41 protein-coding genes and 1 tRNA gene (1 of these 42 running past the window's edge) are annotated in these 57,671 nt (G+C 35.8%); 32 read left to right on the plus strand and 10 right to left on the minus strand.

The window, feature by feature from the left end; all coding sequences use genetic code 11:
- Positions 1–770: 770 nt before the first annotated feature.
- From ACNQGX_RS14435 to ACNQGX_RS14445, 3 genes are all read left to right on the plus strand, one after another.
- A complete protein-coding gene (locus tag ACNQGX_RS14435) occupies positions 771–6,509 on the plus strand; it encodes a choice-of-anchor D domain-containing protein (protein ID WP_417977388.1) in 5,739 nt (1,912 codons plus the stop codon).
- A 439-nt stretch (positions 6,510–6,948) separates the two neighbouring features.
- The gene (locus ACNQGX_RS14440) at positions 6,949–16,605 is read left to right on the plus strand and encodes a T9SS type A sorting domain-containing protein (protein ID WP_417977390.1); all 9,657 of its coding nucleotides are present in this window, start codon (positions 6,949–6,951) and stop codon (positions 16,603–16,605) included.
- Positions 16,606–16,755: 150 nt separating this feature from the next.
- A complete protein-coding gene (locus ACNQGX_RS14445; protein WP_417977392.1) occupies positions 16,756–16,989 on the plus strand; it encodes a hypothetical protein in 234 nt (77 codons plus the stop codon).
- Positions 16,990–17,075: 86 nt separating this feature from the next.
- On the opposite strand, the gene ACNQGX_RS14450 is transcribed toward ACNQGX_RS14445, so the two are convergent.
- Positions 17,076–17,528 (minus strand): DUF4442 domain-containing protein, encoded by a 453-nt coding sequence (locus tag ACNQGX_RS14450; RefSeq protein WP_417977394.1) that lies wholly within the window; start codon positions 17,526–17,528, stop codon positions 17,076–17,078.
- Positions 17,529–17,680: 152 nt separating this feature from the next.
- Here ACNQGX_RS14450 and ACNQGX_RS14455 point away from each other — a divergent pair, with 152 nt between their 5' ends.
- From ACNQGX_RS14455 to ACNQGX_RS14480, 6 genes are all read left to right on the plus strand, one after another.
- Positions 17,681–18,136, plus strand: coding sequence for a DUF4870 domain-containing protein (locus ACNQGX_RS14455; protein WP_417977396.1), 456 nt, complete (start codon positions 17,681–17,683; stop codon positions 18,134–18,136).
- 152 nt (positions 18,137–18,288) lie between these two features.
- The gene (locus tag ACNQGX_RS14460) at positions 18,289–18,621 is read left to right on the plus strand and encodes a PadR family transcriptional regulator (RefSeq protein WP_099713267.1); all 333 of its coding nucleotides are present in this window, start codon (positions 18,289–18,291) and stop codon (positions 18,619–18,621) included.
- 2 nt (positions 18,622–18,623) lie between these two features.
- The gene (locus ACNQGX_RS14465) at positions 18,624–20,390 is read left to right on the plus strand and encodes a PspC domain-containing protein (RefSeq protein WP_417977398.1); all 1,767 of its coding nucleotides are present in this window, start codon (positions 18,624–18,626) and stop codon (positions 20,388–20,390) included.
- 4 nt (positions 20,391–20,394) lie between these two features.
- Positions 20,395–21,135 (plus strand): head GIN domain-containing protein, encoded by a 741-nt coding sequence (locus ACNQGX_RS14470; protein ID WP_417977400.1) that lies wholly within the window; start codon positions 20,395–20,397, stop codon positions 21,133–21,135.
- 177 nt (positions 21,136–21,312) lie between these two features.
- Entirely contained in the window at positions 21,313–23,583 is a 2,271-nt protein-coding gene (locus ACNQGX_RS14475; RefSeq protein WP_417977401.1) for a M1 family metallopeptidase, read from the plus strand.
- 175 nt (positions 23,584–23,758) lie between these two features.
- Positions 23,759–24,592: a GIN domain-containing protein gene (locus ACNQGX_RS14480; RefSeq protein ID WP_417977403.1), complete on the plus strand. Its 834-nt coding sequence runs from the start codon at positions 23,759–23,761 to the stop codon at positions 24,590–24,592.
- A 136-nt stretch (positions 24,593–24,728) separates the two neighbouring features.
- Here the strand turns inward: ACNQGX_RS14480 and trxB are convergent, their stop codons facing one another.
- Both trxB and ACNQGX_RS14490 read right to left on the minus strand, forming a co-directional pair.
- A complete protein-coding gene (gene trxB, locus ACNQGX_RS14485; protein WP_417977404.1) occupies positions 24,729–25,676 on the minus strand; it encodes a thioredoxin-disulfide reductase in 948 nt (315 codons plus the stop codon).
- 132 nt (positions 25,677–25,808) lie between these two features.
- Positions 25,809–25,883, minus strand: a tRNA-Pro gene (locus ACNQGX_RS14490).
- A gap of 525 nt (positions 25,884–26,408) precedes the next feature.
- Here ACNQGX_RS14490 and ACNQGX_RS14495 point away from each other — a divergent pair.
- The gene (locus ACNQGX_RS14495; RefSeq protein ID WP_417977406.1) at positions 26,409–26,654 is read left to right on the plus strand and encodes a CBU_0592 family membrane protein; all 246 of its coding nucleotides are present in this window, start codon (positions 26,409–26,411) and stop codon (positions 26,652–26,654) included.
- Here the strand turns inward: ACNQGX_RS14495 and ACNQGX_RS14500 are convergent.
- Positions 26,651–27,280: a TetR family transcriptional regulator gene (locus tag ACNQGX_RS14500; RefSeq protein ID WP_417977408.1), complete on the minus strand. Its 630-nt coding sequence runs from the start codon at positions 27,278–27,280 to the stop codon at positions 26,651–26,653. The genes ACNQGX_RS14495 and ACNQGX_RS14500 overlap by 4 nt on opposite strands.
- Positions 27,281–27,457: 177 nt before the next feature.
- On the opposite strand from ACNQGX_RS14500, the gene ACNQGX_RS14505 reads away from it, so the two are divergent.
- From ACNQGX_RS14505 to ACNQGX_RS14555, 11 genes are all read left to right on the plus strand, one after another.
- Positions 27,458–30,658, plus strand: a complete 3,201-nt coding sequence (locus tag ACNQGX_RS14505) for a SusC/RagA family TonB-linked outer membrane protein (RefSeq protein ID WP_417977410.1) — start codon at positions 27,458–27,460, stop codon at positions 30,656–30,658.
- Between the two features lie 26 nt (positions 30,659–30,684).
- Positions 30,685–32,472 (plus strand): RagB/SusD family nutrient uptake outer membrane protein, encoded by a 1,788-nt coding sequence (locus ACNQGX_RS14510; RefSeq protein ID WP_417977412.1) that lies wholly within the window; start codon positions 30,685–30,687, stop codon positions 32,470–32,472.
- Between the two features lie 38 nt (positions 32,473–32,510).
- Positions 32,511–33,368 carry a DUF1735 domain-containing protein gene (locus tag ACNQGX_RS14515; RefSeq protein WP_417977414.1) on the plus strand — a complete coding sequence of 286 codons (858 nt, stop codon included), beginning with the start codon at positions 32,511–32,513 and terminating at the stop codon, positions 33,366–33,368.
- A 228-nt stretch (positions 33,369–33,596) separates the two neighbouring features.
- Entirely contained in the window at positions 33,597–34,838 is a 1,242-nt protein-coding gene (locus ACNQGX_RS14520) for an alkaline phosphatase family protein (protein ID WP_417977416.1), read from the plus strand.
- A gap of 437 nt (positions 34,839–35,275) precedes the next feature.
- Complete coding sequence (locus ACNQGX_RS14525; protein WP_417977418.1) at positions 35,276–36,043, plus strand: ParA family protein; 768 nt, start codon at positions 35,276–35,278, stop codon at positions 36,041–36,043.
- Between the two features lie 4 nt (positions 36,044–36,047).
- Positions 36,048–36,947 (plus strand): ParB/RepB/Spo0J family partition protein, encoded by a 900-nt coding sequence (locus ACNQGX_RS14530; protein WP_417977420.1) that lies wholly within the window; start codon positions 36,048–36,050, stop codon positions 36,945–36,947.
- Complete coding sequence (locus ACNQGX_RS14535; protein WP_417977422.1) at positions 36,947–37,507, plus strand: DUF5683 domain-containing protein; 561 nt, start codon at positions 36,947–36,949, stop codon at positions 37,505–37,507. The genes ACNQGX_RS14530 and ACNQGX_RS14535 overlap by 1 nt, the downstream gene beginning before the upstream one ends.
- A 36-nt stretch (positions 37,508–37,543) precedes the next feature.
- Entirely contained in the window at positions 37,544–37,744 is a 201-nt protein-coding gene (locus ACNQGX_RS14540) for a hypothetical protein (RefSeq protein WP_417977424.1), read from the plus strand.
- A gap of 4 nt (positions 37,745–37,748) precedes the next feature.
- On the plus strand, positions 37,749–38,450 hold the full coding sequence (dapB, locus tag ACNQGX_RS14545; RefSeq protein WP_417977425.1) for a 4-hydroxy-tetrahydrodipicolinate reductase: 702 nt from the start codon (positions 37,749–37,751) through the stop codon (positions 38,448–38,450).
- Positions 38,451–38,513: 63 nt separating this feature from the next.
- Complete coding sequence (gene lepB, locus ACNQGX_RS14550; RefSeq protein ID WP_417977427.1) at positions 38,514–40,085, plus strand: signal peptidase I; 1,572 nt, start codon at positions 38,514–38,516, stop codon at positions 40,083–40,085.
- Between the two features lie 90 nt (positions 40,086–40,175).
- The gene (locus ACNQGX_RS14555) at positions 40,176–40,802 is read left to right on the plus strand and encodes a WbqC family protein (protein WP_417977429.1); all 627 of its coding nucleotides are present in this window, start codon (positions 40,176–40,178) and stop codon (positions 40,800–40,802) included.
- 16 nt (positions 40,803–40,818) lie between these two features.
- Here the strand turns inward: ACNQGX_RS14555 and ACNQGX_RS14560 are convergent, their stop codons facing one another.
- From ACNQGX_RS14560 to mutL, 4 genes are all read right to left on the minus strand, one after another.
- On the minus strand, positions 40,819–41,865 hold the full coding sequence (locus ACNQGX_RS14560) for an endonuclease/exonuclease/phosphatase family protein (RefSeq protein WP_417977431.1): 1,047 nt from the start codon (positions 41,863–41,865) through the stop codon (positions 40,819–40,821).
- Between the two features lie 45 nt (positions 41,866–41,910).
- Positions 41,911–42,780: a rhomboid family intramembrane serine protease gene (locus ACNQGX_RS14565; protein WP_417977433.1), complete on the minus strand. Its 870-nt coding sequence runs from the start codon at positions 42,778–42,780 to the stop codon at positions 41,911–41,913.
- A gap of 61 nt (positions 42,781–42,841) precedes the next feature.
- Positions 42,842–43,654 (minus strand): rhomboid family intramembrane serine protease, encoded by an 813-nt coding sequence (locus ACNQGX_RS14570; RefSeq protein WP_417977434.1) that lies wholly within the window; start codon positions 43,652–43,654, stop codon positions 42,842–42,844.
- On the minus strand, positions 43,651–45,492 hold the full coding sequence (mutL, locus tag ACNQGX_RS14575) for a DNA mismatch repair endonuclease MutL (RefSeq protein ID WP_417977436.1): 1,842 nt from the start codon (positions 45,490–45,492) through the stop codon (positions 43,651–43,653). The genes ACNQGX_RS14570 and mutL overlap by 4 nt, the downstream gene beginning before the upstream one ends.
- A gap of 444 nt (positions 45,493–45,936) precedes the next feature.
- Here mutL and ACNQGX_RS14580 point away from each other — a divergent pair, with 444 nt between their 5' ends.
- Entirely contained in the window at positions 45,937–46,509 is a 573-nt protein-coding gene (locus ACNQGX_RS14580; protein ID WP_417977438.1) for a YciE/YciF ferroxidase family protein, read from the plus strand.
- A gap of 184 nt (positions 46,510–46,693) precedes the next feature.
- Here the strand turns inward: ACNQGX_RS14580 and ribH are convergent, their stop codons facing one another.
- A complete protein-coding gene (ribH, locus tag ACNQGX_RS14585) occupies positions 46,694–47,269 on the minus strand; it encodes a 6,7-dimethyl-8-ribityllumazine synthase (protein WP_131915283.1) in 576 nt (191 codons plus the stop codon).
- 106 nt (positions 47,270–47,375) lie between these two features.
- On the minus strand, positions 47,376–48,149 hold the full coding sequence (locus ACNQGX_RS14590; RefSeq protein WP_131915284.1) for a tetratricopeptide repeat protein: 774 nt from the start codon (positions 48,147–48,149) through the stop codon (positions 47,376–47,378).
- 232 nt (positions 48,150–48,381) lie between these two features.
- Here ACNQGX_RS14590 and recF point away from each other — a divergent pair, with 232 nt between their 5' ends.
- The 10 genes from recF to ACNQGX_RS14640 form a co-directional block, all read left to right on the plus strand.
- Complete coding sequence (recF, locus tag ACNQGX_RS14595) at positions 48,382–49,461, plus strand: DNA replication/repair protein RecF (RefSeq protein ID WP_417977441.1); 1,080 nt, start codon at positions 48,382–48,384, stop codon at positions 49,459–49,461.
- Between the two features lie 78 nt (positions 49,462–49,539).
- A complete protein-coding gene (locus ACNQGX_RS14600; RefSeq protein ID WP_417977443.1) occupies positions 49,540–50,238 on the plus strand; it encodes a thioredoxin domain-containing protein in 699 nt (232 codons plus the stop codon).
- Positions 50,239–50,245: 7 nt separating this feature from the next.
- Positions 50,246–50,917, plus strand: a complete 672-nt coding sequence (locus ACNQGX_RS14605) for a DUF2461 domain-containing protein (RefSeq protein ID WP_417977445.1) — start codon at positions 50,246–50,248, stop codon at positions 50,915–50,917.
- A 15-nt stretch (positions 50,918–50,932) separates the two neighbouring features.
- A complete protein-coding gene (locus tag ACNQGX_RS14610; protein ID WP_417977447.1) occupies positions 50,933–52,000 on the plus strand; it encodes a glycosyltransferase in 1,068 nt (355 codons plus the stop codon).
- Positions 52,001–52,002: 2 nt separating this feature from the next.
- Complete coding sequence (gene asnB / locus ACNQGX_RS14615) at positions 52,003–53,850, plus strand: asparagine synthase (glutamine-hydrolyzing) (RefSeq protein ID WP_417977449.1); 1,848 nt, start codon at positions 52,003–52,005, stop codon at positions 53,848–53,850.
- A gap of 48 nt (positions 53,851–53,898) precedes the next feature.
- Complete coding sequence (murB, locus tag ACNQGX_RS14620; RefSeq protein ID WP_417977451.1) at positions 53,899–54,912, plus strand: UDP-N-acetylmuramate dehydrogenase; 1,014 nt, start codon at positions 53,899–53,901, stop codon at positions 54,910–54,912.
- A gap of 106 nt (positions 54,913–55,018) precedes the next feature.
- A complete protein-coding gene (locus ACNQGX_RS14625) occupies positions 55,019–55,633 on the plus strand; it encodes an FMN-binding negative transcriptional regulator (protein ID WP_417977453.1) in 615 nt (204 codons plus the stop codon).
- A gap of 86 nt (positions 55,634–55,719) precedes the next feature.
- The gene (locus ACNQGX_RS14630) at positions 55,720–56,826 is read left to right on the plus strand and encodes a glycosyltransferase (RefSeq protein WP_417977455.1); all 1,107 of its coding nucleotides are present in this window, start codon (positions 55,720–55,722) and stop codon (positions 56,824–56,826) included.
- Entirely contained in the window at positions 56,817–57,368 is a 552-nt protein-coding gene (locus ACNQGX_RS14635) for an RNA polymerase sigma factor (RefSeq protein WP_099713290.1), read from the plus strand. The genes ACNQGX_RS14630 and ACNQGX_RS14635 overlap by 10 nt, the downstream gene beginning before the upstream one ends.
- A 249-nt stretch (positions 57,369–57,617) precedes the next feature.
- Positions 57,618–57,671: the beginning of an energy transducer TonB gene (locus tag ACNQGX_RS14640; protein ID WP_417977457.1), read on the plus strand. 768 nt of this gene lie beyond the right edge of the window; only the first 54 of its 822 coding nucleotides appear in the window; it begins with the start codon at positions 57,618–57,620; its stop codon lies off the right edge, out of view.

Genomic DNA, 57,671 nt, shown 5'->3' on the forward strand with positions numbered 1-57,671 from the left:
TTCCTTAATCACCAAAATTTTTGCATGTGCCATAATTACTGTTATAATATAGTCCAAATTTACCATAAAAAAACCAATTATCAAAATTGGTCTATATTATATTTTCGTTTGGTATAACATTATTTTTTGCCAAAGATTTGAAGGGTTTTAATGAACTTCTTCAATACATCTGATTCATCTTTTCTTTAATCCGTGGAAATCCTTTAAATCTGTGGCAAAAATTTTACTGGTATTATTTACGGATAGTCCTAAAAAATTATTCATTGAAATCATGAATCCATAATTAATACCATTAGCGACTATCTTTTAGTCCAATATTTTTTTGTCACATCGAGCCCAGTCGAAATCCAATAATGGTTCTCGACTGCGCTACCAATGACGTTTTTTTTTACTATGTGGGGCTTCGACTGCGCTCAGCCTGACAGTTTGAATATCATTTTATTTTTTTTTATAAAAAAAATATGCCTCGAACTGACAATTGGACTAATTCTTTTTCAATAGTACTAATTCCTCAAAAATTAAAAAAAGAGCTATTATTTACCCGTAACTCTGATAATGAAAAACATTTTCAAAAAGCTATCATAATGAAATTTTTAATACTAATTAACCTACAATATAAAAAAAAACATGTATTTAATCGATTTTATTAGTGTTTAAACAGATGGATAACAATAATAAATTTAAATTTAATGTACGAAAAAAAATTGTCATTAAAACTTTAGAAGTAAAAAGATAAAAAACTGAACCTTAATTAAATACAGTAATTAGACATGGATAAAATTACTTTAATAAGCAAAAAATTAGTTTTTACAATTGTTCTCCTTTTCATAACTTTTTTTGGAATTTCACAAACAACTCAAACCTTTTCCACATCTGGAACATTTACTGTTCCTGCTGGGATAACCTCGATACAAGTTGAAGCTTGGGGAGGCGGAGGTGCTGGTGGTGGTGCAACAGGAAATCCATCTGCTGGTGGTGGTGGTGGTGGTGGCGGCTATGTTAAAAACACATCCCTTACAGTAATTCCAGGCACTACATATACCGTTACTGTTGGAACTGGCGGAGTAGGTTCAACAGGCACAGGTGGTGCAGGAAATTCATCTTGGTTCGGGTCAACGGCTACATTATTAGCTGTTGGCGGTAATGGTGGTAACGGTGCAAGTGGTAATCTTTCAACTGCTAGTGGTGCAACTGCATCCACAAGTGGCAATATTGGCTGGTCTTCTGGTTTTAATTATTATGGAGGAGCAGGTGGAACCGGTGGAACATTAGGAGTATCAAGTGGCGGTGGCGGCGGAAGCGCAGGAACAACGTCAAATGGAAATAGTGCTCTTATCATGCTTGGAGGTGCTGCAGTTACTGGAGGAGGAACAGGGGCAACAGGCTTAGATATCAGTAGCGACGGAAATTCAAGTACTGCTTTAGGCGGTGCTGGAGCTGGGGCCAGAGCAGGAACCGGTGCAGATAAATCAGGAGGAAATGGCTATAAAGGTCAAGTAATTATCTCATGGACCTGTCCTACTTATAGTTTAACGTCAACTCTATCAGCAACTCCAATCTGTCCAGGCAACACAGCCAGCACATCAATAACATCCTCAGCAGCAGGGCTACCAGTAGGAACTTATACTGTAACATACAACTTAACAGGAGCAAATACAGCAACAGCAAATACAGCAACTATGACTGTTACAAGTGCTGGTTCAGGAACTTTTACCACAAGCGCGTTATCAAATTCCGGTACAACTACTATAACAATTACAAATCTGGCAAGTGGTGGAACTACTCCTAATAATTGTAGTTCTAACATTGGTATAAATAATACTGCAAACGTAACCGTAAATGCCACTCCTACGATTACAGGCACGACTCCCGCTTCTAGAATTGGTTCTGGAACGGTCGATTTGGGAGCCACTGCTTCTGCTGGAACAATTTCTTGGTTTGCAGCATCAACTGGCGGAAGTGCTTTAGGAACAGGACCCAGTTTTACCACGCCATTTATTGCTACAACTACAACCTATTATGTTGAAGCGGTTAATGGACTATGTATTTCTGCAGCAAGAACAGCTATAGTAGCAACCGTAAATTTACCGGAAATAAATATTCTGGGAAACGCTGTTTCAATTATTGATGGTGACACAACCCCAAGCGTCACAGATTGGACAGACTTTGGATCAATGGAAACCAGTACGGGAATCATCACAAAAACATACACTATTCAAAATACGGGTACTTCCCCCTTATCCATAGGAGCCATAACTATTTCTGGAACTAACGCTGGCGATTTCACACTTACCACAAGTCCGAGTGCTTCAATTCCTGCGGGAGGCAGCACTACATTTTCTGTTAGCTTCGATCCTAATACCTTAGGTTTAAAAACTGCCGCAATTTCGATTGTAAACGATGATACTAATGAGAATCCTTATAATTTTTCCATTCAAGGCACGGGAATCCAAACCTTTTTTGATAGTGACGGGGATGGCGTTTATGACAATTTTGATATTGATGATGATAACGACGGCATTCTGGATGCCACCGAAGAAATAAATTGCAATAGTTCCAATGGACATAAAGTAGATTATAAGTTTTTAAATGAAACCTTTGGTACGGGAGGAAGAACTCCAAACTTTACTGCCGCCTATAACGCAACAACAACCTATTGTTATGAAGACGGAATTGCAGGCACTAACACGACAGCATGTCCTAGCCAATCAACCTGGATACTAGACGATGGGGAATACACGGTGGTTTCTAAGATAACGGGGACAGTAGCCAGCGACCCTGAAAATATTCATGGTGATTTAGCTTGGTACAATGGCGAAGATCATACCACAGGAGATACCAATGGAAGAATGGCCGTTTTTAACGCCAGTTTTACTCCCGGTATATTTTATGAAACGACAATAACAGGAATCCTGTCCAATTTGCCTGTAACGTATAGTTTTTGGGTATTAAACATCATGGCACAATCGACTTTCCCTTCTTCAATTTTACCAAATGTAACGGTAGAGTTTTATGATTTATCAAACAATCTTCTTACGACTTTCAACACAGGAGATATTGGCAGATGCTCCGGAAGCACAACAGACAATACCTGCAGTCAAGGAGTTTGGAAACAATTCACCACTAGTGTTAACTTAGGTAATGTGAATGCCTTTACCATCCGTTTCAAAAATAATGCTCCCGGTGGTGGTGGTAATGACCTTGCATTGGATGATATCCTAATTTCACAAACTTTATGTGATTTAGAAAATGATGGAGTTGCTGATATGTTTGATTTAGATGCCGATAATGACGGGATTGAAGATGTTATTGAAGCTGGCTTAGGAAACTTGAGTAATGCCAAAGGAAAAATAGATGTGGCTTGGGTAGATGGAAATGGAAACGGTCTTCATGACAGCAGCGAATCAGTGGCAGCTTTACCAGCATTAGACTCTGATGGTGATGGCATTCCTAATTATATTGATTTAGACAGTGATAACGACAGTCTTTTTGATGTGGATGAATCTGGAGCCGGAAATATCCATGGAGCAATTGGCTATATAAATGGCGACGGTGACATCAATGGTGATGGTGTTGGCGATGGTCCGGAATCAGAAACATTTAGAAGTAAAGACATTAATGGAGATGGAATAACGGAAGGTTTTGGCGATGGAATACTAAATATTTATGATTATGGTACTGGAGCAACATTCAATTCTCTATATGGAAATTTAGACCAAGGCATTGCAACTGGAAATCCTGCTACTACTTATTTAAAAGACACTGATGCCGACGGAATACCTGATTATTTAGATGTCATGTCCAATGGAAGTACATTTGATATTGCAAACACATTATTAATCTATGACTATAAAACGTTAGACACCAATAATAATGGAATTATTGATGGCACAACAGACATTGATAAAGATGGAATTTTAGATATTTTTGATACAAACACCGCTTATTTTGGTTCGCCAAGGGACATACGCACCAAACTATTTCTAGATTTTGACGGACGAAATGATTATGGACAAAGCACCGCAATTCTTGGCGGTTTAGCCAATGCATCGCTAATGGCATGGATTAATTTGAATCCTGCGTTTTCTACCGATGGAGTAATTATAGGTCAAAATAATTTTCAAATACGAATTACAGCTGCCAAGAAATTAGAAGCAGTTGTAAATGGTACAACTGTCATCTTCAATACCACATTAAATACATCTCAATGGTACAATGTTGGAGTAATCTATGACGGATCAAATATAAAATTATATTTAAATGGTGCTTTGGTGGCAACACAAGCTAAAACCGGAAGCATTTCAGCTGATGTTTCGCTGCTCACTTTAGGAAGAGATTCTGGTACGAGTACAAAATACTTTAAAGGAAAAATAGATGAAGTAAGAGTCTTTAATTCGGCTTTAACAGAATCTCAATTACAAAGAATGGTCTATCAGGAAATACAGGATACTGGCTCACAAGTTAGAGGTACAATCGTTCCTAAAAACGTTGTCACATCACCCGTTTCTTTGCCCTTTACCAATTTATTACGTTATTACAGAATGGACACCTATAAAGATGATATCATTGATGACCTGACAACTCCGGTAATAGATCTTACCGGGGCAAAAATATACAACCATAAAAATATTCATGTTCAGCAAGCTCCTATGCCTTTTTTAACAGAACGAAATGGAAGTTTTGCAACAGCGGTAAACAGTCCTACAAAAGAAATTAGAGGAGAAGATATCATGGAACAAGACTGGTCGATAGTACATGTAAAACACGACATTACGGAAACGGCCAATAATATTGATTTGGGAATGTTGGTAGATTCAGGAAAAAACATTGTGATGAATAATGATACCAAAATACAAAATGACTGGTACTTAAAATTAGATGGAAAAATAGATTTGGTAGGGATGTCACAGTTAGTGCAAACTGCTGAGAGTGATTTGGATGTTTCAAGCACCGGATGGATAGAAAGAGACCAACAAGGACAATCGAACAAGTACAATTATAACTATTGGAGTTCTCCGGTAAGCCCTATCAATTCTTTAAGCAACAATAATGACTATAGCGTAAATGAAGTATTTAAAGATGGAACAAATGTGGCTGTACCTACGGCGATCAATTGGGTTGGAGGTTATGATGGAGCTGCGGGTTCACCAATTAGTTTAGCACGCTATTGGCTTTATAAATTTGATGATTATGTTAATGACTATGCCAATTGGGTTCAAATAACAGAGAATGATTTATTGCGTGTAGGTCAAGGATTCACATTGAAAGGAAGTGGAAGTATTTTAGCAACTCAAAATTATACCTTTATTGGAAAACCAAATAATGGATCGATAGCAACAAATACTGTTGGTGATGACCAATTATTGTTAACCGGAAACCCATATCCATCCGCATTAGATGCCGATGCTTTTATAACCGATAATATAAATTCTTTAGAAACATTTTCAAGTCCGTCAATAGATGGTACTCTCTATTTTTGGGAACATTATGCCAGTAACAATACCCACATTTTACGGGATTATCAAGGTGGATATGCCGTTAGAAATTTAACCGGTGGATTAGCCCCATCGGCTTCAGGTATTGATTTCATTAGCCAATCAGGAACTCCGTCAAGAGGTATTCCAAACCGATATATTCCTGTGGGGCAAGGCTTTTTTGTAAACGGGAAAATTGGTTCAGGTGGCACGGTTGTCTTTAAAAATAGCCAAAGAGGTTTTCATAAAGAAAATGACGCTTTGAATTCTAATGTGATGTATAAAACTACAACCAATAAAGACAAAACGTGGAGTAACAATAATAATGACCCTGTGATAAAAGACACTTATAAAAGAATTCGATTGGGATTTAATTCCCATAACGATTATCACAGACAGGTATTATTAGGATTTATGAATGAAAAAGCAACCAGCGAAATGGACTACGGTTATGATGGTTTAAATATTGATGACTTTCCGAATGATATGTATTTTTTGAATGGAGAAAATCAACTGGTAATTGAAGGTGAAGGTTTTTTTGATGCAGATGCCTCCTACCCTATTGGTGTAAAAACAGATGCTGCGGGAAAAGTCAAATTCCTAATCGATGCTTTAGAAAATTTTGATGCAAATCAACCTATTTTTCTATACGATGATGACACCAAAATGTACTATAATATCCGAAATGAAGCTTTTGAAATCAATCTTACTGAAGGCGAACATAATTCCCGTTTTTCATTACGATTCAAAGACAAAACACTAAATCTTAATGAGGAAACCAGTATTGATAATGAAATAAAAATAGCCCATTCACAAAGCAAAAACACAATAATAATCAACAATAAAGCAATAGATACAACTGTTCAGGAAGTGACTTTATTCAATAGTATTGGACAATTGATCAATACTTGGAAGATTGAAAGTCAAGGGCAATACGACATACAACTTCCCATCAAAAAAATAAGTTCAGGAGTTTATATTGTAAAACTCAAAACTTCCAAAGGAGATCTCAGTAAAAAAATAATTATCAAATAACTTGAGAGTCAATACACTTAAAAAAGAAAAAACTGTCTGAAAAGACAGTTTTTTTTATATCTAAATTGGTCCTAAAAAAAGAAAAAAGAAAACCTTTGACCTTAAATTTCTTAAAACGAGTAGTTTGTCGGGAGATAAAATCCTTTTATCGAAAAAAAGATTTTTTTTAACAAAACACCATTATAAATCATTAATTTTAAGCTTATTAAGCCTAAAAAATAAAAAAACAACACATATAAATCCGAATAAAATCATTCTTGTTGTCATTTTTGAGTATTAATTCTGAAAGAAGATATAGAAAATAACAGCAACATGATTAATTTTTTCATTGCGAATAATACCACTACAATAAACTTTATTTTACTTCTAAAAACGCCATAGATTACGCTATGGATTTTTTATAAAAATATTAATTATTTGATTCTAAAGTGTGACTATTATGAAAAAAAATTACTTCTTTATAATTCTATTGTTTCTAACTTCACTATATACTTTTGGGCAACCTTGTCCCGTAGCAACTGCAACACCTACCACAGAAACAATTTGTTCTGGCGGAAACAGCAATATAGTATTAACCAGTAATGAAACAGGAACAATCTTTACATGGACTGTAGTTCAAACCGATGTATCTGGTGCCAGTGATGGTAGTAGTGACACTATCGTACAAACATTAACAGCAACAAGTACCACACCAGGGACAGCCGTTTATACTATTACACCGACTGCTAATGGTTGTGATGGAGCAATAATAACAATAACTGTAACGGTACAAAGTAGCGTAACTTCTGGAACGATTGGAACAGCGCAAACCATATGTAATGGAAGTACTCCAGCAACTCTCACTTCTACAACAGCGGGTACCGGTTCAGGAACTATTAGCTATGAATGGCAAACCAACGCGAGCGGAAGTTATGTTGATATAGGTACAGCAACTTCGGCGACCTATTCTCCGCCATCCTTGACAGCAACAACCAGTTACCAAAGAAGAACCGTTTCCACTCTGAATGGTGTGCCGTGTTATTCAGCATATACAACACCTATTACCATAACGGTACAAAGTTCTGTTACCGCCGGAGCCATTGGAACAGCGCAAACAATATGCAATGGCGCCACACCAGCAACACTCACTTCTACAGCCGGTACCGGTTCAGGAACTATTAGCTATGAATGGCAAACCAACGCGAGCGGAAGTTATGTGACAATAGGCGGAGCAACTGCAGACACCTATTCTCCACCTTCGTTGACAGCCACAACCAGTTACCAAAGAAGAACCGTTTCTACTCTGAATGGTGTGCCGTGTTATTCAGCATACACAACACCTATTACCATAACGGTACAAAGTAGCGTAACTTCTGGAACGATTGGAACAGCGCAAACCATATGTAATGGAAGTACTCCAGCAACTCTCACTTCTACAACAGCGGGTACCGGTTCAGGAACTATTAGCTATGAATGGCAAACCAACGCGAGCGGAAGCTATGTTGATATAGGTACAGCAACTTCGGCGACCTATTCTCTGCCATCCTTGACAGCAACAACCAGTTACCAAAGAAGAACTGTTTCCACTCTGAATGGTGTTCCATGTTATTCAGCATATACAACACCTATTACCATAACGGTACAAAGTACTGTTACCGCCGGAGCCATTGGAACAGCGCAAACAATATGCAATGGCGCCACACCAGCAACACTCACTTCTACAGCCGGCACCGGTTCAGGAACTATTAGCTATGAATGGCAAACCAACGCGAGCGGAAGTTATGTGACAATAGGCGGAGCAACTGCAGACACCTATTCTCCACCTTCGTTTACAGCCACAACCAGTTACCAAAGAAGAACCGTTTCTACTCTGAATGGTGTGCCGTGTTATTCAGCATACACAACACCTATTACCATAACGGTACAAAGTAGCGTAACTTCTGGAACGATTGGAACAGCGCAAACCATATGTAATGGAAGTACTCCAGCAACTCTCACTTCTACAACAGCGGGTACCGGTTCAGGAACTATTAGCTATGAATGGCAAACCAACGCGAGCGGAAGTTATGTTGATATAGGTACAGCAACTTCGGCGACCTATTCTCCGCCATCCTTGACAGCAACAACCAGTTACCAAAGAAGAACCGTTTCCACTCTGAATGGTGTGCCGTGTTATTCAGCATACACAACACCTATTACCATAACGGTACAAAGTGCAGTAACTTCCGGAACGATTGGAACAGCGCAAACGATATGCAATGGCGTAACACCAGCAGCATTCACTTCTACAGCCGGTACCGGTTCAGGAACTATTAGCTATGAATGGCAAACCAACGCGAGCGGAAGTTATGTGACAATAGGCGGAGCAACTGCAGACATCTATTCTCCACCTTCGTTGACAGCCACAACCAGTTACCAAAGAAGAACCGTTTCCACTCAGAATGGTGTTCCATGTTATTCAGCATACACAACACCTATTACCATAACGGTACAAAGTACTGTTACCGCCGGAGCCATTGGAACAGCGCAAACAATATGCAATGGCGCCACACCAGCAACACTCACTTCTACAGCCGGTACCGGTTCAGGAACTATTAGCTATGAATGGCAAACCAACGCGAGCGGAAGCTATGTTGATATAGGTACAGCAACTTCGGCGACCTATTCTCCGCCATCCTTGACAGCAACAACCAGTTACCAAAGAAGAACCGTTTCCACTCTGAATGGTGTTCCATGTTATTCAGCATATACAACACCTATTACCATAACGGTACAAAGTGCAGTAACTTCCGGAACGATTGGAACAGCGCAAACGATATGCAATGGCGCCACACCAGCAACACTCACTTCTACAGCCGGTACCGGTTCAGGAACTATTAGCTATGAATGGCAAACCAACGCGAGCGGAAGTTATGTGACAATAGGCGGAGCAACTGCAGACACCTATTCTACACCTTCGTTGACAGCCACAACCAGTTACCAAAGAAGAACCGTTTCTACTCAGAATGGTGTTCCATGTTATTCAGCATACACAACACCTATTACCATAACGGTACAAAGTGCAGTAACTTCCGGAACGATTGGAACAGCGCAAACGATATGCAATGGCGTAACACCAGCAGCATTCACTTCTACAGCCGGTACCGGTTCAGGAACTATTAGCTATGAATGGCAAACCAACGCGAGCGGAAGTTATGTGACAATAGGTGGAGCAATTGCAAACACCTATTCTCCACCTTCGTTGACAGCCACAACCAGTTACCAAAGAAGAACCGTTTCCATTCTAAATAGCGTTCCATGTTATTCAGCATATACAACACCTATTACCATAACGGTACAAAGTACCGTAACCGCCGGAGTGATTGGAACAGCGCAAACGATATGCAATGGAGCTACGCCCGCAGCACTCACTTCTACAACAGCGGGTACCGGTTCGGGAACTATTAGCTATCAATGGCAAACCAACGCGAGCGGAAGTTATGTTGATATAGGTACAGCAACTTCGGCGACCTATTCTCCGCCATCCTTGACAGCAACAACCAGTTACCAAAGAAGAACCGTTTCCACTCTGAATGGTGTTCCATGTTATTCAGCATATACAACAGCTATTACCATAACGGTACAAAGTACTGTTACCGCCGGAGCCATTGGAACAGCGCAAACAATATGCAATGGCGCTACACCAGCAACACTCACTTCTACAACAGCGGGTACCGGTTCGGGAACTATTAGCTATCAATGGCAAACCAACGCGAGCGGAAGTTATGTGACAATAGGCGGAGCAACTGCAGACACCTATTCTCCACCTTCGTTGACAGCCACAACCAGTTACCAAAGAAGAACCGTTTCCACTCTGAATAGCGTTCCATGTTATTCAGCATACACAACACCTATTACTATAACGGTACAAAGTGCAGTAACTTCTGGAGCGATTGGAACAGCGCAAACGATATGCAATGGCGCCACACCAGCAGCACTCACTTCTACAACAGCGGGTACCGGTTCGGGAACTATTAGCTATCAATGGCAAACCAACGCGAGCGGAAGTTATGTTGATATAGGTACAGCAACTTCGGCGACCTATTCTCCGCCATCCTTGACAGCAACAACCAGTTACCAAAGAAGAACCGTTTCCACTCAGAATGGTGTTCCATGTTATTCAGCATATACAACAGCTATTACCATAACGGTACAAAGTACTGTTACCGCCGGAGCCATTGGAACAGCGCAAACAATATGCAATGGCGCTACACCAGCAACACTCACTTCTACAACAGCGGGTACCGGTTCGGGAACTATTAGCTATCAATGGCAAACCAACGCGAGCGGAAGTTATGTGACAATAGGCGGAGCAACTGCAGACACCTATTCTCCACCTTCGTTGACAGCCACAACCAGTTACCAAAGAAGAACCGTTTCCATTCTGAATAGCGTTCCATGTTATTCAGCATACACAACACCTATTACTATAACGGTACAAAGTGCAGTAACTTCTGGAGCGATTGGAACAGCACAAACGATATGCAATGGCGCCACACCAGCAGCACTCACTTCTACAACAGCGGGTACCGGTTCGGGAACTATTAGCTATCAATGGCAAACCAACGCGAGCGGAAGTTATGTTGATATAGGTACAGCAACTTCGGCGACCTATTCTCCAGGACCGTTGACAGCTACAACCAGTTACCAAAGAAGAACCGTTTCCACTCAGGATGGCGTTCCATGTTATTCAGCCTATACAACACCTATTACCATAACGGTACAAAGTACCGTAACCGCCGGAGTGATTGGAACAGCGCAAACGATATGCACTGGCGCTACACCAGCAGCACTCACTTCTACAACAGCGGGTACCGGTTCGGGAACTATTAGCTATCAATGGCAAACCAACGCGAGCGGAAGTTATGTGACAATAGGCGGAGCAACTTCAGCGACCTATTCTCCACCGTCATTGACAGCTACAACCAGTTACCAAAGAAGAACTGTTTCCACTCAGAATGGCCTTCCATGTTATTCAGCATATACAACACCTATTACCATAATTGTAAATCCGACCGCTCAAGTTAATCAACCCACTTCACAAGTGGTTTGCAACGGAAGTCCAACAACGACTGTCAATTTTGGAACCACAAATTCTGGTGGGACAACGACTTATTCTTGGGCTAACAATACTACTTCAATTGGATTGGCTGCTTCTGGAATGGGAAATATCGCTTCTTTTACGGCTATAAATACTGGTTCAACTCCTGTAACAGCAACAATTATTGTGACCCCAACTTTCAATAATGGAAGTGTGAATTGTACTGGACCAACAAAAACATTTACCATAACAGTGAATCCAAAACCAATAGTAACTTTAACTAATGTAACGGCACAATGTTCAACTACATTAACAGCACCAACGGCAACTGATAATTGTGGAGTGACAGTAACCGGAACAACAGGAGATCCATTAATTTATAATACCCAAGGGACATATGTTGTTACTTGGTCTTTTGCTTTTGGTACTGTAATAACTAGCACCCAAAATATAATTATCGATGACACAATAGCACCAGTCCCAAACACGGCAAACTTACCAGATGTTAACAAAGCAGGATGTGAGTTAACCACTTTACCAGCGCCAACAGCAACTGACACTTGCAAAGGAACAATTACTGGCACAACAACAACTCCATTCCCAATTACAACGGAAGGAACTACAGTCGTAACTTGGACCTACAATGATGGTAACGGAAACACAACGACTCAAACACAAAATGTAATACTAACAGCACCATCAATTTCTGGAGGATCTTTGTCAGGCTATATTAGTGACTTAGTTCCGACACCTGCTGCTACTGACAATATAGCCATAACTTCTTGTCCAAATGATTCAAACCCAATAACAATAAATTTATCAGGTGAAACAGGTACAATTGTTCGTTGGGAAAAATTCGAAGCTGGAGGTACTACATGGAGTGCTATTGCAAATACTGCTGACACCCACACCTATAATACTATCTTTAATTTTAGCAACACTAAATCCACTTTATTTAGAGCGCTAATTCAAGTAGGGAACTGTACTCAATATTCAAATATGGTAAATGTACATGCCATCCCTCCAGATGTACCACCAATTTTAGATCAAAATTTATTCAATATCTGTCTTGGTGCTCCAGTTACTTTGATAGCTCGTAGCGGATATACTTCTACAGTAAACGTAGGAAATGGTGGAGATTTTAATACGGGGCAATTTCCTGCTAAGTGGGATCCTACCCAATGGAAAATTGATGGAGAAGTAGCAGGAACGGCATGGACAGCCGCGGCAAATAACACAAAAGTCAATAATTGGACTGGAACCAATGATGCTAAAAATGTAGGTACATCCTATATAATAAAATATGATAATGGTGCAACGGGGAAGAAATTTGGAATGGCTCATGGTAATTATAATAGTGCGGCTTATATTTCTAAGTATGGTGTAGGACCAACAACTTTAGAAACTCCTATATTTAGTTTGGAAGGTTTAGCAGAAGCATCTATCTGTTTCGACCAAGCGTATAACCTACATGCGGGAGATTATGCCAAGTTGGAGTTGTCATTAGATGGCGGAACAACTTATGACATTCCCTTACAAGAATTAATTGGAACAAACCCTCCATTAACTTGGGATTGGCAGAATCATTCTCCTTCAACTGCTAGTTATTATATGTTTGCAAACGATAACTCCTGTTTTGATTTATATGAATACATTAAAGAAATTCCTGCTGGTGGCCTTACTAATCTTAGAGTGAAGTGGACCTTTTTTGGAACAACTGATGAAAGTGTATGGGCAATTGATAATATTACAATTCCTGTTAAACCTTATAGTGATGAGTTAGAATGGACCGATGGAATTGGAGAACCTGGGGAGTATATTATAAAAGGTAAATTAGAGGTTGCCTATACTTTTATCCCTTCGGCACCAGGTGTGCACCAATATGGAGCAACATCATTAATTAACGGATGTAGAGCATATGACCCAGCTGGAACGGCAATAGCTACTGTAAAAGTAAATTATGCCTATGCGGGTGAAGCGGTTGGATATACTAATGCAGAGTGTGGAGAAAGAACCGTTAATCTTAATGCGTACGACAATACTAAAACAGCTGATCAAAATAACGATGACGGAGCATATCCAACATTAGTTCGTAATGATTTTAGTGACGATCCAGGCACAGGAGCGACAGGAAAATGGACTGTTTTTAACACCACAAATACATGTGGAACTTATAGTTTTTCTAACGATGTTAGCCCAACCTCATCCTTTTCTGGTGATGCAGGTATCTACACTTTGAGATGGACACTGGTTGGCACAGGCTGTTTTAGTGATGTTCAAGTAACATTAACCAGTTGCGATGTTATTGATTTTGACGGCGTTGATGATTATGTAGCTTTCAAAAATAATTATGGATTAGGTAGTGCATTTAGTATAGAAGTATGGGTAAAACCGGATCCACAACCAGTAAACCCATTAAGTACCATCCAAACCATTCTATCTAAACGAAATGCAAACAGTCTTGTTGATGGTTATGACTTAAGACTTGTTGGAAGTACACTAACCTTTAATTGGAATAATGGAAGTAAAATAACTTCGCCCTTCCCATTAACTACCAGTAGATGGTATCATGTTGCTGTCACCTATAGTGGTGGAATCTATATATTGTATATAGACGGAATTGAAGTTATTCGTTCTGCTGGTTCTGCACCAACAATTAATAGTTTTGAGTGCATTGCGGGAGCCATGGATCAAACTGGAAACCCTCCAAACAAACCTGTAAATCATTTTTCAGGATGGATGGATGAATTAAGAATTTGGGATGTAGGTTTAAGCCCTGACCATGTACGACAAATGATGAATCAACAAATCATTAATAATGGTGCTGCTGTTAGAGGAGAAATAATACCTATTGATATCAATGGACCGGATGCTAATAAAGACGGAACCGATGATCAACCCTTAAATTGGGCAAATTTAAAAGGCTATTACCGCATGAATCTAATTGACTGTGGTTATCTTAAACCTTTTGGAGGAAAAGGTGTTGATGGCAAATTAAGAAATATTACGAGTTCCCAAGAAGAAACTGCTCCTTTACCTTATGTTTCAATAAGAGATGGTAATTGGACCGATAGAGGCACTGGTACAACTCCATGGAAATATAGTGATTCCGTTTGGGATTATCCAAATAGTATTGGTTATAATGGAACTCTAATCGATTGGAATATTGTACAAACGGCACACAACATCAGTTCGGGAAATAAAGACATTACCGTATTAGGATTGATTTCAACTGCTGGCAGATTAACAGTTGCAGATCCTACGCCGACCATTCCAATTGAAAAAAATGACGGTCAAGGGGTATGGATTACTCATTATTTAAAATTGAATGGTACTATTGATCTGGTAGGAGAATCACAATTGGTACAAAAGAGATATGGCACCTATAATCCAACTGACCAATTATTTATGACTACACAATTCAGCGAAAGTATTTTTGACGCAACCAGCTTAGGATATATTGAGCGTGACCAACAAGGCAAACAAAACAGTTTCAATTACAATTATTGGTCATCACCCGTAAGTACTATACAAGGGCTCATTAATAATACTCCACACACAGTTTCAGGTATTTTAAGGGATGGAACAAATTCTGCTGTTCCGAAAACTATAACATTTGGTGACGGTGCCTATTTTGCCGACGGCTCTCTTTCAAGCCCTATAAACATAAGTAACCGTTGGATATGGTCCTACAATTCACCAACACTAGATTCTAATACAGATTGGGATGATTATTTCCAATGGAACTATATTGCTAATGCAGGACTTTTAAAAACAGGAGAAGGATTTACAATGAAGGGTACAGGTGGAACAGCAGCAATCGATGCTTTACAAAATCATGTTTTTATTGGCAAACCTAATTCTGGAGATATTACACTAAGCTTGCCTCCTGACCAAACCTATTTAGTTGGGAATCCCTATCCATCCGCACTCGATGCCAATGAATTTATTTTAGATAATTTAGCAGGTAGAAATGCGGAGGGCAAAAATGTTTTTAATGGAGCACTCTATTTTTGGGATCATTTTGGTCTGTCAAACAATCATATATTAGCTGAATATGAAGGCGGTTATGCGACCTATACTTTAACAGGAGGTGTAGCAGGTATTGCAGACAGTCCTTTAACTGGAACTGGAACTGGATCAAAAGTACCAGGACGTTTCATACCCGTAGGACAAGGATTTTTTGTGGATGCCGCATTAGACCCAACCCTATCTGGGACAACATCAACCGTTGATGGTGGTTATATTAATTTTAAAAATAGTCAACGGGTATTTGTGAGAGAAACTTCGGCGAGTTCCATTTTCATGAAAACTGCGGGAACTAAAAGCACAAAAACACAAGAAACAACGGATACAAGATCAAAAATCAGACTTGGTTTTGACTCTTCTGTTGGTGCGCACCGACAACTATTAGTTGGAGCAGACAGCAATACAACCCTTCTTTTTGACATTGGCTATGATGCACCCATGTTCGACATGAATGATAATGATATGTATTGGGAATTGAGTAACAGTCAGTTTGTGATTCAGGCAATTCCAGATTTTAATGTGGGCCAAATAATCCCTTTAGGGCTTACTATCGCAAATGAAGGTAAAGCGACTATCAAAATTGATGCATTAGAAAACATCCCTGAGGCTACCAAAATTTATCTGTACGATAACATTACAGGCATTTATCATGATATACGAAATAGTGATTTTACAATTTCGTTAGCCATTGGTGAATACAAAAACCGTTTCTCCATACAATTTACAGATAAAACACTTGATGTTGAAGAGAATAATTTGAATGATGGACTTTTAGTTTTGTACTCCAATAACTATAAGGTTTTAATTATCCAAAACAAGATTCCTGACGCAACTGTGAACGAAGTTCATCTCTTCAATTTATTAGGGCAAGCTGTTGCAAATTGGGATGTGAAAAATGAAAATCAAACCAGGATTCAGATTCCAGTCAAAAATTTAAGTTCAGGAGTATACCTAGTAAAACTAAAAACTTCAAAAGGAGATTACGGCAGAAAAATAATTATCAAATAAAATGGATGTTTCCAATAATAGAATCCGATTCAATTAAGTAAATATTGATCTAAATTTTAATAATTGATTTAAATTATTATTTATATTTGAATTGAAATTTTGGATTTACATCCAAAACAAAAAATAAAACCAATTTTAACCTTACAAAATATGAAAAAGATAATAACATGTATAGCAATCGCATTTCTGACTGTAAATCTTAGTGCGCAAGAAAGTAAAACTGCTACAAAAGAAAAAGCAAAAAAAGAATCTTGTTGTGCTAAAAAAGATTCCAAATCAAAAGCAATGAGTGCTGAAGAAATAGAAAAATGCCAAGCAAAATGCAAGGCCGAAGGAAAAAAGTGTGATGTCTCAACGGCAAAAGCAAGTGGAAAAAAATGCTAATCTAAAAAATATAAATTTTAATTTCCTATAAAAAACGCCTCTAAATCTAGAGGCGTTTTTCTATTTTTATAAATAACAAAGTGTTTTTATTTAACTCTTACACTCCATTCAAAATCCATTTCGGATACTTGAATTCCTTTTTCATCCGTTCCAATAGACTTCATCCAGAAGGTTTGTCCTTCACCGGTAGCAATTGTTTTTTCAATTGCTTCTTCAATCAAATGACCATCCTTACAAGTAAAAGTGATTCTACCAGTTGCTTTTTTAGTAAAATTTCCTTTGTTGTTAGCGACAAGCATTGATATTTTTCTCCCGCTTTTCTGAATTTGGAACATTACTAAAGCTCCTGTAGAAAGCTCAGCAGCCATTGCTTGCACCGCAAAATACATGGAATTAAACGGGTTTTGATTAATCCAACGGTGTTTTACTGATACCACACATTTGTTTTCATCAATCTCTTTTACACGTACACCACAGATAAATGCTGACGGTAATTTAAATAAGAGAAATTTATTAAGTTTTGACGCTGTAAGTTTCATTATTGCTAGGTTTTTTGCTAAAATACAAAAAAATAGTATGCGTACATATTAAATTAATTTGTTAATTTTATGTTAATATTTGGTACTATGCGAAACAAGATACTGTCTTTTAGACATATATTTGCATAAGAAATTACTATATACTTTTAATCATGGAAACAACAACCGAAAAAAACACCGCTACATTTACTCATTTGAGTGCATTAACTCAATATTTTATTCCTTTTGGAAATTATATTTTTCCAATAATACTTTGGACCTCAAAAAAGGAAAGTTCAGAATTTGTGGATCACCACGGAAAACAAGTACTTAATTTTCAGTTAAGTTTATTATTGTATTCTTTAGTGCTTGTCCTAATTGCAGTTCCAACATTTTTAATTACACTGTTTAGAAATGTTCCTTTAGAAGCTATAGTAAATGATCACGATTTTGTTTTTAGAAATTTTAACTTTGAAGGAAACATTGGAATGTTAACAGTAGGTTTAGTTGCTGTTTTAATTTTTGGCCTTTTAAAAGTGGCTGAATTCTTTTTAATCATTTATGCTTCAATCAAGACATCAAATGGAGAAAAATACAAATATCCAATAACGATTCCTTTTATTAAGTAGGAAAAATAAAATGGATTAAAAGAAAATAGACGTAATAAATAAAGTGAACCAAATAGCAATGAGAGATTGCTTCGATCCTCGCAATGACAAATCATCAATCATCAATCAGAAAATGAACCGTTTAATCAACACAAAATCAAAACAAAGAAATTATGAACATTGAAAACACAAAAGCCCAGATGCGTAAAGGTGTTCTCGAGTTTTGCATCTTATCAGTATTAAAAGAAAAAGATGCATACACATCGGAAATATTGGACACATTAAAAAACGCAAAATTATTAGTCGTGGAGGGAACTATTTACCCGCTGCTAACCCGATTGAAAAATGATGGATTGCTCAACTACCGTTGGGAAGAATCCACATCAGGACCACCAAGAAAATATTACGGTCTAACCGAAATAGGACAAACATTTTTAAAAGAACTTAGTGGCACCTGGACTGAATTATCCGATGCCGTAAACCTTATAACCAACCAAAAACAATAGTCATGAACAAAACTGTAAATATAAATCTAGGCGGAATGTTCTTTCATATAGATGAAGATGCATACCAAAAATTAACTCGCTATTTTGATGCCATAAAACGTTCTTTATCTAATTCATCAGGACATGATGAGATTATAAAAGATATCGAAATGCGTGTTTCAGAATTATTGAATGAGAAACAAATAAGCGACAAACATGTTGTGGGTTTAAAAGATGTAGATGAGGTTATTGCCGTAATGGGGCAACCGGAAGATTACATTATTGAAGATGAGTTGAAAGGTTCTCAAAGCTTTAGTGACAGTTCAAACAGAAGAACAAAAAAGTTATACCGTGATAAAGAAAAAGGTATGATTGGTGGTGTATCTGCAGGATTAGGTCATTATTTTGGAATTGATGCCGTATGGATCAGAATCGTTCTAATACTATTAGTTTTTGCTGGATTTGGGACTGGAATTTTAGCGTATATCATTCTTTGGATTGTTACTCCTGAAGCCGTTACCACATCAGAAAAACTGGAAATGACTGGAGAACCGGTAAACATTTCGAATATCGAAAAAAAAGTGCGTGAAGAGTTTGAAAGCGTTTCTGGGAAATTAAAAAATGTTGATTATGACAAATATGGCAATCAAATAAAAACTGGTGCTGGGAAAATAGGAAGCTCTTTTGGTGATTTTATCATGACAGTTTTCAAGATTTTCGCAAAGTTTTTGGGTGTGATTTTAATCATAACCGGAATTGCAACATTAGTTTCTTTACTAATTGCTGTTTTCACTTTAGGTTCCTCAGATTTTATTAATGTGCCATGGCAAAGTTTTATTGAAGCTGGAAATTTCACGGATTATCCAATATGGTCTTTTGGACTGTTAATGTTCTTTGCTGTTGGAATTCCGTTCTTTTTCTTGACACTTTTAGGTTTCAAATTATTGTCACCAACCATGAAATCAATTGGAAACATTGCTAAATACACATTATTGGCACTTTGGATTATTGCTATAGCGATACTAATTTCGATTGGAATAAAACAAGCGTCAGAAGTGGCTTACGAAGGAAAAACGGTTCAGAAAGAAACGATTAATGTATTGCCAAATGACACTTTGTTTGTAAAATTCAGATACAATGAATATTACACTAAAGACATTCATGACAGAGAAAGCTTCAAGTTTGTTCAGGATTCAGCCAATACCCAATTGATTTATTCCAATAATGTAAGATTAGAAATTTTACGTACCGATGAAAAATTACCTTTCATTCAAATTGAGAAAATCGCAAGAGGTAAATCATTTCAAGATGCAAAACAAAGAGCCGAAAAAATAAAATACGCTATCAAAATTGAAGGAAATCAGCTGATTCTAGACAATTATTTATTGACAGAAGTAGCTAATAAATTCCGTGATCAGGAAGTGGAAATATTTTTATACTTACCAGAAGGAATTCTATTGAAACCAGATTCTTCCATACAAAATTACGACAGATCTGATGATTCATTTTTTAACTTACACTACAGTTCAGACAATTACATTTACAAAGTAGAAAATTCTCAAATAAAATGTTTAAATTGTCCCGCTGATGAAAATGAATATGATGATGTTGATGTTGATGTAAATGAGAATGGCGATAATGTTGAAGTAAACATTACTGGAAAAGTAACGGAAAATGACAGTATTACAACCACTACTGTAAAAGTAAACGGTGAAACGGTAACAGTAAATGAAGCTGGAACCAAAAAAGGCTTATCCAAAAATAAAGACGGTGTAATCATTAAAAATTAAAGCTATGTTAAAAATCATCACATTAATTACAAAATTCATTCTGGTTGCGTTAACTGCCTTACTATTCGCATCGTGTAACCATTCCATTAATTTACGATCAATTGAAGGAAGCGGGAATGTCACCACCGAAAGAAGAAATGTAGAAGGTGATTTCAAAAGCATAGAAGTAAGCAATGCCATCGATCTTGTCATTGAACAATCAGACGTAACTGAAATAGTAGTTGAGGCTGATGATAATTTGCAAAAACACATCTTTACCAAAGTTGAAAATGGCACTCTCGTTATTTCTTGCGATAAAAATTCTTTTATCAATACGAAATCAAAAAAAGTAACCGTAAAAATGCCTGTTATTGATCAATTAGAAGCCAATAGCAGTGCATCGATCACAAGCACAAATACTATAAAAGGAGAAAACATCACACTAAATGCTTCTAGTGCAGGAACTATTAACCTGAGTATAGAATCAGATGATATTACTTGTGATTCAAGTAGCGGAAGCAGCATCACCATTAATGGAATGGGATTAAAAATGAAAGCAAATGCATCAAGTGGAAGCGGAATTGACGCCAAAAACTTATTAGCAAATGAAGTTAATGCCGAAGCTTCCAGTGGAGCGACTATCAGTATTCACCCTATTGTGAGTTTGGATGCCGAAGCATCTAGCGGAGGAAGCATAAGCTACAATAAAGTTCCAAAATCAATTCGAAAAGAAACCAATTCTGGAGGAAGTATTCATCAAGAATAACAAATCTTTCTTAGTCTAAAAAAGCATCCACCAATCATGGATGTTTTTTTTGACCTTCTTTTATCAAAAATCAAATAATTAACCATCTATTTATTATAATAAATGACTGTCTAAAAAATCACGATAGTCCAAACAATTAATCACTTTTACAAATCATCAATCAAAATCAATCAAATTATGAAAAACAATTTCTTTAAGGCTACACCCTATTTAGCTTTATTTTTTGGAGTTACAACTCTTCAGGCGCAAGAAGCTAAAACAGTAGCCCCTGTAAACAATAAGGCAATATCAAAGTATAATTATCATGATACTTTTGGCCCTAATTTTTATACTAAAAACGGTACAGATTCCCACTCAGCAAGCGGACAGCCCGGAGCAAAATACTGGCAAAACAGAGCCGATTATCAATTGACCGCAATCTTGAATGAGAAAAACAATGAGGTTATTGGTTCTGAAATTTTGACTTACACGAACAATAGCCCCGATAAAATTTCTTTTTTATGGATGAACGTGGATCAGAATTTATTTAAAAACAATTCCCGTGGAGAAACTGTTATTCCAATAACTGGAAGTCGTAACGGAGATAAAGGACAAATTTTTGACGGTGGTCATAAAATAAAATCGATCAAAATAGTTTCTGGAAAAAATGGAAAGACTGTCGAAACGGAAGCCAAATTTGAAATAATCGATACGCGAATGCAAATTTTTCTTCCTCAGGATTTGAATCCAAATGGAGGAAGTATCAAACTTAAAATTGACTTTTCATTTATTTCGCCAGACTTCGGATCAGACAGAATGGGCGTTTTAGAAACTAAAAACGGCAAAGTATTTACCATGGCGCAATGGTACCCGAGAATGTGTGTTTATGACGATGTCAAAGGCTGGAATACCTTACCTTATTTAGGCGCTGGAGAGTTTTATCTGGAATTTGGTGACTTTGATGTAACCATAACAGCTCCCGCAAATCATATCGTAGTTAGCTCCGGTGAATTAATGAATCCTTCTGAAGTATACACGACTGAACAACAAAAACGTTGGGCAACAGCTTCCCAAAGCGACAAAACAATTGCAATTCGTTCTGCAGAAGAAGTGACAAATACTGCTTCAAGACCTTCAGGAAAAGCTACTTTGAACTGGCATTTTAAAATAAAAAATGCTCGTGATGTTTCCTGGGCATCTTCGGCTGCATTTATTATTGATGCAGCAAAAATCAATTTGCCAAGCGGTAAAAAATCGTTGGCCATTTCAGCATATCCTGTTGAAAGTTCTGGTCAAGATGCTTGGAGCCGTGCTACAGAATATACAAAATCATCTGTTGAAAATTATTCCAAAAGATGGTTCGAATATCCTTATCCAGCAGCAACCAATGTAGCAGGAAACGAAGGCGGAATGGAATATCCTGCGATTGTTTTTTGTGATTGGCAATCAAAAGACAGAGAGTTATGGAGAGTTACGGACCATGAATTTGGACATGGATGGTTTCCAATGATTGTAGGCTCTAACGAACGTTTATTTGCTTGGATGGACGAAGGATTAAATACCTTTATCAACTCACTGAGTGCTGAGGATTTTAACAAAGGAGAATACAAATCGAAACCAAAAGACATGCAAAGAATGTCTAAAAGATTAACCAATCCGGAATTAGAACCTATTATGACTGCTCCTGACGGGATGAAAGAATCAAACTTAGGGTTACTGGCTTATGAAAAACCGTCTTCAGGATTAATTATGTTGCGTGAACAAGTGTTAGGCAAGGAACGATTTGACAAGGCTTTTAGAGTTTATACAGAACGTTGGGCATTTAAACATCCAACACCAGATGATTTTTTCAGAACTATAGAAAATGTTTCCGGAGAAGATTTAAATTGGTTTTGGAGAGCTTGGTTTGTAAACAATTGGAGTTTAGACCAAGGTATTTCTAAGATTAAGTATTTGAAAAATGACCCAAAATTGGGAGCTCTTATTTATATCGAAAATTTGGAAAAAATGGCTATGCCTGTAGTATTAGAAATTAAAACCAAAAGTGGCGCAACTAACCGTGTGCAACTTCCGGTAGAAATCTGGCAACGCAACATGAATTGGGTATTTAAAAATGCTTCAACGGAAGAAATTGCCACCATCACCATAGATCCAGATCACGCTTTACCTGATGTAAATCCAAAAAACAATGTGTGGAGTTCAGACAAGAGTGAGTTGGAAAAAGCAGTTATTTTAGATAGTTATCTTGGTAGTTTTTCAAGCAAACAAATTCCGGTAGAAATTATTTTAACAGAAGATAATGGCAATCTTACCGCAAATGCAACAGGTCAACCGACACTTACTTTTGACTCAATCGGTAAGGACAAATTTGGTTTTGAACAAGCAGGAATTGAAATTCATTTTAACGAAACTAAAAATGAATTTCAATTTAAAGTAAATGGTCAAGAATTCTTGTTTACAAAGGCATAGAGAAAATGCCTCAAGAAGAAATTTAATCGATTTCTGAACCTTTCCTAAATTGTTTTAAATGAATCCGTTAAGAAAGAAGTTATCCATAAATAAAATCATTTTACTAAAATCAAAAAATCATCCATCACAAGTGGATGATTTTTTTATATTTGTGTAGACTCTAATCCAAATGACTATGAAAAAATATACTGCTATACTCCTGCTCCTTTTATCAACCACATTGACATTTGCTCAGAAAAAGGAAAAAATAAAAGGCTCAAAAACAGTAACTGTGGAACAAAGGGAAGTTGGAAATTTCGAGTCGCTTACAGTTGAAGATAATCTCGAAGTATACTTGGAAAGAGGTGAAAGAACAGAACTTAAAATTGAAGCCGATGAAAATTTACACGATATTATTTCACTGGATTTAAGAGACAATATGCTTCGTATTTATACCACTAAACAAGCTACAAATTACAAAAAACTGATTGTGAGAGTAACGTATACCAATGATTTAAATCTGGTTACTTCAAAAAATGAAACGGCTGTAAATGCAATTCAGGAAATTTTATTGAATGATTTTACACTGAAAGTACACGATGCATCCAAACTGTTTTTGAATGTGAATGCCAAAAACTTCGTATTACAGTCAGATGATAAATCAAAAACAGAACTCAATTTAAAATCAGAAAACACTACCATCGAATTAAGTAAAAATGCATCTCTAAAAGCTTTAGTTACCACTACTGATTTGAAAGTGGATATGTACCAAAAAGCAGATGCAACTATCGAAGGAGATGCAACAAATGCCATCATTAGAATGGATAATAACTCGAGCTTAACAGGAAATAAGTTAACTATAAAAAATGTTGATGTAACCACGGAAAGTTATTCCAATTGTAGTATAAATGCAATGACAACAGTTATTATAGACGCCGCTAATAAATCAGAAATCCAACTTGTGGGTGCTCCAAAAATTGAAATCAGAAAATTTGCCGATGAAGCAAAATTGATAAAAAAGTTGAAATAGAAAATCCTCTTCCTCCCCCAACCCATCCGAAGGAGGTGAGAAAAACTGGATTGATAATATATATATCCTAACCAACAAAAAGTCCCACTTGCTAAGGCAAATGGGACTTTTTTTATCTTAAAAAATCAGATTCTGATTATTCTTTAGAAGCCAAATATCTTTCAGCATCAAGAGCTGCCATACAGCCTGTTCCGGCTGCTGTAATTGCTTGACGATACACATGGTCCGCAGCATCACCCGCTACGAAAACGCCATCAACATTTGTTTTTGAAGTTCCTGGAGTATTGATAATATATCCTGTCTCGTCTAATGTGATAAAATCTTTGAAAATATCTGTATTTGGTTTGTGACCAATAGCTACGAAGAAACCAGTTGCAGGAATATCAAAAACTTCATTAGTAGTCTTATTTAAAGCCTTCACAGCAGTAACTACTTGTTCATCACCTAATACTTCAACAGTATCGTGATTCATTAATATAGTAATGTTCTCTGTTTTGCGAACACGTTCTTCCATGATTTTAGAAGCTCTGAATTTTTCGCTGCGCACTAACATTGTTACTTTTTTACAAAGTTTTGACAAATAATGTGCTTCTTCACAAGCTGAATCTCCTGCTCCAACGATTACTACTTCTTGATTTCTATAGAAAAAACCGTCACAAACAGCACAAGCAGAAACTCCGCCACCCATTTTTAAATAATGTTGTTCTGATGATAAACCTAAGTATTTAGCCGATGCTCCAGTAGAAATAATTACTGTTTCACAATGCAATTCTTTAGTATCATTGATCCAAACTTTATGAATATCTCCTGAGAAATCTACTTTCGTAGCCCAACCATCACGTACATCAGTACCAAAACGTTGTGCTTGAGATTGCAATTGAACCATCATTTCAGGTCCTGTAACACCATCAACGTATCCTGGGAAATTTTCCACTTCGTTGGTTGTTGTCAGTTGACCTCCAGGTTGGATTCCTTGGTATAAAACTGGATTCATGTTAGCTCTGGCGGCATATATTGCTGCAGTATAACCCGCTGGACCAGAACCTATAATAAGACATTTAATTTTTTCGATTGTATCTGACATAGTACGATTATATTATAATTTTTAACAGTGCAAAAATAAGTCATAATTACTGTATTATAGAACCTGAATAATCAGTTTTTGTTATTCTACAATAAAAAAAATCCCTTCTGTTGAGACAGAAAGGATTTTTAGTCGGGGTGGCAGGATTCGAACCTGCGGCCTCCTGCTCCCAAAGCAGGCGCGATAACCGAGCTACGCTACACCCCGAAAGCGGATGCAAATATAGTACTATTTTTGGCTTATGCAAAACTATTTCAGAAATAAGAATTAAACCGGCTAAAAGTCCGTATATTCGGTTGGCAGACCGAAAGGCTGTACGATTGCTAACCTTTTATTTGCCACAAATTAATTCGTAAAAATAGGGGCTATAAAATTTTTAGAAGCTAAAAACAAGAAGCAACAAACCGTAAGTTTTAAACTTTATTTGGGAGCAATAAAAAAATAAAGGTTCTAAAAAACTGAAAGGGATTATTTTCAACTACAGCTCCAACAGAATTAATCCAGAAATCCTGCCCACTCCGACAAAGGAATCTTTAAAAGACACAGAAATTGACTAGACTTTGACTCTGTTTTTTTTATCTCGTCATAAAACAATTATAAATCCTAATTTTGGATTTTAAAATTACACTCACAATTTTATGGTATTTCCATTATACTTGTTGATATTTGTCAAAACAAAGTGAACAGCTTAATGATAATCTATTAAAACTGTCATCAAATAAATACAACTAGATGAGCACTTCTGAAATTATAGGGTGGATTGGCGCTGCTCTTTTTATTACTTCTTATTTTCTTTTGAGCATAGATAAGTTGGATGCTAAAAAGATTCCTTACCAATTAATGAATATCTTGGGTGGTTTATGCCTGGTTATTATTTCTTATGACACAGACGACATGCCCAACTTATTCACTAATTTAATCTGGATATTTATTGGGTTTTATGCACTAGTAATGATAGTAAGAAGACAAAAAAATTAATCTTTTGAAATATCGTAGTTTTTAATTTTTAGGATATCGTATGCGACTTGTTTGTATTTATTTAATTTTCCGTAATACTCATCATTAATTTCGCATAGCGACAAGTAGTAATAGGTTCCTTCCACCAAAATAAAGATAAGATCAGCAGTATTCTTAGGATTTTCAATATTGACTTCACCATTTTTATTGGCCTCTTCAATAACTTCGGTTAGTAATAATCTTAAATAGTCATGTAAATCCTTAAATGCAGCTTTAATTTTTCCGTCCCTGAATACTAGGGTAAAACAACTATAAAAAACACCATCGTCTATAAGTTCGTTCCATTCTCTGGAAAATAAGTTATCAACTAATTTCACAAGTCTTTTTTCGCTGTTTTCACCCCCGCTTTCTGATGCAAAAATAAACTTATATCGCTCCAGAATATAATTAATAAGACCGAATACAAGATCTTCTTTTGAACCAAAATAGTGTGATATTAAGCTAGAATTGACTCCTGTTTCTTTGGCAACTTTGGCCAAAGATGCATTTTCCAAACCCTCTCTTTGGGCTACTTTATAAAACGCCACTATAATTTCCTTCTGCCTTTCGGCTTTTAAGCTTTTTCTTCCCATTTTTTTTAGATTCATTGATAATACAAACTTAACAATAAAATAATCAAAAAGTTAAATTTTAAAAAATATAAATTAATTGATTGGTCAATCAAATTATTTTATATTTTAGCGCTTTGATTACAGACACCTGTAACTCAAAAACTTATTAATTAAAAAAACCAAAAAAACCAGCTAAAACTTATGAAACAGAAAATGAAAACTTACTTTTCAGTAAGAAGGAACACCAAAAAAACCATATGGGGTTTGGTGTTTATGATGCTTATTGGCCCTATAGGCTGGGCCCAAGAAAAGACACTTGCGGGTTCAGTGATAGATGCTAATGGAAAACAACCTTTACCAGGTGCAAGTGTGGCAGTAAAAGGAACTTCTAAAGGTGCAGTTACCGATTTTGGAGGGAATTTCGAAATCAAGGCATCAAAAGGGAATGTATTGGTAGTATCTTATGTAGGTTATAAAACAAAAGAAATAATCATCACAGATGAAACTCATTTGACTATTACACTAAGTACAGAAAACAACCTAAATGAAGTTGTCGTTGTAGGTTATGGCACCCAAAAGAAACTTAATCTATCTGGTTCTGTGGCTACTGTAGACATGAAAAAATTGGAAAGTCGCCCAACCGCAAATATTTCCCAAAGCCTTCAAGGTACTGTTGCCAATTTAAATATTACATTCCCAAGTGGTGCGCCAGGAGGAAGTGCAAGAATCAATATTCGAGGATTTACGTCCATAAATGGCGGCAGTCCATTAATTTTGATAGACGGTGTCCCATCCTCAGAAGGAGACCTTACTCGAATGAACCCCGAAGACGTAAAATCAATATCTGTATTAAAAGATGCTTCTTCTGCTGCCATTTATGGTGCGAGAGCTGCCTTTGGTGTATTATTGATCACAACAAAAACAGGAGGTAAAAATAAAATTACTTATTCTAACTCTTTTATTTGGGGAAAGCCAACAATTACTCCTGATCCAATCACAGATCCCTACATCTTTACCAGATTATTGGATATTTCGACGAACAATACACCATGGGATTATGTGAACCCCTCTGATGAAACCTATGCTTGGGCAAGAGATCGATCTAATGACCCAACGGTTCCAAGTGTACGGCTAGACCCTCAAAACCCAGACAGATGGCAATATATGGGAAATACAAACTGGAATGACTATTTCTTTAATAAAACTGCCTTTTCTGAAAACCACAATCTTTCTATAAGTGGACAAAAGGACTCTTTTACTTATTATGTATCAGGAAACCACACCCTTGAGAATGGATTGAACAGGCTGGCAGAAGATTCCTGGACGCGTAATGCCTTACGTTCAAAAATGCAAATTAAGCCCTACGAATGGATGAAATTTGAAAACAACACTTTTTTAGCATTTGCTGACAGAAAGCGTCCTACTTACAACATTACCAACGTCTATAATATAAAACCAACAGATGTGGTAAAAAATCCAGATGGCACTTGGGCTAATACAGATGCGGGTTATGCAGCAGCCAGGATGCTTGATGGGGGGAAAACAAATGAAAACACAACCAATTTGCAAACAACCAATAAACTGGATTTAACCTTTTTTGATAAAGCCTTAACACTAACCGGAGAACATACCTATCAAAAAAACTATGTCCGATCCCATTGGGATGGTACTAAATTCAAAATTGGTTTAGGACCAAATCTCATTAAGGAAGAAACCAATGAAGACTATGCGTATGAATCATTAGGTGAAAATAAGTATAGTGTTTTAAATCTTTATGGTACTTACACCAAAACAATTGACAAACACAATTTTACAGCAGTTGCAGGGTATAATAAAGAAGTAAATAAATACGAGTGGTTTTCGGCAAATAGAGAAGAATTAATATCCTCTTCGCTTCCAAATATGGCATTGGCTACTGGCAAAGAAACTGTTGGATGGGCCTATTCTGATTGGGCAATAAATGGCATTTTCGGAAGATTAAACTATATTTTTAATGAAAAGTATATCATTGAATTTAATGGGAGATATGATGGGTCGTCAAGATTTCCTAGCGACAGTCGATATGGCTTTTTTCCATCTGTATCGGGCGCATGGATAGCCAGTAAAGAGGAGTTCTTGAAGCCGTATATTGATTTCATGAGTTTTTTAAAATTTAGGGTATCTAGAGGCTCTTTAGGGAATCAAAGTGTAGGTGATTATGGGTATATAAATGCAATGTCAACAGGACAATCGGGATACCTAATTAATGGAGAATACCCAAAGACTGTATATGCTCCAGGCTTGAACGTTGACCCAAACAATTACACATGGGAAAAAGTAGAGACTACAAATTTTGGTATGGATTTAGGTTTTTTTAAAGGTGCATTAAATGCTTCATTTGATTATTATATCCGGAACACTATAGGAATGCTTACCCCAAGTCAGGAACTACCAGGAGTATTGGGGACGAACCCTCCATTGTCAAATGCAGCAGATCTTCGAAACAAGGGTTGGGAACTTACTTTGGGGTATAACAATAGTTTGGATTTGGATGGAAGCCCATTTAATTATGGTGCATCAATTGTGCTTTCAGATAGCGAAACAAAAATCACCAAATTTAAAAATGACGGACAACTTTTTTCTCAATGGAGAGAAGGTCAAAAGGTAGGTGAAATATGGGGATTGGAAAACGACGGCTTTTTTAAAGATCAGGCAGAGATTGATAAATTAGACGAAACAGCGATTATCCCATGGGGGGCATTAGATATTGTTCCAGGATGGCCAAAATACGTTGATCAAGACGGCGATGGAAAAATTTTAAAAAGTCTATCGGCCAACGATCCAAAAGATTTAAAACTTATCGGGAATACACAACCAAGGTACCAAATAGGATTTAACATGAATGTGAGTTGGAAAGGGTTTGATTTAAGCGGGTTTTTACAAGGCGTTGGAAAAAGAGATTATTACCCTAACAATTATCTTTTTTGGGGTCCTTACCAACAGCCTTATGCAAACACCTACCCACATCTTCTGGATTTTTATAGAGGTGCAGCAGATAGCCCGGAGTTAAGAGCACAACATTCACAATCGTATATTAATGCAGGCTTAGCGGATGCCAATACAAATGCGAATTATCCTGTATTGCAATCTTGGCTGGCCGATCAGAGTACAGGTTTAGGACTTGCTACTCCACAAACAAAATATCTATTGAATGCAGCTTATTTAAGAGTGAAAAACATTACACTTGGCTATACGATCCCAAACAAATTACTGGATAAAATAAAAGTTTCTCAACTGCGATTTTATGTTACAGGTGAAAACATATACGAATGGTCTGCGATTAAAAAATACATAGATCCGGAGGCAACAGGAGAAAATGGGTATGCCTATCCATTTAACCGTAAACTGTCAGTTGGGATGAATGTAACCTTTTAAATTGTTCAATACAAAAAAATAAACAAATGAAAAACACCTATTATATATTAGCCGCTATCTCACTGTTTTTGGTGAGTTGTAATGATGATTTTTTGGACACAAGTCCAAAATCTTCCATCGCCAAAGAAAACTTCTTTAATTCAGAAACCGATTTACAATTGTATATTAACGGATTGCATTCCGCTGCAGGAACCGGGATGTATTTAGGAGAACAAGGAACTGACAATGCGGCCACAACGGGTGCCGTTGAAATAAAAAATATCACAACGGGTAGCCCGAGTGCAGAAAACATTACTTCTGGTTGGGATTGGGGCAGATTAAGAAGTATCAATTTTTTCTTGGAAAACTATTCTAAAGCTAGTATAACTCCAGAATTAAAAAACCATTTTAAAGGTCTGGCCAAATATTACAGAGCCGAATTTTATTTTTCAAAACTAAAGCGCTATTCAGATGTGCCTTGGTATTCAACTACATTAGGAGTAAGTGATGAAGCGTTATTTAAGCCTAGAGATCCACGCGCTATGGTAGTAGATAGCATTATTAGCGATATTCAATTTGCATCGAAAAATATTAAAGATGATGCCCTTCATACTCCCACTGGAAGCATTACTAAATGGGCAGCCCTAATGCTGCAGGCCAGAATAGCCCTACACGAAGGAACCTACAGAAAATACCATCCTGAATTAGATCTAAAAAGCAGTTCCGATCGCTTTTTAGAAATTGCAAGAGATGCAGCCAAAGAACTGATGGATTCTGGTAAGTTTAACATCTATAATACTGGAAAACCAAATTCTGACTATGCCGCTTTATATCAAACGAATAATTTAGCTTCTATTTCTGAAGCCATATTGATAAACGTGTACGATGAAAAAGAAAAACCTGGGGGAAACTATACCGTATTTGGTGACTATGAACAAAGTCCTTCAAAATCACTTTTGGACTCCTATTTAATGGCTGACGGAACTAAATTTAGTGATCAGGCAGGATCAAACACCTTCACATTCGTGAAAGAATTTCAAAACAGAGATCTGAGACTCTCACAAACTTTTGCCCATCCAGGTTGGATCAGGGCAGGAAGTACTACCCCTTATATTCAAAATTTAAATAAAAATTTCACCGGTTATCATCAACTAAAAGGGTATAATAATACGTTGGTGAATTCCGGCGTGGATGTTGCAGTATATAGATATGCCGAAGCATTATTGGTTTATGCCGAAGCGAAGGCAGAACTGGGCACATTAACCCAACAAGATTTCGATTTAACCGTAAATAAACTACGTCTAAGAGCGGGATTTCTTCCTGCCAACTTGATGAGCATGAACTTTGCTAATGGCAACATTGACCCAATTTTAGCGATGGATTTCCCAAATGTTTCTGGTGCCAACAAAGGTGTCATTTTAGAAATCCGAAGAGAAAGAAGGGTAGAATTTGCTATGGAATCATTTAGATTCGATGATTTGATGAGATGGCAGGCGGGCAAAATTTTGGAAAGAATCCCAGTAGGCATGTACTTTCCCGGACTGGGCAAATATGACATGACAGGAGATGGTATTGTAGACATTAGTATTATTGCCAGCAGTCAAAGTATTCCATCCCCTAAAGAAGTAAATTCATTGGGTGCTCAACTAATATATTATAAAGCAGGTTTTATTGGAGACCAATCAGCGAGCCTTTTCCTGTCGAATGGAACTTCAGGTAATATGGTTACCTCTTCTGTTGTACCAAATTTTGCGGAACCTAAATATTACTATCGTCCAATACCGGCGCATCAGGTATTCCTGAATCCAAAATTGACACAAATATTTGGTTGGTAAAAATCCCCTAATGAATATAAATTTAAAAAATCAATAAAATGAAAATACTAAAATTAATTATTCCTTTGTTTATCATCCTATTAAATTTTGGATGTGAAAAGGAAGCGGAACAATATGATTTCGAGAGATATAAATTCGTCTCTTTTCTGGGTCAGGAAGTTTCAGTACCGGAAACTTATAGCGTTGGAAACGAAGCCGGATATCCCATCTATTTGCGATACGACGGAAGTACCCTTAAAGAAGATTTCACGGTTAAATTAAAAATCACCCCGAAGAATGCTAAAGAGGGTATTGATTATTCGGTAGAAACCACTACTGTGCTTTTTAAAGCCGGCCAAATTAAATCGGAACCCTTTTATGTTAAAACAATCGATGACCTAACACTTAGTCCTGAAGATCGCAGTTTGGAAATTGCTATAGAAAGCGTAAGCAATCCTAAGATTGACATAGGGGTTGGGATTGTGAATCAATCCAATAAGTTAATCACTTTAAATATTGAGGACAACGAATGCAGTAAAACCATCGATGTGTTCAAATCAAGCAATCTAAAAAACACAAACAGTATTGGTAGTGCACGCACAATCACCGGTAACCTAAGCGGAAATACCCTAACACTGATTGGCGACCTAACATTCTACGGTGCTTTCCCTAGTGCTAAATTAAATGTTACACTAACTCCGGTTGTAACAGGTGCTACCATAGGCAAAGTGACATTTAATGATTTTGATGCAGGAACCGATAATGATGGATATGTATATCAAATCAGACAAGTCGGAGAAGGGACCTATGATGTTTGTTCTGAAAAAATAAATATAGTATATACTGTTTACTACATAAGTGGAGGATCTTGGGTTTATTGGAAAAAATGCATTTGCGTAATCACAACACCTCAATAGAAATTTTGGTTAGTTTTTTGAGTTCGTTTTTAATGCCGAAGGGAGAAATTTTCTCCCTTCTTTTTGAAAAAATCATAAATGAAAAGATATCATGAATCATTACAAAATTGGCTCGTATAGATGCTTGCTATAGATGAAATCCTAAATAAAACAAAAAACACTCCCTAAAAAGTTTAATTTAGCTTGAAAGCATACAATATAAAAAAACAAATTTTAAATCATTAAAAAATGAAAAAACGCAATAAAACATATCTTATATTTTTTTTCCTATTTACTTTAACAGGATTTCAAGCAGATGCCCAAAAAATCAGAAAAGTTGTTTTCGTAATTGCTGATGGTATTCCGTTAGATAAAATCCAATCGCATTCGATGCCCAATTTAAAACAATTTACCAAAAACGGAAGTCTCGTTTCTGCTTACGTTGGTGGCGAAAAAAATGGTTATACTGAAACCCCCACAATTTCTGCTGTGGGATATAATAGTTTGCTGACAGGGACTTGGGTAAACAAACATAATGTTTGGGGCAATGAAATTGAAGCTCCAAACTATAATTATTGGAATGTTTTTCGATATTTAAAAACACAATACCCGAATAAAAAAACAGCAATATTTTCTACTTGGAAAGACAATCGAACAAAATTGATCGGTAGTGATGCACAAGCGGCAGAAAATTTGCAACCCGATTATGTTTTTGATGGTTACGAACACGATACCAAACAATTTCCTCATGATAAGGATGGTCATTTTTATAATAAAATTGACAATTTTGTTATAGAAAATGCTTGTAAAACCATCACAACAGCTGCACCTGATTTGTCTTGGATTTATCTTGAATACACTGACGAAATGGGACACAGGCATGGTGACAGTCCGCAATTTTCAAATGCTTTGGACCAACTCGATTTGCAAATAGGAAAACTTTATAAAGCTATCCAAAAAAGAGAGAAAGAAAATAACGAAGAATGGATGGTAATCATAACTACCGATCATGGCCGTGGTACCTCTGGACATGGTCATGGTGGGCAAACCAATAGAGAACGCAATACGTGGATAGCAACAAATTATGTTGAAATGAATGATTATTCAAAAAAACAACAACCTGGAATAGTAGACATTACCCCTACAATTTTACGTTTTTTGAATATTTCAGTTTCCGTCAAACAACAATTTGAAATTGATGGAGTGCCAATGATAGGCGAATTATCCGCAATAAACCCTTCAGCCAAAATCAAAGAGGATAAAATGATTGTACAATGGACACCTTCGAACGAAAACGGAAAAGCAAAAATATGGCTGGCAACAACAAATAATTTTAAAGAAGGCGGTCTGGATGATTATAAATTAATGAAAGAAGTCGAAATAAAAGACTGGCAGGCAGAAATAGATATTTCGAATATAAAATCAAATTTTTATAAAGTAGTTATCGAAATGCCATACAACACGTTAAACCGATGGATATTAAATAAATAAAAAAATACTGCTATTTTTGACTTTTGGGTAACGAAACCAAATTAGAATCGCGACAATAATCCCCCCGACAAATGAATCCTTTTTGCTTTGCAAAAGGGATTTTTTTTTAATTAACAAAATCTCAATCTTCCAAACAAAATAAAAAGAAACGAACTCCCCTAGCCCGGATGGCAGTGAAAAGCTTCGACGGACTGCTCCCGATTTTTTCTTGACAGAAAAGAGCGACCAAAGGAAGCTCCTTTTATGGCTTTAGAAAAAACTGGCAGCAGTTCAAGAACTTGTAACGCACAGCTGGAATAGCTTCCGTAAAATGAAATCCGCTTTAAAAATGGGAATTGTCAAATAGCGACTAATCAAGCTTTAACAAATGTTAACAAAATAGATTTTTAGAAACCATAAATAATTGTATTTTTACGGTTCAAAATTTAGAAAAATAAATGGGCAAAATCATCGCGATTGCTAATCAAAAAGGTGGAGTTGGAAAGACTACAACGTCAGTTAATCTTGCTGCTTCACTGGGTGTTTTAGAAAAAAAAGTGTTACTTATTGATGCTGATCCACAGGCAAATGCCTCTTCAGGATTGGGTATTGATGTCGAATCTGTTGAGATCGGTACGTATCAAATTCTGGAACACAGTCATACGCCGAAAGAGGCCATTATCAAATGTTCTGCTCCAAATGTGGATGTAATTCCATCACATATTGACCTTGTTGCTATTGAAATCGAATTAGTCGATAAAGAAAACAGGGAATATATGCTTAAAAAAGCATTGGAAAGTATCAAAGACGAGTACGATTATATCATCATCGATTGTGCACCATCTCTTGGATTGCTTACGTTGAATGCTTTGACTGCCGCTGACTCCGTGATTATCCCTATTCAATGTGAGTATTTTGCACTGGAAGGTTTAGGGAAATTATTGAATACTATAAAAAGCATCCAAAAAATTCACAATCCGGATTTAGACATTGAAGGGTTATTATTGACCATGTTTGACTCGAGATTGCGTTTATCAAACCAAGTAGTTGAAGAGGTTCAAAAACACTTTAACGACATGGTTTTTGACACCATTATTCAAAGAAATGTAAAACTGAGCGAAGCGCCAAGCTTTGGAGAAAGTATAATAAACTACGATGCGACAAGCAAAGGAGCTATCAATTACTTACATCTTGCTCAAGAAGTTATAAAGAAAAACAGTAAATAGTTTTATGGCAAAAGCAATAAAAAAACAAGCCTTAGGAAGAGGATTATCTGCGTTATTGAAAGATCCGGAAAACGATATAAAATCCGTTGACGATAAAAATGCCGATAAAGTTGTAGGAAATATTATTGAGCTTGAAATTGAAGCAATTGAAATAAATCCGTTTCAGCCAAGAAGTAATTTCAATGAGGAATCGTTGAGAGAATTAGCGACTTCTATCAAAGAATTAGGCGTTATTCAGCCTATTACCGTACGTAAATTAGACTTCAATAAATACCAGTTGATTTCGGGTGAGCGTCGTCTTCGTGCGTCGACTCTTGTGGGATTGACAACTGTTCCTGCTTACATTCGTATTGCAAATGACAACGAATCATTGGTTATGGCTTTGGTGGAGAACATCCAGCGTCATGATTTAGATCCAATTGAAATTGCACTTTCGTACCAACGTTTGATTGATGAAATTCAATTGACTCAGGAACAAATGAGTGAGCGAGTAGGAAAAAAACGTTCTACAATCGCTAATTATTTAAGACTTTTAAAACTGGATCCGATAATCCAAACCGGAATTCGCGATGGTTTCATCAGTATGGGCCATGGTCGTGCGATAATCAATATTGAAGACCAAGATATTCAAACTGATATTTATCAAAAAATCGTCAGTCAAAATCTATCCGTTCGAGATACGGAAGCTTTGGTAAAAAACTATCAGGAAAGTTTAAAACCTAAACCTGCCGGCAAACCAAAAGCGGCTTCATTTGAAATTGCAGATACTCATAAAAGTACTTTTACAAATTATTTCGGAACCAAAGTCGATGTAAAAGTAGCCGGAAACGGTAAAGGAAAAATCACTATTCCATTTCATTCTGAAGAAGACTTCAACAGAATTATTAAACTAATAAACGAGTAGTGCATAAAATCATTTTCATAGGTCTATTCCTTTTTATTACAGGAAACACTACTGTTTTTGCCCAAACGGAAACAGATGCAGTGCTTGTAGCGAAAGATACTTTGAAATCGAACAACATTGATCCGTTGACTCCCGCAAAAGCAGCTTTTTATTCAGCAGTTTTGCCCGGTTTAGGTCAGGCTTACAATAAAAAATATTGGAAAATACCGCTGGTTTATGGAGCCATTGGAACCAGTCTCTATTTTTATATCGATAACAATAAAAAGTACCATCAATACAGAGACGCATATAAAAGCCGATTGGAAGGACATGTTACCGACGATTTAGCTTTCTTAGATAATAACCGATTGATTGCCGGACAAAAATTTTATCAGCGAAATCGTGATTTATCCGCATTATTTGTTGTGGCTTTTTATGCCTTAAATATTATTGATGCTAATGTGGATGCCGCTTTAATACAATTCAATGTGGATGAAAACTTATCAATAAGACCAGTTCTTTATCCGAATGATGTAACATTAAAGACTAATGTAGGACTAACATTTAATTATAATTTTTAGAAGCCAAAAGCTAAATAAAGAAAAGAACAGCTCATTATGTCATTAATTAATAAAATAGGGAAGAAATATTTTTTTATTATTACTACAGTTTTGTTATTAATCACTTTAATAAATTATTCAGAAATTAAAGAGCTTGAGACTATTCGAATGAATAATTTCTTTTCTGGATTTACCGCTGGAATTTTAATAGGACTCTTGCTTGCAGGAATCGTAAATTATTCAAAATTTAAAAAATAAACAAATGAAAATTGCGCTTTTAGGATACGGAAAAATGGGTCAGGTAATTGAAAGAATTGCACTGGAAAGAGGTCATGAAATCGTTTTGAAAAAAGATGAAAACAATACTTTTGACGGTCTTTCAAATGCTGATGTGGCTATAGATTTCAGTGTTCCAACAGCTGCAGTCCCTAATATTTCCAGTTGTTTCCATGCTAATGTCCCTGTAATTTCAGGAACCACAGGCTGGCTGAAACATTATGATGAAATGGCGGCACTTTGCGCAGCAAAAAAAGGTGGTTTTATTTCTAGTTCTAACTTTAGTTTAGGTGTAAATATTTTCTTTGAAATCAATGAATATTTGGCTAAAATCATGTCAAAATTTGACAGTTACTCGGTTGATATGGAAGAAATCCATCACACCCAAAAACTAGATGCACCAAGTGGTACTGCGATTTCATTGGCTAAAGGAGTAATTGAAAACAGTTCGTACACCAACTGGACATTAGAAAAAGCTGAAGCCAATCAAATTCATATCGAAGCAAAAAGAATAGGGACTGTTCCGGGCACACACACCGTAACCTATAATTCTGTTGTTGATGCTATCGAAATAAAACATACGGCACACAATCGTGAAGGTTTTGCTCTAGGCGCTGTGATTGCTGCAGAATGGATTGTGGGGAAACAAGGAATTTTCACAATGAAGGATGTTTTAAATTTAAAATAAATGTTATCCAGTTTATGATTACTCATTTGACAATCATAAACTCTAAACCTTAAACAAAAAATTATGTCAGTATATCAATGGTTTATATTTTTTCTGCTTGTACAAATAGTACACTTTTTGGGAACATGGAAATTATACGAAAGTGCAGGAAGGAAACGTTGGGAAGCAGCTATTCCAGTATATAACGCTATTGTTTTGATGAAAATAATAGGTCGTCCCACTTGGTGGACCATTTTACTTTTTATTCCAATTATTAATTTGATTATGTTTCCGGTAATCTGGGTAGAAACATTGAGAAGTTTTGGAAAACGATCTGGACTAGATACTTTTTTAGTACTTATAACCCTCGGATTTTACATCTATTATATCAATTATACTCAAAAATTAAATTACATAGCTGACCGAAGTTTAAGTCCCGAAAATAAAACCGCTGATACGGTTAGCTCTTTACTTTTTGCAGTTATCGTAGCTACTTTGGTTCATACCTATTTAATTCAACCGTACACAATTCCTACCTCTTCATTGGAAAAATCCTTATTGGTAGGTGACTTTTTATTTGTGAGTAAAATGAATTATGGTGCCCGAATTCCAATGACAACTGTTGCATTGCCAATGGTTCACGATTCGATACCTTTAGTTCAAAAAAAATCATACTTAACTTGGCCACAATTGCCTTATTTAAGGTTACCGGGAATTCAAAACATAAACAGAACAGACATTGTTGTATTTAACTGGCCGGTTGACACTGTTTACAGGTTTTTTGACACTTCAAAAAGACGCGCTTTCAAACCGGTAGACAAGAAATCAAATTACGTAAAAAGATGCGTTGGAATCCCTGGAGACAACTTATCTATAAAAGACGGCATGATTTATATTGATGGCAAATTATTGGAAATGCCTGAAAGAGCAAAACCACAATTCTCTTATAAAGTAGCATTAGACGGAAAAACGCCAATCGATTTTGAGCATTTACTTAAAGAGATGGACATAACCGACCCTGTAATGGTTACTGATGAAACCCGAAGAGATACCTTATTCTTTAGTGCTTTGACAGCTGCCGGAGCGGAAAGATTGAAAAACGTACCCGGTGTTACTGCCGTTACAAGACAAATATCAAAAGGTATTGATAACAGCATCTTCCCACACATCAATAAGTGGAATAGTGACAACTACGGCCCTGTCTATATTCCAGAAAAAGGAAAAACTGTCGCTTTAACAACCGAATCATTGCCATTTTATAAAACCATAATTACTGATTATGAAACAAATGAAAATGGAGATAAAAACGACCTTAAAGTAACAGGAAACGAAATAAGAATAAACGGAAAAGTGGTTAAAGATTATACTTTCCAACAAAATTATTACTGGATGATGGGTGACAACCGTCATAACTCTGAAGACAGTCGTTTTTGGGGATTTGTTCCTGAAAATCACATTGTAGGGAAACCCATTTTTATCTGGTTAAGCTGGGATACAAACGGTAAAGGTTTGAATAAAATACGTTGGGACAGAGTTTTCACAACTGTTAGCGGTGAAGGTCAACCTCAGTCTTATTTTAAATATTTCCTAATCGCTTTAGCAGCATTTTTCATTGGAGATTATTTTTGGAAGAAAAGAAAAGAGGAAAAAAATTAGTCAAAAGTTTCAAGGTCTAAAGTCATAAAGTTTCTATTTAATCTAACTTTATGACTTCCGACTTTAAGGCTTTAAAAACTTTAGACAAATATGAACATTCTCATCCATCCCACCTATTTCCCATCGATTAGCCATTTTGCAGCCATGGTACAATCGGAAAATATTACCTTTGAAATAGAAGATAATTTTCAGAAACAAACCAACCGCAACCGCGCTTATATTTATAGTCCAAACGGAATTCAGTTATTGAATATCCCGGTAAAGCATTCGAAAGAAAGTCATCAAAAAACAAAAGACATCAAAATTGAAACCGATTTTGACTGGCAAAAACAACATTTCAAATCATTAGAAGCTGGATACCGAAGTTCTCCTTTTTTTGAATTTTTCGAAGATGATATCAGACCAATTTTCGAAAAAAAGTATATTTTTTTATTGGATTTAAATTTTGAGGTTTTAGCTATTCTATCAAAATGTTTCCGTCTAAAATTAGATTACACGACAACAACGGAATACTTTCATGATGTTGATACAGCTACAATCACAGATTTCAGGGCTTTGGTAAACGGAAAAAAAGACCTTTCTTTATTTGAAAGTTACACACAGGTTTTTGATGATAAACATGGTTTTATCAACAATCTTAGCGTTCTGGATTTGCTGTTTAATGAAGGGAAATATGCAATGGATTATTTAAAAAAACAAGAACTGATTCTGAAATAAAATTCCTGATTAAATTTTATTCCAAAGACAGTCTTGCCATAATAGGAAAATGATCTGAGTTTATAAATTTTGGGAAATTTTCAAATTTCTTTACTTTCATTTTTTCGTCAGCGAAAATATAATCAATTCTGGCTGGATAATACCTGAATTTATACGTCTCACCAAAACCTTTCCCTGCTTCTTCAAAGCTATCTTTCAACTTTCCTTTGATGCTTCGGTACACATAAGAAAACGCGCTGTTGTTCATGTCTCCGCAAATGATAATTGGATACGTACATTTCATTTTATGTTCCTTGAAAATCTCAGCTTGCTGTTGTTGTTGCTTGAACGCTTTACTTATCCTAATAAATAGCATTTGTGATTTTTGCTGATTAATAGCGTCGATATTTTCATCAATTTCATTCACATCAGGAGAGATTTTAATGGATTGAATGTGCATATTATACACTCTGATAATGTCTTTCCCTTTTTTTATATCCGCAAAAACAACGTTATTACTGGAATTTGGAAAAATAATATTTCCTTGGTCAATAATCGGGAATTTAGAAAAAATAGCCTGTCCCGTTTTAATTTGGTTTCCATCAGTGAAAATATATCGGTGCGGATACACTTTCAAATCAATATCAGCAGAGGAAGAGTATTCCTGAATACACAATATATCTGGGTTTTTATCATTAATAAAGGTGAGAATATCAGAAGGAACATCGTCTCGGTCAATCCATTTAAAAACATTAAACAGACGAACATTATAACTCATTACGGTAAAATCCTTTTCTTCTTTTGGAAACTCCGGCGAAGAAAATTTATAAAATTTATTTATAAAAGTAATTCCCATCAATAAAACCAAACCCGAAACTATCAATTGCTTTTTGAATTGCAATGCCCAATACACAAAAAATAAACCATTCAAGATAAAAAAAAGTGGCATAAAAAGTGTCAAAACAGACAAAAGAGGAAATGATTTTGGCGCCAAAAAAGGCAAAACATAGGCAATAAAAGTCACAATAGTAAGGACTATATTCAAAAAAAACATTCCTTTATTAAACCATGAAAGATTTTTCATTTTCTATATTTTTTATTAAAACAATAGCTGAAATCTCATTGCTACTTATTTTCCAACTTTGAACAAGAATTCTTTCTCTTCTTTTGTCAAACTATCGTATCCTGACTGACTAATTTTATCTAAAATTTCATCTATCTGCTGCTGCGATTTATCTTTTGCAACTATTTTTGAAACGCTTTTTTCCAGAGGCTTACTGTAGTTTTTATGCACTTTCTTGAATGGTGTCGCCGTATTTTTTTTGAACAAATTTGCAAAAAAATTTAGAAAACGAGAAACAAGTGTACTTAAATCCGTTCCATTTTGGAGCAATTTAATAAAAATAAAACCAAAAAAAGCTCCAGAAAGATGAGAAATATGACCACCCATATTTTCTGAACGCAGTTGCATTAAATCAATAATAATAATTACGGCGGTTATATGCCATAACTTGACATTTCCAATAATCAATAATCGAAGATCCATCAAAGGATGATACGTAGTAGTTGCAACTAAAATAGCCATAATAGCGGCAGAGGCACCTACAATTGGAGCGCTAATATTTAAAACATAGAATACAAGAATATAACTAATTCCAGCAAAAATAGCACTCAAGACATACAAGCCCAGCAATTGCTTAGCCGTAAAATACGTCATAAATAAGTTGCCCGAAAAATTCAAAACAATCATATTAAAAATAATATGCATGATTCCGCTGTGAAAAAAAGCATACGAAAGCAACGACCAGGGTTTCCAAAGCAAATGTGCCGGATTAGAGGATAAACTCACATAATGAATATAATCAATATTGACACCCAACAAAGATAAAAGAGCAAAAAACAACCACGGAAGAACAAACAAAGCTGCATTCCAAAAGATTAGCTTAGTCACTATTCCTCCCATTTTGTATTGTAATTTCAGGTCGTCAATAATATTCATAATTTAATTGGGATTTAAGATCTGATATTTAGGTCGTACTACTTTAAAAGGGGTTACAATTTTAGCTCCAACGGTTTTTATTGAACTGATTTTTCTTCCAATACCACATCATTAGAAAACCAAACAAAGCGCCTCCTATGTGAGCGAAATGAGCTACTCCACTACCACCGCCAAGTATAGACTTTCCTGAAATACCTAAATATAAATCTAAAACTAATAAACCTGGAACAAAATATTTAGCTTTAATAGGCACTGGGATAAACATTAGAGCGAGCTCTGCATTAGGAAACATAAACGCGAAGGCTACTAAAAGTCCATAAATAGCACCGGATGCTCCGACCATTGGGACTTGAGTCTGTTGAGCAGCTTTAAAGAAAACATTAAACGAATCTTGATTTAACAAGTTCAATTTCCCAACATTATTCAAAATACCTTTTATATCTGTTTCAAATAAATCTGGCCTATAGTTAGTTCCGTCATTTACAGTTGCATTTAAAATTTGTCTAATTGTAGTATCTGAAAGGTTCAAATCTGAAACTCCATTTAATATCTGATGAAGCTCTAAGTAATTAACTCCCAATTGTATTAAAGCTGCACCTAAACCGCAAGAAATATAAAAGAAAAGAAACTTTTTCGTCCCCCAAAAATGCTCCAGAGCAGAACCGAAAGAATACAAAGCAAACATATTGAAAAAAATGTGCATAAAACCTCCGTGCATAAACATGTGCGTCACTGGTTGCCAAAACCTAAAATGATTACTTTGAATATTATATAAAGACAGATATTCAGCAGATACTGGAATTAATTGTGAACCAATAAAAAATATAATATTTATTATCAATAATTGTTTTACTGTTTCAGTTACGTTTCTCATAATGCAAATTTTTTATCTAAATCTTCCACACGCATCGTGATGAAAGTGGGTTTATGAAATGGGGAAACATTGGGGTCTTTACAGGCAAAAAGTCCGTTTACCAAATTTTCCTGCTCTTTTTCTGTAAGGTGGGTTCCTGTTTTTACAGCCAAACTTTTGGCCATAGATTTGGCAATCGTATCGTTCTGACTGAAACTACTTTCAGGAATTCCGTCCTGCAAATCACTTAATAATTGTTCTAAAACCAGTGAAACTTCACTCTCCGTTACATTTACAGGAATTCCTGAAATAACAATATGATCTGTATTATTTTCTTCGAAGACAAATCCGGTGTTCATCAACGAAAGTTGTAATTCAGCGATAAGATCCATTTCGCTTGATGAAAAAAACAAGTTCAAAGGAAACAACAACTGCTGGCTTGATGCCTGATTAACGGTCATATTTACCAAAAACTGCTCATACAAAACACGTTGATGTGCCCGTTGCTGATCGACAATTACCATTCCTGATTTGATCGCTGAAACAATGTATTTTTTATGTATTTGATACGTTTTATGAACAGAATGCTCCACTTCTTCGTCATTAAATAAAGAGGAAGTCACTTCTTCATTTTCGAAAGTTATGTGTCCTATTTCATCCGTATCTTGTTTTAAACCTACATATAAACTTTCCCAATTAGCCGTTGGTTCCGGTTTCTTATAATTAGAAAAATGTTTATTGGGTTTATCATCAGAAAACGGATTGAAGTTTCCATCGACTTGAATCGTCGGCGTTGCACCTTCTAAATCTTTATAATGATACGGCGTATCTAAATTAGAATCCCTGTCAAAATCTAAAACTGGCGCTACATTAAACTGACCTAAACTATGTTTTATGGAAGCTCTTAAAATAGCATATAACGCATGTTCATCGTCAAACTTAATCTCCGTTTTAGTAGGATGAATATTGATGTCAATTGTGTTTGGTGGCACCGATAAATATAGAAAATAACTGGGCTGCGCACCGTCTTTCAAGATTCCGTCATAGGCTGCCATAACCGCATGATGCAAATAACCGCTTTTTATAAAACGATCATTGACAAAGAAAAACTGTTCTCCACGATTTTTTTTGGCAAATTCCGGTTTACTCACAAATCCTTGAATGGCTACTATTTCTGTTTCTTCCTGAACCGGCACTAATTTTTCATTGGTTTTACCCGAGAAAACATTCACAATTCGTTGTCGTAAAGTAGATGGCGGCAAATTGAACATTTCACTGCCATTGTGATAAAACGTAAAATGTATTTTTGGGTGAGCCAAAGCCACACGTTGAAACTCATCAATAATATGACGGTATTCCACCGTATCCGACTTCAAGAAATTGCGTCGCGCGGGAATATTAAAAAATAAATTTTTAACCGCAAATGACGTGCCTTTTGGCAAAACAGCTACGTCTTGCGAAACAAACTTACTGCCTTCAACGATGATGTGCGTTCCGAGTTCTTCTTGATCTGGCTTGGTTTTCATTTCTACATGGGCAATAGCCGCAATAGATGCCAATGCTTCCCCACGAAACCCTTTGGTATGCAAAGAAAATAAATCTTCGGCTTGACGAATTTTGGAAGTGGCGTGACGTTCAAAACACAAACGGGCATCAGTAACGCTCATTCCTAAACCATTATCAATCACTTGTACTAATGCCTTCCCTGCATCTTTAAGAATTAATTTTATATCTGTTGCTCTAGCATCAACCGCATTTTCAAGCAACTCTTTGACAACTGAAGCGGGTCTTTGAACGACTTCTCCAGCAGCAATTTGATTGGCAACATGATCAGGAAGTAATTGAATTATACTCGACATTAAAAAATTTAAGTTTAAAGTTTAACCCTTCGCCTGTACTTCGACTTCGCTCAGTATAGACTTCTCAGGGTGACAATAGTTTCTTATAAAACCAAGAGGTACAAATTTAATGAATTTCTATTGGGTTTTATTATTAATGTGCTTTTAAAAAACAAAAATTCACAACCTAAAAATTCGGTGTATTCAGCCTTGTCAAGAACTAATTTCAGCCAGCGTTAACTTTTATATCTACGATGAAACAAAATAGTAGGCACATACTAATAACCCCGTTTAATTCTAAATCAAAGACTAAAATCGGAAAGCACATTTAAATAGTCAATTCGCTGAAATACAACAATATAAAGCGTTAATTTTGAAAATTTTTAACAAAATTATATAATCCTAGTACACGTTTAAAAGTTAAATTTGTTACTTCAAACAAGTTAACAATTAAAAACATCTATTATGAAAGCGACCAATGAAAAACAAGAAAACGCAAAAGTAGAATCTAAAAAAGGAGCTGTAAAAGCAAAACCAGATGCGGCACAAGGTTTAAGAGACTTTTTTGAAGACGGATTGAAAGATATCTTTTGGGCAGAACATGCGCTGACTAAAGCATTACCTAAAATGGCAAAAAATGCCACCTCTTCAAAACTAATACATGCTTTTGAACATCATTTTAAAGAAACAGAGGAACACGTTTCTCGTTTAGAAAAAGTATTTGAATCTTTAGGTCTGAAAGCAGTTGGCAAAAAATGTGATGCTATGGAAGGATTACTCAAAGAAGCAGATGGGATTATGGAAGAAACCGAATTAGGAGTGGTACGCGATGCAGCAATTATTGCCGCAGCTCAAAAAGTAGAACACTATGAGATTGCTACCTACGGTACTTTACGTGCTTATGCAGTGACACTCGGCGAAAATAAAGCCGCTACTTTACTAGCTAAAACTCTCGAAGAAGAGAAAAAAGCAGATGTATCCTTAACAGAAATTGCGCTATCTGATATTAATCTTGATGCAGCTCATGCACATGCATAATTCTTTCGGTTAATGATTTATAGTTCACAAAAGCTGTATACATCGGTTTTTTAATGACATACTAATTACTGATATCAGGATACATACGGAGAATCTTATATAAATCCTTTAGTGAATCCATAAAAAAACCTACTCCAAGTAGGTTTTTTGTTTATATTTTAAAAAATAATATGGAGTGATATATTTATTCTTTTAACTCTAAAGGCGTTCCTTCTTCTAGTTGAATAGCTCCAGCAGACAATAAATGTTGGTTATCGATTTGATGTGACAACGAAGCCTGTTGGCGAATATAGGCCATTTTGATAGCCGCAATAGCCGCTTCTGTGCCTTTATTACCGTGAATTCCTCCGCTTCTATCAATGGATTGTTGCATGGTATTATCAGTCAGAACACAAAAAATAACAGGAATATCAGTTTGAACATTCAAGTCTTTAATGCCTTGCGTTACTCCTTCACACACAAAATCAAAATGTTTGGTTTGCCCTTGAATTACACATCCAATAGCAATAACAGCATCAACATTCTGTGTTTGCAACATTTTCTTTGAACCATAAATAAGCTCAAAGCTTCCAGGAACATTCCAGCGAATAATATGCTGGGCTGGAACTTGGTTTTCCAAAAGGGCTTCAATAGCACCTCTATAAAGTCCTTCAGTTATAGAATCATTCCATTCTGAAACAACAATCCCAAAGCGAAAATCTTTCGCGTTTGGGATTGAATTTTTATCGTACTCGGATAAGTTTTTATTTTCGGTAGCCATTTGATTTTAGAATTTTGATTTTAGAATTTTGATTTCAGATATTAAAGATAGCATTTTGAAATCAAAATTCTACAATCTTAAATCACCAATCTTATATCATTTTTTACTATTGTGCTAATCCTATCAAAACGTCAACTGAAGCAGCCTCTGGAGTTCCTTCAAAATTGTCTTTAATGTCTGTAAAATATTTCAAAGCGTCTGCTTTGTTTCCTAATGCCAAAGCTGTTTTTCCAGCTTTCAACAAGAAACGCGGCGTAGTGAAGTCATTTTTATTTGATTCAGCAGCTTTTACGTAATTTTCTAAAGCTTCTTTCGGTTGATTTTTTTGAGAATAAGCATCTCCAATTGCTCCTTTTGCCAAAGCTCCTAAAACAATATCGTCCGATTTAAATTTACTTAAATAATCAATTGCTTCAGTATATTTTCCTGTATTCAAATAAGCAATTCCAGCATAATAATTAGCTAAATTTCCGGCATCAGTTCCAGAATATTCATCCGCAATTTTTAAGAATCCAAATTTACCTTCTGAACCATTCAAAGACAATTTATATAAAGAGTCACTTGCTACTCCATCAGTTGCTTTTTGGAAATTTTGTTGTGCTACAAACATTTCGTTTGCTGCTTCCTCTTGTTGTGGCGCAGCAACGAATCTTTGGTATCCTAAATAACCAATTGTAAAAATAGCAGCAGCGGCAACTAAACCAATAATAACTTTTTGGTTTTTAGCTACCCAATCCTCAGTTTTCGAAGCTGTTTCGTCTAAAGTTGAAAAAACACCAGCTGTTGTGCTGTCTTTTTCATCAATCTGTACTGCTTCAACCGCATCATTTACTTCTTTTTCTTTTGGTGCTTTATATCCTCTTTTACTGTAAGTAGCCATTTATTTTTAATTTAGTGAGTCGCAAAAATAAAATTTTTATTCAAACCGACATAAAAAATATGCTTTTATATTCAAAAAAAATATTATGGGAGGTTCTTTCTTTCCAAAGGAAAAATAATTAGCATAGAAAAAATGGAAAAGCCATTTTTATCAATATTTTTCAATAATTTGCACCCACTTTGAAAAACCCGTTTAAAAACATCAAAGTTCTCAATACCAGCAAGCCTTACAGATGTATTTAAAAAAGATTTCATTATTCAATTATAAGAATTTTTCGGAAGCAAATTTCGATTTTGACAGCAAAATAAATTGTTTTGTAGGTAAGAATGGTATTGGAAAGACAAATGTACTTGATGCAATCTACCATTTATCGTACGGAAAAAGCTATTTCAATCCTTTAGCGGTTCAGAATATTAAACACGGAGAAGAATTCTTTGTGATTGATGCTGAATTTGAAAAAAACGAAAGAAATGAACAAATTCTTTGCAGCCTAAAAAAGGGACAAAAAAAAATATTGAAACGCAACGGAAAAGCCTATGACAAATTCTCAGATCATATTGGCTTTATTCCTTTGGTCATCATTTCTCCTGCCGACAGGGATTTGATTGTGGAAGGCAGCGAAACCAGAAGAAAATTCATAGACAGCGTGATTTCGCAACTGGATTCCCATTATTTACAGCAACTCATTCAATATCAAAAAGTAATGAGTCAACGCAATGCTTTATTGAAATATTTTGCATTGAATCATGTTTTCGACAACGATACGCTGTCTATATATAATGAACAACTTAATGGTTTTGGAGATTATATTTTCGAAAAAAGAAAAGAATTTATCGACCAGTTTATTCCTATTTTCAACACACATCATCAAGCCATAACGGGCTCACAAGAAACTGTTCAACTCGTATATGAAAGCCATTTATTCGAAAAAGACTTATTGACTTTATTACAGGAAAACATCAATAAAGACAGAGCTTTACACTACACAAGTGTAGGAATTCACAAAGATGATTTAGCGTTTGAAATTGACCAACATCCAATTAAGAAATTTGGATCTCAGGGACAGCAAAAATCGTTTCTAATCGCTTTGAAACTAGCTCAATTTGAGTTCCTAAAAAAGCAAAGCGGTGTAAAACCAATTTTACTTTTTGATGACATCTTTGATAAATTGGACGAAAGTCGTGTAGCCAAAATCATAGAAATGGTCAACAGTGATACTTTTGGGCAGCTTTTTATTTCAGATACACATCCGGAACGTACCGAAGCCATTGTGAAATCGACACATCAGACGTATAAGATCTTCAACTTATAACTTTTATTTAGTAATTTATACCGTTCGAAAATTGAAAAATTACCTATTTTAGCGTATTCAATTTTAAATTCGATTACAATGAAATTTCATTCGATATTCCTTGCAATACTATCCTTTTTTGTCTTATCCTGCACGGGACAAACTTCAAAAAATGTAAAAACCATTGAAGCTAAAACCTTTGCAGAAAAAATCGCAGCAACTCCAAATCCACAAATTCTGGATGTACGAACTCCTGAAGAATTTACTTCTGACCATATTGACAATGCCAAAAATATAAATTGGCTTAGTAATGATTTTGTTATAAATACTGAAAAGCTTGACAAATCAAAACCCGTTTTTGTGTATTGTAAAAGTGGCGGAAGAAGTCAGAAAGCGGCTGAAAAACTGAATGAATTAGGCTTTAAAACCATCTACCAATTAGATGGTGGAATGTTAAAATGGGACGCTGCCGGACGCTCTAAACCAAGTGATAAAATTATAGGTCTATCCGTTCCGGAATACAACAAACTATTAAATTCAGACAAAAAAGTATTGATTAATTTTTATGCTGAATGGTGTGCGCCCTGCAAAAAAATGACCCCTTATGTTTTGCAAATGCAAAAAGATTTAGGAGATGAAGTGGTAATCATTCGATTGGATGCCGATAAAAATAAAACCTTAATTTCTGAAATGAAAATCAGTGAACTTCCTACGGTATTATTGTATGACAATGCAGCAGTAAAATGGAAACATTCTGGTTTTATAAGTGAAGACGATTTAAAAAAACAATTACAATAGTTTCAAGATGCTTTCAAAAGACACATTACAATTTCTGGATGATTTAAAAGCCAACAACAGTAGGGATTGGTTTTTGGAGAATAAAAAACGCTACGAAGCGGTCAAGAAAGACTACCAACAATTAGTTGGGAATTTTCTTGATGCCATGAAACCGCTCGATCCTTCATTGGAAATGCTTGAAGTAAAAAATTGTACTTTCAGAATCAATCGTGACATTCGGTTTTCTAAGGACAAGACTCCTTATAAATCGCATCTGGGCGTTTGGCTTTCTTCGGGAGCAAAGGGGCTAAATCGTTCCGGTTATTACATTCATCTAGAAAAAGGAGCCAGCTTTATTGCCGGAGGATTGTATTGTCCTGAAGCGGAGGATTTGAAAAAAATGCGCAAAGAAATTGCTTATTTCCACGATGATTTAGAAGCAATTCTTGATGAGAAAAATTTCAAAAAGGAATTTAAAGATTTTGATCGAAATGAAAAAAACATGCTGAAAAACCCACCAAGAGGGTATGAAAAAGAACATCCGGCGATTGAATTTCTCAAGCTAAAAAGCTTTGAGTCTTCTCAAAGAATTGATATTGCAGAAGTGACAAAAAAAGATTTTGTTGCTACAATGAGTAAAAAACTGATTGCACTAAAACCATTGAACGATTTTATAAATCGGGCTTTAACTTCTGAGTAATTATAATTTACACTGATGAAAAAAAAGAAAATTCTATTTCTAGGGGAATCCTACAGAGCCGATGCCATCACTTGGATGAACGGCTTAAAGGAATTTGGTGATTTTGAAATTATTACTTGGGAATTAAAAACACCCAGTAGTGGTATTCATAACCGAATTTTAAGGATTTTCGAATTCGAATTGGCCATTTTTAGAATCAAAAAAATAATAAAAGCCCAACAACCGGATATGATAATTGCAGAGAGAACCACCAGTTATGGTTTTCTTGCCGCATTATCCGGTGTAAAACCTGTTGCAATTGCACAACAAGGCAGAACAGATTTATGGCCTGAAAAATCAATTTCATTACCTTTAAAAAAACTCATTCAGAATTACGCTTTCAAAAAAGCAGATTTAATTCATGCCTGGGGTCCGGTGATGACTATTTCTATGATGGAAGCCAATGTCGATATGAATAAAGTTTTGGTTTTACCAAAGGGAATTGATTTGGCTACATTTGTAAATATAAACAACGCCAATCCAGAAAAAATTTGTGCCATTGTTACTCGGTCTTTATTACCGGAATACCGTCATGACATTATATTAAAAGCATTTGCCATTTTAAACCAAAAAGGAATAGATTTCGCACTTACTATCTTAGGAGACGGAACACAACTTTCAAAACTGAAAGATTTAGCAAAAGATTTAGGTATTGAAAACAAAGTCAACTTTACCGGAAGGATTCCAAACACAGCATTACCAAAACTATTACAGCAATCTAATATTTACATTAGTATGCCCATAACCGAAGGGGTTTCGTCCTCACTATTTGAAGCTATGGCTACTAATTGTTATCCAATTGTAACCGATATTGCAGGAAACCAGAGTTGGATTAAACACCGCGAAAACGGACAATTAATTACCGTTGATGATTATAAAATGCTCGCAGAAGAATTAATCTGGGCATTTGAAAATTCAGAACATCGAAACGAAGTAGTTTTAAAAAACAGACTGTTTTTAGAAAAAAATGCAGATTACAACATAAATATGAAAATCATTGCCAACAAATACCACGAATTAATTAACACAAATAGCCCCAATTAACTATGTGTGGAATTAATGGAATCTTGCATTTACAATCACAAAAAAAAGTTGACGAACGTACTCTTACTAAGATGCGCGATTCGCTCGAGCATCGTGGTCCAGACGATAAAGGATTGTTCATAGAAAATAATATTGGTTTTGGACACAGAAGACTTTCAATTCTGGATGTTTCCTTAGCCGGACACCAACCTTTCCTGTCAGAAGACGGGAGATATGTACTGGTTTACAATGGTGAAATCTACAATTTCAAAGAATTTTATCCAGAGTTAAAAAGCAATGGATTTGACATCAGAACCACTTCGGATACCGAGGTTTTGATGAAATTATTCCAATTGCATGGTTTAAAAATGCTCAATCGCCTCAACGGAATGTTTACATTTGCTATTTGGGATAAAATGGAAAAAAAGCTAACTCTTGTTCGGGATAGAATGGGTGTTAAACCGCTATATTATTCTTTTTACAATGAGACTTTTTATTTTGCATCCGAACAAAAAGCACTTTTCACGGCCGGGGTTCCTCTCAAAATGGCACAAGACGGACTGGAAGAATACATTTTTAACCGATTTGTTGCCGGTGAAAACACCTTATATCAAAACGTAAAAAAAGTATTGCCCGGACATATCATGACCATTCATGAAGGCGGAAAAACCACTACCTACAACTGGTGGAATTTAAAAAAGGAAATTCAAAACCAACCTGAGATAAAAAATCCGGTAGAATGGTTTCGGGAAACTTTCGATGATTCTGTAAAAATGCGAATGGTGAGTGACGTTCCTGTGGGCGTTCTTTTGAGCGGCGGACTGGATTCTTCCTCGATTTTGGCTTCGTTACACCACCAAAATTACAAAGACATACAAACCTTTAATATTGGTTTCAAAGAGAAAGAACATAACGAAGCACATTTGGCTAAAATGATGGCAGAGAAGTTCGATTATGGTTTTCAAACCATGCAATTAGAGGGTAAAAAGCTGCATGATCAGCTAATCAGTTCTACTTATTTTCAGGACGAACCGATCATGCATTTAAGCGAACCGCACCTTTTGGCAGTTTCTCAAATGGCAAAACCATCGGTAAAAGTGTTACTTTCCGGTGAGGGTGCCGATGAATTGATGGGTGGCTATGTGCGCTACAAAGCCTTACAATACCCATCATTATTGAATTCTATTGCCGCCATTGGGAATCTGGATGTTTTTACAAAACAACCGCGATATGAAAAGCTAACGCGTTACGCCCAAATCAATAAAAAATCTGATTTGGTTATTTTCAACGGCTCCAATATTTATCCAAATGATATTGCGAAAATTTTTGGAATTAATACGCCTCCAAAAAACGAATACAGGAAACAAATCTATAAAGAAGCGAAGTCATTGTATCCTGATAATTTACGCCGACAAGCACTTTATTTTGATCAGCATACCTATTTATGCTCGCTTCTGGACAGAAACGATCGCTGTACAATGGGCGCATCCATTGAATGCAGGGAACCCTTTTTGGACCCGAGATTAATTGTTGGATTAGGATCATTGGAAGACAAATGGTTATTTGCAGGTAAAAAATGGAAATTCATTCTAAAAAAGGCAATGGAAGAACGTTTACCAGATGAAATTCTAAGATTCAGAAAAATAGGTTTGAGTGCACCTTGGGGCGATTACATCACAAAAAGTCCCGCTTTTAAAGACGAATTAGAGTCTTTTTCGAAAAGTGATTTATTTCAAATGCCTTATTTTGAACATATAAACATTAAAAAACTAGTTCAGAATTTACAAAAAGGAGACATTACGATGACTCCTTATATCATGCCATTGTTTATGATGCATATCTGGATGAAAACGTATCCAACTAAATTTTAATCCTTACTTTTGGTGCGGAATAAAACAATTCAAAAAGCACTTTCTTTTATGGAAATAGCACCTAATTTCTCTTTAAAAAAACACAATACTTTTGGCATTGAAGCCAAAGCAAAACAGTTCGTTGCCGTTCATTCTGTGCACGATTTAAAAACTATTTTACAAGAAAATAAAGCACAGAAAAAATTTATTTTGGGTGGTGGAAGCAATATGCTTTTGACAAAAGATATTGACGCCCTAGTCATTCATATTGATTTAAAAGGCAAGAAAATTATTGAAGAAAATGATGATTTTGTCTGGGTCGAAAGTCAGGCCGGTGAAAGCTGGCATGAATTTGTGCTTTGGACCATCAACCAAAATTTTGGTGGTTTAGAAAACATGTCACTCATTCCGGGAAACGTTGGAACTACGCCGGTCCAAAACATCGGAGCGTATGGAACCGAAATAAAAGATACTTTTGTTTCCTGTGAAGCAATGACGATAGAAAGTCAGGAAATGAAAACGTTCACAAAGGAAGAATGTCATTTTGGATACCGAGAAAGCGTTTTCAAAAACGAAGTAAAAAATCAATACATTATTACATCGGTTGTTTTTAAATTGACGAAAACGAATCATAAAATCAACACTTCTTACGGAGATATTTCGTCTGAATTAGCCAAAAACAACATCTCCAACCCTACTTTAAAGGACGTCAGTAATGCCGTAATTGCCATTCGACAAAGCAAATTACCCGATCCAAAAGAGTTAGGAAACAGCGGTAGTTTTTTTAAAAATCCAATTTTATTGAAATCGGATTTCGAAAAAATTCATCAGCAATTTCCTGAAATGAAATATTTCGACATTTCTGAAACCGAAGTGAAAGTTCCTGCTGGCTGGTTGATTGAACAGGCTGGTTTTAAAGGAAAACGTTTTGGTGATGCCGGAATTCATAAAAATCAGGCGTTGGTTTTAGTGAATTATGGTAACGCGACCGGTCAGGAAATTTTGAATGTTTCAAAAGATATTCAAGAGACTATTTTTAAAACGTTTGGCATTCATATTGAGGCCGAAGTAAATGTGATTTAACAAAAACAGATTGTTAGACTCCTTAGATTATTAGATAACAAACCGATTAATTCATATCTTTTAATTTTATGTTTAATTCTATCATCAAAAACCTAAATTGTCAAATATGTATACACCCGATATCTACAAAAACGAGAATCAAGAAGAAATCAAAAAATTTTTGCAAGAGAATAGTTTTGGTATTCTAATCAATCAAACCAATGGGAAATTGTGTGCAACACATATTCCTTTGGAACTGGACACCAATAAAGAAGGCAAGGACATTTTATACGGGCACATTTCCAAAGAAAACCCACAATGGAATGGTTTCATAGACAATGACCAAATTTTAGCAGTATTTTCAGGACCTCACAGCTATATTTCTTCCTCTTGGTACGATCATGAAAATGTACCAACATGGAACTATATTGCCGTTCATGTGTATGGAAAAATCAAAATTATCGAAGGAGATGCCGTCATTGAATCGTTAAAAAAACTAGTCGACAAGTACGAACAAAATTCCGAAAACCCGGTTCGTGTAGAAGATTTATCTAAAAAAACCATGATGCAAACTCGTGGTATTGTAGCGTTTGAAATTGAAATAACTGAAATCCAAGCCACGAAAAAAATATCTCAAAATAGGGACGAAAAAAATTATCAAAACATCATTTCCGAGTTAGAAAAAACCAACACAAATCAGTCCATCGCCATTGCAAATGAGATGAAGAAATGCCCAATATAAATTCTTTCGAAATTCACACATTGTATTTAACAATTCACAATTCTATTCATACCTTTGCACTCGATTTAAAAACTCATTAAACTCAGATGCTTATACTAATTCTTTACTTTTTTATTTTTATTGTTGTAATTCAAATTTCGTATTATCTAGGTGTTTTTGGGAAATTTGCTTTCGCCAAAGCACAGAAAATAACACCGAAAAGAATCCCTATTTCGGTTATTGTTTGTGCCAAAAACGAAGAAGAAAATGTAGCTAATTTTATTCCTCTACTTGCGGAACAAAACTATCCTGATTTTGAAATTGTTCTGATTGACGATGCTTCGAGTGATACTACTTTTGCTATTTTTGAAGATTTTGAAAAGCAATATCCAAATGTTCGCTTGGTAAAAGTGGAGAACAACGAAGCCTTTTGGGGAAACAAAAAATATGCGTTGACTTTAGGGATAAAAGCCGCTAAAAAAGAATATTTATTATTCACTGATGCTGATTGTTATCCAACTTCAAAAGAATGGATAACGGCTATGAGTTCTCAATTTACGATGCAAAAAACAATTGTTTTGGGTTATGGCAAATATGAAAAAATTGCTAATTCATTCCTGAATAAAATAATTCGTTTTGAAACTTTACTGACGGCAATTCAATATTTTTCATGGGCAAAAATTGGACATCCGTATATGGGTGTTGGAAGAAATTTAGCGTATAAAAAAGAAGAATTTTTCAATGTAAATGGTTTCATCGAGCACATGCAAATTCGTTCTGGCGATGATGATTTATTTATAAACCAAGCTGCAAAAGCTAAAAATACAACTATTGCCTACACACCGGAAAGTTTTACGCTTTCTAAACCAAAAACTACATACAAAGACTGGCTGATCCAAAAAAGAAGGCATGTTGCCACGGCAAACTATTATAAACCTCTCGATAAATTACAATTAGGCGCGTTCTATTGTTCACAATTACTGTTTATTTTATTGCCCATTCTGCTATTAGCTTTTCAATTTCAATGGATATTAGTTTTAAGTTTAATAGCATTGCGCTATCTTGTGGCATGGATTGTGGTAGGATTTTCAGCAACAAAATTTAAAGAAAATGATATTAAATTCTGGTTCCCTATCGTTGAGATAGTACTTATCTTCACACAAATCAATATCTTTATAACAAATATATTCTCAAAACCGGTACATTGGAAATAAACAAACAAATAGAAAAAGCAAAACAAGGCGATCAGGTTGCCTTTACTTTTCTGTTGGATTATTATTGGAATGAAGTGTATGGTTTTATGCTGAAACGTACTGAAAACGAAACCAATGCCGAGGATATTACCATCGAAACGTTCTCGAAAGCGTTCGATAAAATAGCCACTTACAACTCGGAATTCCAGTTCAACACTTGGCTGATTGCTATTGCAAAAAATGTACACATCGATTTATTACGAAAAAAGAAATCAAGCCTTTTTGTTGAAATTACCGATGAACAAGACCAACAAGCCTACAATATTGCCGACACTACTCCATCTGCGGAAGATGAATTGATTACCGAACAGAACCTTTCCCGATTACTACAATTCATTAAAGAATTAAAACCACATTATCAGGAAGTGATTCAGTTGCGCTATTTTCAGGAAATGAGTTACCAGGAAATCGCCAATAAAATCGATGAACCTTTGAGTAATGTGAAGATTAAATTGCTTCGCGCCAAAAAACTTCTGGCAGAAATTATTCAGAATAAAAGATGACATTACAATTTATTATTCTTTATTTCTCATTTTAATCCGTTGGTTAATCCTGACGTTTCGGGACAACGGCAATTCATATCTCTGTGGTTCTACACTAAAAAAACTCTCCACGCTCCTTGTTTTCCATCTCTTTCATTTATTTTAAAATAATTTCTGTTTTACATACTAAAATTCCTGTTATATTCGTTATAAAATAAAAACACCTCTGCTTATGATTTAATTACTACTTAACCATTAAATCCATAAATTATGTCAAAACTAAACATTTACGAGACCGGTTGGATTAACCTTGTTTTCCAAGAC

The organism is Flavobacterium glycogeni, assembly GCF_048286775.1.
Lineage (GTDB): Bacteria > Bacteroidota > Bacteroidia > Flavobacteriales > Flavobacteriaceae > Flavobacterium.

Bases quoted from the DNA above. Each gene is read 5' to 3' on its own strand.
- ACNQGX_RS14435 (WP_417977388.1), top strand. From the start codon at position 771: ATGGATAAAATTACTTTAATAAGCAAAAAATTAGTTTTTACAATTGTT.
- ACNQGX_RS14440 (WP_417977390.1), top strand. From the start codon at position 6,949: ATGAAAAAAAATTACTTCTTTATAATTCTATTGTTTCTAACTTCACTA.
- ACNQGX_RS14445 (WP_417977392.1), top strand. From the start codon at position 16,756: ATGAAAAAGATAATAACATGTATAGCAATCGCATTTCTGACTGTAAAT.
- ACNQGX_RS14450 (WP_417977394.1), bottom strand. From the start codon at position 17,528: ATGAAACTTACAGCGTCAAAACTTAATAAATTTCTCTTATTTAAATTA.
- ACNQGX_RS14455 (WP_417977396.1), top strand. From the start codon at position 17,681: ATGGAAACAACAACCGAAAAAAACACCGCTACATTTACTCATTTGAGT.
- ACNQGX_RS14460 (WP_099713267.1), top strand. From the start codon at position 18,289: ATGAACATTGAAAACACAAAAGCCCAGATGCGTAAAGGTGTTCTCGAG.
- ACNQGX_RS14465 (WP_417977398.1), top strand. From the start codon at position 18,624: ATGAACAAAACTGTAAATATAAATCTAGGCGGAATGTTCTTTCATATA.
- ACNQGX_RS14470 (WP_417977400.1), top strand. From the start codon at position 20,395: ATGTTAAAAATCATCACATTAATTACAAAATTCATTCTGGTTGCGTTA.
- ACNQGX_RS14475 (WP_417977401.1), top strand. From the start codon at position 21,313: ATGAAAAACAATTTCTTTAAGGCTACACCCTATTTAGCTTTATTTTTT.
- ACNQGX_RS14480 (WP_417977403.1), top strand. From the start codon at position 23,759: ATGAAAAAATATACTGCTATACTCCTGCTCCTTTTATCAACCACATTG.
- trxB (WP_417977404.1), bottom strand. From the start codon at position 25,676: ATGTCAGATACAATCGAAAAAATTAAATGTCTTATTATAGGTTCTGGT.
- ACNQGX_RS14495 (WP_417977406.1), top strand. From the start codon at position 26,409: ATGAGCACTTCTGAAATTATAGGGTGGATTGGCGCTGCTCTTTTTATT.
- ACNQGX_RS14500 (WP_417977408.1), bottom strand. From the start codon at position 27,280: ATGAATCTAAAAAAAATGGGAAGAAAAAGCTTAAAAGCCGAAAGGCAG.
- ACNQGX_RS14505 (WP_417977410.1), top strand. From the start codon at position 27,458: ATGAAAACTTACTTTTCAGTAAGAAGGAACACCAAAAAAACCATATGG.
- ACNQGX_RS14510 (WP_417977412.1), top strand. From the start codon at position 30,685: ATGAAAAACACCTATTATATATTAGCCGCTATCTCACTGTTTTTGGTG.
- ACNQGX_RS14515 (WP_417977414.1), top strand. From the start codon at position 32,511: ATGAAAATACTAAAATTAATTATTCCTTTGTTTATCATCCTATTAAAT.
- ACNQGX_RS14520 (WP_417977416.1), top strand. From the start codon at position 33,597: ATGAAAAAACGCAATAAAACATATCTTATATTTTTTTTCCTATTTACT.
- ACNQGX_RS14525 (WP_417977418.1), top strand. From the start codon at position 35,276: ATGGGCAAAATCATCGCGATTGCTAATCAAAAAGGTGGAGTTGGAAAG.
- ACNQGX_RS14530 (WP_417977420.1), top strand. From the start codon at position 36,048: ATGGCAAAAGCAATAAAAAAACAAGCCTTAGGAAGAGGATTATCTGCG.
- ACNQGX_RS14540 (WP_417977424.1), top strand. From the start codon at position 37,544: ATGTCATTAATTAATAAAATAGGGAAGAAATATTTTTTTATTATTACT.
- dapB (WP_417977425.1), top strand. From the start codon at position 37,749: ATGAAAATTGCGCTTTTAGGATACGGAAAAATGGGTCAGGTAATTGAA.
- lepB (WP_417977427.1), top strand. From the start codon at position 38,514: ATGTCAGTATATCAATGGTTTATATTTTTTCTGCTTGTACAAATAGTA.
- ACNQGX_RS14555 (WP_417977429.1), top strand. From the start codon at position 40,176: ATGAACATTCTCATCCATCCCACCTATTTCCCATCGATTAGCCATTTT.
- ACNQGX_RS14560 (WP_417977431.1), bottom strand. From the start codon at position 41,865: ATGAAAAATCTTTCATGGTTTAATAAAGGAATGTTTTTTTTGAATATA.
- ACNQGX_RS14565 (WP_417977433.1), bottom strand. From the start codon at position 42,780: ATGAATATTATTGACGACCTGAAATTACAATACAAAATGGGAGGAATA.
- ACNQGX_RS14570 (WP_417977434.1), bottom strand. From the start codon at position 43,654: ATGAGAAACGTAACTGAAACAGTAAAACAATTATTGATAATAAATATT.
- mutL (WP_417977436.1), bottom strand. From the start codon at position 45,492: ATGTCGAGTATAATTCAATTACTTCCTGATCATGTTGCCAATCAAATT.
- ACNQGX_RS14580 (WP_417977438.1), top strand. From the start codon at position 45,937: ATGAAAGCGACCAATGAAAAACAAGAAAACGCAAAAGTAGAATCTAAA.
- ribH (WP_131915283.1), bottom strand. From the start codon at position 47,269: ATGGCTACCGAAAATAAAAACTTATCCGAGTACGATAAAAATTCAATC.
- ACNQGX_RS14590 (WP_131915284.1), bottom strand. From the start codon at position 48,149: ATGGCTACTTACAGTAAAAGAGGATATAAAGCACCAAAAGAAAAAGAA.
- recF (WP_417977441.1), top strand. From the start codon at position 48,382: ATGTATTTAAAAAAGATTTCATTATTCAATTATAAGAATTTTTCGGAA.
- ACNQGX_RS14600 (WP_417977443.1), top strand. From the start codon at position 49,540: ATGAAATTTCATTCGATATTCCTTGCAATACTATCCTTTTTTGTCTTA.
- ACNQGX_RS14605 (WP_417977445.1), top strand. From the start codon at position 50,246: ATGCTTTCAAAAGACACATTACAATTTCTGGATGATTTAAAAGCCAAC.
- ACNQGX_RS14610 (WP_417977447.1), top strand. From the start codon at position 50,933: ATGAAAAAAAAGAAAATTCTATTTCTAGGGGAATCCTACAGAGCCGAT.
- asnB (WP_417977449.1), top strand. From the start codon at position 52,003: ATGTGTGGAATTAATGGAATCTTGCATTTACAATCACAAAAAAAAGTT.
- murB (WP_417977451.1), top strand. From the start codon at position 53,899: ATGGAAATAGCACCTAATTTCTCTTTAAAAAAACACAATACTTTTGGC.
- ACNQGX_RS14625 (WP_417977453.1), top strand. From the start codon at position 55,019: ATGTATACACCCGATATCTACAAAAACGAGAATCAAGAAGAAATCAAA.
- ACNQGX_RS14630 (WP_417977455.1), top strand. From the start codon at position 55,720: ATGCTTATACTAATTCTTTACTTTTTTATTTTTATTGTTGTAATTCAA.